The organism is Bacillus sp. B1-b2 (genome assembly GCF_009183415.1).
Lineage (GTDB): Bacteria > Bacillota > Bacilli > Bacillales > Cytobacillaceae > Niallia.
This window is the reverse complement of the sequence record NZ_WEHU01000035.1, coordinates 1-43,763: the sequence shown is the minus strand read 5'-3', so window position 1 is coordinate 43,763 and position 43,763 is coordinate 1. Positions and strand designations below refer to the sequence as shown.

Here is a 43,763-nt window from a genome sequence, read left to right as displayed (position 1 = left end):
ACTATACCAAAGATCGAGGTGTTTTTTCATTTTTTAATAACATTGTCAAGCCATATATTTAATAGACCTTAAAAACAATACAACCAACGATTAGCACTTATTTTTCTGGTGCGAAAGTTGAGTTATAGATAAATCAAATTTCTAACCCTTGGTTATAGGTAGTAATTAACAGAAGACTAGACTTTCTCTATTTGGTATAATTATCCCATTAATTTGAATTATTTGGATGGTGCGTTATGGAAGACCGAGACAATAATAATGTGGGCATACGGGCAGATGAGGAAAGATATCGTATGTTAGTAGAGCATGTAAGTGATTGGATATGGGAAGTGGACGAAAATGGTGTATATACATATGCTAGTCCTAGAATTCTGGATATATTAGGATATCCTCCATCGGAAGTTATAGGAAAGACGCCTTTTGATTTAATGGAGCCAGAAGAAGCAAAACGTATAGCACCCGTTTTTGAGTATCATCTTTCTAATAAACTACCCATTAAAAGTCTAGAAAATATAAACCTTCATCGTGATGGGTATGAAGTAATATTAGAAACTAGTGGTTCTCCTATCATAAATGATGAAGGGAGATGTATTGGCTATAGAGGAATAGACAGAGATATTACGTTAAGAAAACAGAGTGAGAGAAGACAGCAACAACTGTTAGATATCATAGAAGCTTCCCCTGACTTTATTGCCACAATAGACACTACTGGTAAGAGCTTATATTATAATCCTGCTGCTCGAAGAATGCTAGGCATTCAAGAAGAGACACTTAAGGAAGAAGCCAGCCTAAGGTGGGTAACAGACATCATTAAAACAGAGGGAATTCCTATTGCTATAGAGAAGGGGCATTGGAAAGGGGAATCTACCATTCAAAGAAAGGATGGAGAAGAAATTCCTGTTTCACAGATGATTGTAGCTCATAAATCAGACAATGGTGTTATCGAGTTTATATCCACCATTGCTCATGATATTACAGAAAGAAAAGAATTGGAAAAAGTAGTTTATAACCAAGCGTATTACGATACATTAACAAACTTACCAAATAGAAGATCTCTCCAAGAGAAATTGATTTCCATAACAAATCATCTTTCCGAAGATAGCAAAGTGGCAGTATTGTTTATGGACTTAGATAACTTTAAGACAATTAATGATAACCTAGGGCATGAAGTTGGAGATCAAATACTTGCTATAACAGCTAATAAGCTGAGAAACTGCGTAGAAAATTCAGAGTTTGTTTGTCGTTATGGTGGTGATGAGTTTATTATCATTCTTGAAAATATCCATACGGAATCGGAAATACTAGAAAAAGCAAATAGCATAGTGAAGACCTTCCAAGAACCTTTTCTGTTTCAAGGTCATTCTCTACATGTAACAGGAAGTATAGGGATAAGTGTTTATCCAGATGATGGTTTGAATCTAGCAGAATTAATGAAGAAAGCAGATAATGCGATGTATCAGATAAAACGAGAAGGTAAAAATAATTTCTTAAGAGAATAGTATGGTTAATTAGAGTCCTTTATTAATAGATTGTGATGGGTAATTTCCTTTTCTAATCTATAAGTATGGGGCTTTTTTGTATTAATGGGTCTGTCCTTTTGTTCTTTGCATACTATTAAAATGATTCATCCTTTTTTTATCACTTGTGTTAGTATTTTTTGTTCTTAAAAAAGTAACAATGGTACGTTATTCTAAAGTTGGGTGGTGGGCCATGAGAATAAAAAAATTAATTCAACTCCTTCATTCTACTGAGCAACCAATAAGTAAAAATGTTTTAATGGGAAAAATGGGGTTGGCAGAGAGCTCCATTCGTAAGTTAGTTCGCGATACAAATGAAGTAGGCAATAAGAATGGTTTTGGCATTGAGATGGTACGAGGAAAAGGATATATTCTTCACGTGAAGTCACAAGCACTCTATGACAAATATAATGTTGATTCTGATGGTTGTTGCGATATTTATAACCGTGAGCAAAGAACACATATGATTCTTGCCTATATTCTACAAGCAAATGAGTTTGTTGCCATTGATACTATTGCGGAAAGCTTAGAAATCAGTCGTAATACGATTATAAAAGACCTGAATCAAGTAGAAGAATTACTTTATGAATACCATCTTAAATTAGTACGCAAACCTCATTATGGAATTCGAGTGCAAGGAGAAGAAGGAGATTACAGAAGGGCTATTTCTAAGTTGGTTTGGAGAGAAGATTATCTGCTTCCGACAAGTGCATTTAATGAGTTTAGGAAGACCTTTCCTTTTGAAGAATTACGAGATTTACTGAAGGAAGGATTATTGTCAGCTGATTTAATGGTGAATGCAGTAGCATTGGATAATATAGCGAGACATATAAGGATTCTTGTTTATCGTGCTAGGAGAAAAAATTTCATTTCATCAGAACAACAATATCCATCCGAACATGAAGAAATCTATATCCAAGTAGCCGAGAGGATCAGTGATTGGATCGGTATAAATTATAATATTCCACTACCCAAATCAGAAGTTTTGTTTTTAGCGGCACATATTGCTGGTAAGACTTCCTTAGAAAACATAGAACCAGAAGAGAAGGAAATATTCTCAGAGAAATTAAGAGCAATTCTACGAGAATTAGATGAAGAGTTTCTTACTGAATTTGTAAAAGATTCTGTATTGCACAATGATTTATTGCTCCATATGCTTCCACTCATGAAACGATTGTATTACAATATGCAGTTAGAAAATCCATTAATTGATGAAATTTATAGTAAATATGCAAATGTCTTTGTTATTGCCTTTCGATTCAGTGAACTGATTGAGAAAGAATATGGATTCATTCTTTCAAGAGATGAAGCTGGTTATGTAGCAATTCATTTTGCAGCACATCTTGAGAGAAGAAAGAGAATGACGTTAGAAAGATATAAAAGAATTGCAGTGATATGTGAAACAGGTGGTGGAAGCTCTCAACTTCTTCGCCTAAAATTAGAATCCGTATTTCGAAATGCTTATATTGTGACAACATCCACTAACAATCTGCAACAATTTAAAGAGCAATTACCAGAATTGTTTCTAAGTACCATCCCACTAAAAGAGAGTTTTGAAGGAGTACCTATTATTCAAATCAAACATTTATTAGATGATGAAGAAATTAGAAGAATAAAAGAGAGGATTTCTTTGGAAAGAAGCATTTCTGTTAAGCAACTAACTGTTCCAATGGTTAAGGATTTATTTAAGGAAAATCTTTTTAAAGTTACAAGGGAAAAGGATTACTTGCAACTATTAAGAAAATCGTCAGAGGAAATGGTTCAAAAAGGCTTTGCAATAGAAGGGTTTGTTGAATCGGTACTTGAAAGAGAGAATAAGTTTTCCACTGTATATAATCATGGTATAGCTGGCCCACACCCCATGAAGCTAGAGGGATTAAAGGATTGTATTAGTATTACTATTTTAGACAAACCAATTGAGTGGCAAGATAAACGAATTGAAATAATATTTTTAATTAATTTAAGAGCAGGTCATTTATTTTTACATCGAGAGATAAGTAGATTATTGTTGCAAATAATTGAAAACACTTCCCTTAGGAAGAGACTTACTCAAGCTAAGAATTATAGAGAGTTTATGTTAGAGTTACAAGTGCTTTTGTGAAGAGGGAGTGAGTTCATTGAAGAATGAAAGAGAGATTATGCAGATTATTACTACAGGTGGAGATGCACGAGCTAATTATCTAAAAGCATTAGCAGAAGCAAGAGAAGGAAATTGGGAGAAAGTTGATTCTATTTTATTACATGCAAATGATAGTCTAAATCTTGCACATAATGTGCAAACTAGCTTAATTCAAAGTGAGATAAGAGGGGAAGAGGTAGAAATAAGTCTACTGATGGTTCATGCTCAAGATCATTTAATGAATGCCATTACGGTAAAAGAGCTTGTATGTGAAATGATTAAATATATGAAACAACAAAACGGTTAAGGAGTGGATAAGGATGGCGAAGAAGATATTATTAGCATGTGCTGGTGGTTTTTCAACAAGTATGTTAGTAGAGAGAATGAAGGATGCTGCAATAGCCAAGGGATTAGAAGTATTAATTGATGCTTGTGGTGAATCAAAGGTGCAAGAAAACCTACCTGCTGATATTGTGATTCTAGGTCCCCAAATGGGTCATAAAGAAAGAGATGTGAAAGACATTGTGGGGCCAGATATACCTGTTACAACCATTGATATGATGGATTATGGAATGATGGATGGAGAGAAAGTTTTATCTAAAGCACTTGAATTAATGACTAGTTAAGGGGGGATTAACAATGGATAATAATTCAATTTGGCGTACAAGAGTGCAGAACTTTGCTGGTGTGCTTCAACGTAATAAGTATGTTAATACCGTCTCAAATGGGCTAGCTGCTGGATTATCCGTCATTCTTGTTGGAGCTATTTTTACCTTAATTAACACTATTAATATACCTGCCTATCAAAATTTTCTTGAAACCACAAATTTGAAAGCGTTAACATCTATTCCTCCTATGATTACGATTGATATTTTATCTCTATATGTGGTGTTTGGTGTTGGATATACAATGGCTACACAATTTAAACAAGATGGTTTTTCAGCAGGGCTAATCGCATTAATGAGCTTCCTTGCAGTAACTCCTGTTGGACTGTTAGATGATGGTGCTACGCGTGCACTAAGCTTTCAATGGTTAGGATCCACTGGATTATTTGTAGCAATGTTAATAGGAATTGGGGTAGGAAGGCTCTATGTACTAATACTGGAGAAAGGGTTTTATGTTCGAATGCCAAAAGGAGTTCCTCCTACAATAACAAAATCTTTTGCTGCAATGACACCAGCCTTTATTATTATCTTTCTTGTGTTAGCAATTAGAGGGATTTTTAATGCAACTTCTTATGGGAATATTCATGAATTTATTTATACCGTTTTACAAGTGCCATTATTGGCTTTAGGTGGTAGTTGGTGGGCTTATTTAATCATTACTGTAGTCATAAGCTTGCTATGGTTCTTCGGTATTCACGGTGCGATGGTTGCTATAGGTGTTATGGCACCTATTTGGACAGCATTAAATTTAGAAAATTTATCAGCATTCCAAGCAGGGGAGCCACTTCCGCATTTATTTCCAGGTTCATCGTTCTTTATGACTTATACAGCATTAGGTGGGTCTGGTGCAACCATTGGTTTGGTTATTGCCATGGTAAGAGCCAGATCTAAACGGTATAAAACATTGGGAAAATTAGCCATTGTACCTAGTGCAGCAAATATTAATGAACCTGTTATTTTTGGTACACCAATGGTGCTAAATCCTAAATTATTTATCCCATTTATGCTTGCTCCCATTGTGGTAACAGGAATTGCCATGATTGCTACGGCTATTGGTTTAGTACCACCGTTAATCGGAATTGGCGCACCACTTGGAACACCAATTTTAATTAATGGATTTCTAGAAGGTGGATGGCGTGTCGCAGCTCTACAAGCAGTTTTAGTAGTGATAAGCTTTATTATGTACTTTCCATTCTTCCGATCACTCGATAAGGATGCTTGGAAGAATGAACAAGAATTAGAGGAAGAGGAAAGAAAAGCTGTTGAATAATAGCTGTTAAGAGGCTTAGTGTTCTAAGCCTCTTCCGTATTATAAATATAGTAGGCTTGGTTTACATTAACTCTTATCCATTGGAAAGATTAATTGAATAGAGGTACCTAGATTAGGCTCAGACTCTACTTGGATTATACCTTGGTGCGCTTGTGCAATGGCATTTGCTATACTCATTCCTAGCCCGCTTCCATCTGTCCATTCTTCACTTCGTGTACCTCGGTAATAGCGAGTAAAAAGATTTTTCTTGGTTAGCTCATCCATTCCAATTCCATCATCTTCTACAATCAATAGAATTCCCATTTTCTCTATAGTTGCTTTTATTGTCACCTTTGTATCTTCAGGATTATGTTTAACAGCATTAATAATAAGATTATCTAATAATCTTTCCAGCCATTGCCCATTTCCTTTGATAGGTAAAGGGAAGTCTGGAATATGTACTTGTATATGTTTATATTCTATATATTTCTCTGTACAGTTCTTGATAACACTACGAAGATCAATGGTAGAAAACTCAATCGGTAGCTCTTTTTGCTTGAGTTGAGAGATGAGAGAGAAATCTTGAATAAGTTCTAACATATAATCACTTTTTTTACGAATGGTTTCTCCAATATCCATTAGCTCTGCTTCATTCCATTTATAATGAGAGCTTTCTAATAAATGGCCGTATCCTTGTATGGTAGAAAGTGGTGTTCGTAAATCGTGTGAAATACCAGCCATCCACTCTTCTCGTCTTTGTTCCAATAATGCCCTTTCTTTCTCCAAGGATGCTAGTTGCTCTGCCATATCATAAAACTCTTGAATGACTTCTTTGTATAGTCGATATCTTCTTTTCATCTTATTCTTTTTATTGAATAGCTGTTTTTTCTCTCTGTCTGTAAAAACTTTATCGTATTCACCATTCCTCATTCTATCTAGCCAACTAATAAATAATAATAGTGGTTGACCATATCGAATAGCATGCCAAACAGAGAGTAGAATGAGCGTAAATAAAATAACTCCACCTATTACAGATAACACAATGAGGATTTCTTGTAGTATGGTATAGCTTAGCTGCTCGTTTTCAAAAGGAGTATGCAAAATCCATGTAGTATTTCCAGCTTGTTTTACATGTATGTAATCTCCATAACTATAGGGTTCCTTCAACTGAGCTGTAATGAGCAGCTCATTATATTGCAAAGGCTGTGTACTCTCCCCTATTCGTCTTATCACTTTTCCATCACTATTAATAATGTCTAAAAAATATCCATCTAGTTGTTCTAACTGCTTGGTTAGATTAGTCGCATCTTCCTCTTGGATGAGACCATTATGATTGTATTGTTCATACCATTCCACTAATTGTTTCTGTATCTCATCTTGATATCCAAGAATAAAGTAATAAGGGCGATTCTTATAAAAGGAATCGAAATATGTAGCAATATCGTAGTTTCCATACTTCTGTTTATCCTCTATTTCCATAATTTGATTAATAGAATAATGGTTAGGAATTTGTGAAGGCACATTTATTTTATGTATGACTTCACCATGTTTATTGACAATTTGTAGCCACATTTTTCTTTCTTTTAAGGAATCAATCCAATATTGCCGAACTTTAGTATGAGACTCTTCTACCATTGTTTCCGTTGCAATTGCTTCTAAAAACCCATTAGGATATGTATGGTTAACTTCTTTGTTTGCTTCCATTCTAAATAGAAAAAATATGGTAGCTAACAAAACGGTTGTCACTAGCAAGACCATAAAGATGAATTGTAGCGAAAAGTGAAATGCGATTCTCCGCTTAATGGATTTCATGACTTTCCTCCATCACTAGCTTGTAACCCAAGCCTCTAACTGTAACAAGAAACTGAGGATTGCTAGGATCAGGCTCAATTCGTTCCCGTAGTCGTCTAATATGCACCATAATGGTATTATCATCAACGATGTGATCTATGCCCCAAACGGCTTCAAATAAATCACTTTTTGTAAAAACATGATTTGGGTGTTTGCATAAATAGACTAGTAATCGAAAGACAAGTGCTGGACAATTTATTACCTTCCCATTCACTTTCAATTCCTTTGTTACTTCATTAACTTGGAAATAACCAAAATCATAAATAAAAGGCTGCAGTTTACTTTCTGTGTTACTAGAAGATACCGCATTTCTTCTCTGAACAGCTTTTATTCTTGCTACAATTTCAAGTGGATTAAATGGTTTGGTAACATAATCATCCCCACCCATTGCAAAGCCAGTCAATACATCAAAATCAGTCGTTCGTGCTGTTAAATATAAAATATAAGCATTTCCTTTTTCACGGATTTTGGGTCCTAAATCAAAACCACTGCCATCTGGGAGCATCACATCAAGGATAATAAAATCAAATGGATGAGTCTCTATTAGTTCGAGTGTCTGTTTCACCGTCTGTGCTGTTTTTATATTTTTATAGCCTTCTTTTTTTAATACTGTTTCCATCATGGAAACAATGGAGCGTTCATCATCTACTAATAAGATGTTTAAATTTACCATTAAATTCACCTCTCAACTATCCTAACATAGCTACCTTACTTTAACCTTACCAATCTGTAAAAATTGTAATCTATTGGTAAATAAAGAAATGTTCTACAGTAAGCTGAATAGTGTAAAGTGAAAATATATTAGAACAAAGGGGTAAGATAGTTTATGAATAATAGGGTTGTTGTGGTAGATGCTCTAAGGGGCTTAAGCTTGTTTGGGATTCTGGCAGCAAACATGTTGATTTTTCAATATGGTATATATGGAAAAGATGAAATGGCTCATTATTCTATATCCAACTTCGATCATATAACACATATCGTGTTAAAAGTATTAATTGAATCGAGTTTTATGCCAATCTTTGCGTTTTTGTTTGGTTATGGAATGATAAAAATGAAAGAGAGTTTAGAAAATAAGGGTTTACCAGTTAAGCGTTACTTAGCAAGGCGTTTTTTGCTGTTGCTAATATTAGGAATTTTACATAGTACCCTTCTTTGGGAAGGAGACATCCTAACTGCTTATGGTATGACAGGTTTTGTTTTACTTTTATATCTAAACCGAAAAGTTAAAACACTTTATATATGGGGAATCATTTTAATTTCTTTTATAAGTATTCTAAGCTATGGACCATTAGATGTAGCTACTACACAAGAAGAGAAAAGTGTTATGGCTGATTATGTTACAACTACTCTTGATGTTTACCAAAATGGCTCTTACACAGAAATATTATCGCACCGAATGAACGAAGATCCTCTAACAGAGCTAATGACAGAAGGAGCAATGCTATTTATACTTATCCTTACACCATTTGTAACATTACCAATGTTCTTATTTGGTATGATTGCAGCGAAGCAAAAGTGGTTTACTAAAATAAGAGAGGCTTCTTACTCGAAGAAGTGGAAAAACTTAGGGCTGATTTTTATAGTTAGTGGGATTGTTCTTAAGATGATGCCTTTTCTACTTCCGAGCCTTGGCATAAGTGGTGTTGGATATGCATTGGGAGGGCCAGTACTTGCTTTTGGATATATCTTTCTGTTCTCTCTATTGCTACAAAACAAAGAAAACTCTTTGGTTCAAGGTTTTATCTCTGTCGGAAGATTATCTTTAACAAATTATTTATTACAAACTATTATTTGTACCTCGATATTTTACGGATATGGAATAGGCTTATTCGGAAAACTAGGTGTTCTCGCAGGGATCGGTTTAACGATACTCGTTTATAGTGCTCAATTAGTTGGAAGTATCTTTTATCTAAAGTTTTTTAAAACAGGACCATTTGAGAAAGTTTTGCGTGTTTGGACATATTTAAAGTGGGGTGCTGGAACAGGTTACTTGTCACCACGTGAAAAGATAGATAAGAAAGTTGGATAAACACTTAAAAGGGAATTGTCTAAAATGGGCAGTTTCCTTTTATTTCCTATTAAAAATAACTTTCAAGACTCATTTGTATGGAAAGTTAAGATACGAATCATCCATCCTTAATCTATGAAATATAATTATCCAAATTTTTGAAGAAACTCAACAGCTATCGACAAAAAATGACATCTTCTCTATAATAATATAGTACGATATCATCAGGAGATTAGTACTATTTTTTCAACTATATGAAAAAGGCAAACTTATCGAAAGGTAAGGACGCAAAGCTACGAGTCTAAAATCCATTTGGATATGATAGTCGGGTTGCCAACAACCACAATCAGTGTTATTTGGCTATCCATATGTAGGATAGCTTTTTATTTTGGCTCCAAGAAAAAACGTACAAAACATCACAGATTTAGTATAGAAGCTTTGAGAGAGGGAGACTAGGGATGATAGTAGTAGATAAAAAGAAGTATAAAATGGCCATCAATGAAAATGCAAAAGAAGTGCAGGTTCAAGTACATGGTTTAATGAGGGCAGAAGATGCAGAAGGATATATGGTGGACTTACAAGAAACAATTAATAAGGTTAATAGACAAGATTATACATTTGTTGTTGATGGTACTCACCAAACACCAGTACCTTCAAAAGTAGTTCCACAATTAGAGCAAACCATGCAATTTTATTCTACACTAGGTTTTAAGGACGTTCTTGTAGTAAAGCCATCTTCTAAAATTGCTCAAGTTCAAATTAGAAATGCCTTAGAAAGAATCGAGTTCACTGGTACCTTTATTGATCGAGTTAACCATTCTATGTAAAGTCCTTTTGGAGAAAGCATAGATACTGAAATTTATAATTTGGAAGGATGATAACAAGTGAAGGATACGCTAGAGTTATACACATATGAAATTATAAATAAAGAACAAATAGAATTATTAGAGAAAGCAGCTGAATGTTTGGCTCGTACTTTTATTGGTGTGGATGTATCAGGGAAATGGGTTCAAGAGCCAATGGTTGGCTTATTAAATATCCAATATGAAGATTTTTACCATTTTACAAAGGATTATTTAGAAGCTACAGTGGAGCAAGGGTACTGTGCAGTGGCGATAGATTCTAATGATAAGGTTGTAGGTGTACTAGCTGGTGATACCAATGCTCCAGAAATTATTGGAGAAGATGTTTTTGAAGGGTCTTTCTCTGATATGAATGTGATTTTACATGTTTTAGAAGATGTGGATAAACGCTTCTTAGAAGACTATCAAAAACGAAATGAAAAAGAACTGGAAAATGGAGAAATCCTACACCTTTTCATGTTAGGTGTTATTGCTGATCAAGAACGTCATGAAATTATTAAGGAATTAGGAAGTCTGCTTATCTTGAAAGCTACTGCCGATGGATTAAAGGCTGTAGTTGGAGAAGCAACTAATCCAAAATCTATGCGCGTAATGGAAAAATACCATGGTATGAATAAATATGTGGATTTAGATGGTAATTTCATTGTTCATAAATATCAGGATAATAGTAAGTTAAATGGTATTTCCTCAAGTTTAGCAGATGGAACATATATCATTATAAAAGAACTTTAAAAACTCAATAAAAATTAGAGGTAGGAGATAAGTTTATCATGGAAGCTATATTGCTAGGTTTAATTGTGATTCTATTAGGATCGACCGTATTTTTTGCTATACGATATTTTTCACTTAAAAAACGCTCTCATATTAATAATGAAATATTAAATGGAATGAAGGAATTATCGGCAGGGAATATTGTAGGAGAAGTGGAAGAAAGAAATGCAGATCATGCTGCGTTCAATCAGCTTATTGGATATGTAAGTAATGTTAGAGAGAAATTTAATACATTTGCAAAGCATGTACATGAAGCAGGTGGCAATCTTTCTGATAGCGGAGAGTATGTATCTGAGAAAGCGGATATCGTAAGAGCTGCAATTGACGAGGTAGGCAGAGGCTTACAGAAGCAATTAATAGCAACGGAAGAAAGCTCTTTTTCGATGGAAGATATGTCTAAAGCAATTGAGGATTTATCTATCCGATCAAACCAAATTTCGGAGCAGTCTAATACAACATTAGAATTAACACAAGAAGGCAACGACAAGTTGAAGGACTCCCTAGAGAAGATGGAGAAGTTTAATCAAACCATTAACACAACCAATAATTCCATTATGAAGCTTGGCGAGAAGTCTCAAGAAATTGGAACCATCGTTAAAGTCATTACAGGAATTTCGGAGCAAATTAACCTACTTGCATTAAATGCAGCAATTGAGGCTGCTCGTGCAGGAGAGCATGGAAAAGGATTTGCTGTTGTTGCAGATGAGGTTAGAAAATTAGCAGAACAATCACGTCAATCTTCTTCAGAAGTGTCGAATATTGTGAAAAATATTCAAGAAGAAACCGATGTAGTTGTAAGTTCTATGAAACAGGGAACAGAAGAATTTGCAGATACCAATGCTACCATTGTAGAAGTAGGAAGTATGTTTGAGAAAATTCTATCTACAACGGAGATTATTGCTGAAAATAACGCAAATTCTTCTGCAAGTTCAGAAGAATTATCATCAAGCTCTCAAGTTATTATGTCAACCATTAAAGAGATAGCTGCTATTTCGCGAGAATCAGTGGAAATGTTTGAAGAGCTTATTGAAATTAGTGATGATGAACTAAATATGATGAACATTCTTGTTCAAGAAGCAAATAAGCTTGTAGATTTAAAGAATGATGTAGATAAATTGTTACTAGTTTGGAATCATGGTGTGGAAGAAGAGGCTAGTGTAGCAAAAGAAGATAATAAATAAAGATTTTTAGGTTGAAATACAATATATTTTGGTGATTCACTTTGTGTTTCAAATAGAGTATGAAACAAAACAAAAGCTTCTCAAGAGTAGTAGAAACTCTGAGAAGCTTTTCGTTTACCCTCATGTAAGGACTTTCCTTTATGCTAATATATTCATTTATTATTAGACATATTATTCTAATAGTTCTTTTTTAGTTGGTATCAATGAAAGGATACATAACAGGAATGATAGCACTACCATTAAGATAATTCCTATAATTACTTCTGTCTGAATTGGAATAACTTGAGCAGCAACCCCCATTATACTAGTCAGAATGTTTAATAGAATAGATTGAACGAGATCATATACGCTTATGACCCGTCCCATGCTACTTACTTGGTATATTGTTTTGAGTAAAGGTAAGCAACCCCCCCCCCGTATTATCAGGTACAAATACTATACCCAAGCTCTATAACGGGAGCTCCCGTCCAACTATCTCCTAATAGGTTCCAATTGGATACTCTGAGGCTTGCTTCAATAAAGCATCTTACTCCTTTTCACCAAACGGATCTTCTCTTCATCGTACTTAAATATTATTTATATAATACAGAATATTCCATAAAAAAGTAAAAGGAATTAATAAGTAGATAAGGGTGAATGTTTATCCAAATCTCACCGTAAAAGTAGTCATTTCATTAGGATTACTCTTCACACTAATTTTCCCTTTATGCTTTTCTACAATTGATTTTGCAATAGAAAGTCCTAGACCATAGCCACCATACTTACGAGATCGGGATGGATCATTTCGATAGAAACGATCAAATATTTTTTCCAGATGTTCTTTAGATATCCCTGTTCCGGTATTAGTTATCTCTAGTATTACCTCGTTATGTCGTTTTCTTAATTCTAATGTTATTAAGCCTTGAGTATTAGTATATTTAATGGCGTTATCAAGCAAAATCATGACTAATTGCTTCATCTGCTCTACATTACCAGTGGTAGTTATGTTGGGTTCAATCTGATAGTCAAGATTTACTTGCTTTTCATAAATGACTCCTTCCATTGTGAGAATAACGCTTTCTACTGCATGGCTAATATTAAAAGGAGCAAAGATAATATCTGTATGTTTATCGTCCATTTCAGCAAGATAAAGTAAATCGTTTGTAAGTAATTTCATTCTTTCTGTTTCTGTTTTTATATGTTCCACCCATTTTAATTGGTTAACAATTAAATCTTCTTTATTACTTAAGAGTACATCTGTGTTTGTATGGATAACAGATAGTGGTGTCTTTAATTCATGAGAGGCGTCAGAAATAAATTGTTTTTGCTTCTCAAACGCTTCCTTGACTGGTTTAATATAACGATTTGCTAGAAGTTTTGTTAGGAAGAAGATGAGTATTAACATAATTATTCCAACAATGACAAAAGCATAAAGAAGATTATTCACTACTTTCAATTCGGAAGTGACGTCAAGAGCATAAATAGAATAACCAGATGAATTCTGCTCAACCTTATAAGCCCAGTTAATATCATCTAGTTTTAGCCGTCCATGTAAGGAATTAGTACTAGAAATGTCATCTACAACAAGTTCAAAGAATGTATGATCTAGATCTAACTTGGATTCTGTAGATAATATATTCCATTGTAAATCTGTTCTTAATGCAAAGCATGGTAATAGTTCATCCTTGGTGTAACCTTTACTCTGGGAATCTTTGGGTGGTGATTGTTTTTCTTTCTTGTGATAATAATCCGATACTATTTCAAGATTAATATCAATGTCACTTTCTACTTTTTGACAAGTGATAAAATAGATAGAAACAAATGCTACTATCATAATAAAAAGAATAGTAGCCATATTAATAATCAATAATCGATTACGAAGTTTGGTGAACATCTGATATCACCTCCACCATGTAACCAACCCCTCTAATTGTTTTAATTTGAACAGTTGAATGTAAGAATACTAGTTTTTTTCTTAAAAAAGAAATATATACTTCTACATTATTATGCTCAACGTCTGAGTCAAGTCCCCATAATTTTTCAATAATTTGTTCTTTAGATGTTACCGTGTTTTTTCTAATGAGTAGTAGCTCTAATAGTTTGCCTTCTTTTAGTATTAGCTTCAATTCTTTCTCTTTACATGAAAGCATAAGAGTAGACATGGTTAACTCTAAATCACCGAATTTTAAGGAATCATCTGGAACTACTTCATTATTTCGCCTTAAAGCTGCTCTAATTCTTGCTAAGAGCTCGTCTGTAGAAAAGGGTTTGGCCATATAATCATCTGCTCCATTATCAAGACCAGATACTTTGTCAGAAATGTCACCTTTTGCAGAAAGGAGAATTACAGGTGTTGCAATGCCTTTTTCACGAATTGCTCGTAAAATTGTTATTCCGTCTATTTCAGGTAGCATAATGTCGAGAAGAAGTAGGTCATAAATGCCAGTGAGGATATAGTCCAACCCAGTTTCTCCGTCATTTACTATGTCAACGTAATAATGGTTTTTCATTAGTATTTGAGCTAATGCTTCTGCAAGCCCCATTTCATCCTCTACTATTAAAATCCTCATTATGCCTCTCCTTATCATTACAAATAGTGGTTATTTGTTTCATTTTTGTTAATCATATCACTTTTATTTGAAAATATTCTATTATTCATTCTCATTTAAGATTCATTTAAGGTTCGGTTTATAAGATGTTTTTAACAAAAGGAAGGAGAAGATAGGAGGTTGTTGTTTCAGTTGTCTTATATATAAGCGTATGTTTAGTTGAAAATTTGATAGAAAAATAACAATATAAAGGAGCGTATACATTTGAAGAAAAAATATATAATCTCACTAGCAGCTGTTGTTGCCGTATTAATTGGAGTAGGTGGATATGTCTTCCTTGGTGATTATATGGGAAATAATGTGGAAATTAATTCAGTAATTGATCAAACCGAAGAAGTATCTTCATCAGGTTCTAATAATAATGATTCGAGTGGGGAGCCTGTAGCAGTTGATGATCTTAATGGGAACTGGGAAATAGCTAATGAATCAAGTGTCTATTGGTCTGTAACAACATCAAAGGAAACAGTTAACTTTGTGAATGAAGAGGTAACAGGTAATTGGACAGTAGATGTTAATAACCCAACTTCTATGACTGGTGAAGGTATTGTAGATATGACTGCATTAGATTCGGGAAATAGCCAAAGAGATGATCATGTAAAAGAAGGAGCAGAATACCTGGATGTTACAGAGTATCCAGAGGCTACCTTTACAACAACATCTTTTTCAGAATTATCAGCAGAATGGACGGAGGGAAGTGTAGTTCCTATAACAATAGATGGAACCCTAACGATTAAGGGGATGGAAAAGGATGTTCAATTTGAATCAGAAGCAGTATATCAAAATGGACAACTATTATTATCAGGCACTACAGTGGTAACCTTTGCTGACTTTGGAATGGAAAATCCACACTCCGTTGCTCTAGAAACAGAAAATGACCTTACTGTTCAACTAGAACTTGTTTTAGAAAAGGCATAAAACAGAAAGAAAAGTCTATCCTTGAGTTACTTGTTTTATAAATAACAAGGGGTAGTAATAAAATCACCTTTGTTGTCTAGGTGGTTTTTTTCTTTTTAGTAAAATGTAGTCATAGAAATGAGCTATGAAAAAAATCAAAATGATTTGCATATATCCACTGAGTTTTGGGATAAGCTAAGCAAAAAAGGATGCTCATTATACATGCCTAACTATTTGCCATATTTAATTCTTATACTTGTGAGTATATTCATACTCACATATACAATCATAAACCAACGACAGTTTGGCGTTTTTGTGCTATTAATTTCTTTTTCAGGAATGGTGTATGTAGCGGAATTCTTTGTGATGGTAATAGGAAATTGTTATTATTATAAACCTGAAATTTTGTCCGTCCCATATTATGACAATATATTAGGTGCCATTGTCTCCAACCTATTTATTCTTCCTGCATTAGGAGTTTTTGCTGCTTACTATAAATTACGACTTAAGTGGATTATTCTCTTTGCCATAACACTAGTAGGAGTAGAACTTGCTTTTGAAGCAATGAATATTTACTACACAAACTGGTGGAGAAGTGAATTTACTTTCATTGCTGTTATCCTTTTCATCTTTTTGTGTAAGTTCTTTATGCGGGTACTACAGAGAGGTAGCAGTTGGGCTCGTTTTATCATGCTTTGGATGCATATCTGGTGCTGCGCTGGTACAGTTATGTATATAATGTCCGTTGTTAATATTCGTCATTATGAATATGGTTTTTTTGAAGATATATACCATGATGATATTTTTCTTTCTGCAAGCCTAGGCTTTATAAAAGGATTGATATATGTCGTATGTCTTGTGAACTTTAATAAGTTTAGATGGCGTATGCTGGCTCCTATTATGATATTTGTTTTGGATTTGCCCTTATATCACTTTGGGGTACTTGTTGTTAATATTCCATTTTGGATATATACCATTCTGTACGTTTCACTGGCAACCATATTGCTAGTATGGACTCAATATGCATACTCTTATCTTATGAAGCTTGCCACTCCTCCTACATAAAAAAGGTCAATATATATAAAATTACTGACTACTAGGTATACACCTAGGATGAACAAAATAAATATCCTATGAAGACTATATAATGAGGGAGGCGTTTTATGGGATATTATATTTCGGTAGATACTGGTGTTGATCTTTATGTAGAGGATCTTAATCCTAGCGGTAGTAAAACAATTGTGTTTTTACATGGTTGGCCATTAAGTCATAAACAGTTTGAATATCAATTCAATATTCTTCCGGCAAAGGGATATCGTTGTATTGGTATTGATTGGAGAGGTTTTGGGAATTCTGATAAGCCTTTTGGTGGATATACGTTAAGTAGGTTAGCGGATGATATTCGCATGGTAGTAGATAAACTTCAGCTGACTAATTTTTCCCTATTAGGTCATTCTACTGGTGGTGCAATAGCAATTCGTTATATGTCCAGACATAATAGTTATGGAGTTTCAAAGCTTATTCTTGTAGATGCTGCTGCGCCGACAGGGTTTACAGCGGAAACAGCACACACCTTTCTAATGGACTCCTTAAATGATCGTCCTAAGATGATGCAAAATGTAATGGATAGTTTCTTCTTTCAATATGTAACTCGTCCTTTTTCTGATTGGTTTATGCAGATGGGGTTAGAAGCAGCAGGGTGGTCAACTGCAGCGATTATTACCTTGTTAAAGGAATTTAACTTAAATCCGGATTTTTCTAGTATTATGGCTCCTACACTCATTATTCATGGAGTTCATGATAAGGTGATACCTTTTTCGCAAGCAGAAGATATGAATAAGAAAATACAGCATTCACAATTAATTCCTTTTCACTATAGTGGTCACGGATCTTTCTGGGATGAAAGGGAGAGATTTAATCAAGTGATATGTCAGTATGTTTAGTAGCGTGCCTGCTAGTTAATAGAAAAACGAAAATCCACCTGTCAAATACAGGTGGATTTTAGTATGCTAGGGAGGGAATCCTTATACTATTTTCCTTAGTTTAGATCTCTAGAAATCTCATCTTTAACTGTAACCCCGTTAGCTTCTAATTCTGCAATTTTCTCTGCAAATTGAGGTAAATGCTTTTTATGTGCAACTAATAGTTCATCTAGTACTTTTCTTGCCGTATCTCCACTAGGGATTAATGGGTTAATGGTAAAGGCTTGTAGTGCTAATCCATAATCACCAGTCACGGCAGCTTCTTCTACACATAACTCCATATTCTTCATTACTTGTAACCAACCTCTTTCAGCAGGATGGAAAGATCCAAATGCAATTGGTCTTGCTCCAGCAGAGCCGATATATGCTGATACTTCTACTACATCATCTGGAGCTAAATCTGGGATTGCCCCATTATTCTTAGTAGAAACAACGATATGTGTATTTTTATTCGCATAGATAGAAGCAATAGTCTCACAAGCAGCATCTGAATAATGAGCTCCACCGCGCTTAGATAGTTGTTCTGGTTTATGATCTAAGTTAGGATCTTTGTACAGTTCAAACAGCTCTGACTCTGTTTGTTTTACTTGTTGAGCTCTTGTGCCTTTATTAGGATCGTTATATTCTTCTAACATATGCTCTAACATTTCTTCTGATCTATAGTAATAACGGTGATATCCGCAAGGAATCATATTCATTCGTTTTAATTGTTCTTTGTAGAAAGGGATATCATGGATATTAGTAGGAATACCAGATTCTCCATCATATAATTTATCGATAATTTCTGAAGTTACATCATTGCCTTTTAAGTCCTGTACTTTATGCCAGTGGAAATGGTTTAAGCCAGCAAAAGAGTATATAAGCTCATCTAATGTTTTATCAATTAATTCCGGCTCAGCCATCATAGCATTTACTGGAACATTACATAAACCGATAACTCTTTCCCATTTACCATAGCGGATAATAGCGTCTGTAACCATTCCACTTGGATTAGTGAAATTAATTAGCCAAGCATTAGGGCATAGTTCTTTCATATCCTCTACAATACTTAAAATAACAGGAATAGTTCGGAATGCTTTTAAGATACCTCCAGCACCATTTGTTTCTTGACCTACCATTCCATAAGATAACGGAATTCTCTCATCCTTAATTCTAGCATCTAATAGACCGATTCGAAATTGAGTAGTAACAAAGTCAGCATCCTTTAAAGCTTCACGACGATCTAGTGTTAAATGAACTTTTACGTCATAAGGAGAAGCATCCCACATTCTTTGAGCCATAGTCCCAACTGTTTCGAGCTTATCCTTTCCTTCTTCAATATCAACTAACCACATTTCTCTTATTGGTAATTCATCATATCTTTTAATAAAACCTTCCATTAATTCAGGAGTGTAGCTGCTACCTCCACCGATAGTTACAATTTTTACACCTTGAGTCATGTTATCTGCTCCTATTCTATTAATATTTAGAATTCCCTAAGGAAAAGGGAGAGTATCACTAATATTTTTTTACAAAAATATGAACGTGAATGTAAATTTTTTATTAAGAAGTTAAAAAGAAGATTTATGAAGATTTTTCTCTCTATGTCTTACATAATCAGTATAAAACAAAGAAAAAAATATTCAATACACAAGAGTGGAAAACGTTTTCTATTTACAAATTCGTTTGCTATTTCAGTGAAAATTTGTAAATATTGTTTACAAATATCGCTAATACAGTATGTGATGGAAAAGCTGTGCATAAAAAAAGAGAAGTAGATAAACTTCTCTTCTCATCTTCTACATTCTGTATTCATATGTTCTCTTGTTCTTCTTCTTGCATAACAACATTGGAAGTTTTTCGATGATCAAAAAACTTGGAGTACTTCGTTTTATATTTTAGGTTGTTATCATAATCTTGGGAGAATACGCAAGAGTATAGAACATCTAATAAAAAGCAAATAGAATTATTGGTACTGAATTGGGCAATTTTCGAATATAGTTTTTCTCTTGTTGTAATGCGCAAGATGCAATCTGCAAATTTTGTAATGGTGTTTTCGCCTATACTTGTCATCGCAATAATAGGTATCTTATTTTTCTTTAAAAAAGGTATTAGACGAATGATGGTCTCGGTTTCTCCACTGTAAGAAATAATAATGGCACATGTATTCTGATTGGAGTTTACAGCATCAAAATGGGGATCCACTTCACAAAGGGTAACATACTTTCCAATTCGATTCATTTTTAATTTAAAATCATGACAAATCAATAAATTGTGGTTCATGGAAAATATTTTAATATGCTCCGCTTTCTGTAACATATTCGTTGCCTTTTGTAAGTCATCATTATTAATTAAAGATAAAGTATCACTAATGGTGGTCTGATTCAGTAAAGCCATTTTATTAGCAACAGTCATAATATTATCCTGTTCTTCAAATGGATAATTTGCATCAATTGATGAAAAATGACTATTAATATATTCTATCTCAGCAAGAAATTTTTCTTTTAATTCTAACCACCCTTTGTATCCAAGCTTTTTTGCAATTCTAATTAAGATAGATGGGTGAGTGTATGTATCATTAGATATCTGTTTGGTTGTTTTATCTTTAATATTTTCTCTCTGTTCGAATAAGTATTCAATGATGGCTTTTTCAGAAGAAGAAAATATATCTTCCTTCATTTTTTCTGTTAGTAACATGTAAGTTCACCTCTACTAAATCACCGTTATGGCTGTCTCACTATCAATTTTTCACTAAATTTTCCCTTATTTTATACTACAGGTAAGATGAAGAGATGTAAAATGATACTCATTGGTGCACTATTCGCTAGAGTTAGGGTTACTTTTGTTGGGGGCTAATAATTGCTAAGACAGTGGAAAAGGAAGAGATAATGTAAAGGAGAAGAAAAGGCATGACTTCTGAGTGGAAGTCATGCCTTACATTTAGATTTGAAATCTCGCCTTAGATACTACTGTCTTCTTTTTCAACTGGATTTTCTTCATAGGATACCCAATCACTATAACTACCTGCGTATAGTTTTACGTTTTGAAAACCAGCCATCTTTAAAGCTATGTAGTTAGGAGTAGCCGTCACCCCAGAGCCACAATAAACGATAATAGGGTCCTCTGTATTTAATTCAGCAAATCTCTTTTTTTGTTCCTCACTATTTTTAAATATGCCTTTTGATAATCCCTCTTCAAAGAACTTGTTTATCGCACCTGGAATATGTCCTGCTACTCGATCCAATGGTTCTACTTTACCTAAATAGCGCTCTTGCGCTCTAGAATCTATTAATATAGGCAATTTCTTTTTATTATCTACAATATCTTTCACTTCAGTGTATGATGCCAACATGTCTTCTTGTAGTTTTATTTCATAACTTGTTCCTTGCCTTTTAGGAATTTCTTGTGTCACGGGGTAGCCAGCCTCAATCCAACCGTTAAACCCTTCGTTTAATATATAAATCTTTTCATGACCGATATAGGAAAGCAGCCACCAAAATCGGGAAGCATACTGACTAATACCACTATCATAAGCAATGACTGTTTTACTTGGATTAATACCAGATGCTTCAATCTTGGATTGAAAGTCTTTCATATCTGGTAGTGGATGTCTTCCACCATGAGTGGAAACAGGCGCGGATAATTGCTTATGGAGATCAAAGTAATAAGCTCCTTCTATATGACTCTCTTGATAAAGCTTCTCTCCTATGGCTGGATTTGCTAAATCAAACCGACAATCCACAATGACAACATCTTCATCTTGCATATGCTCCAATAGCCACTTTTTGTCTACAACATACTTCATATAGATTACCTCCTAGATTTTTTTTGAAAAAATAATAGGGTCAATCAAAAATATAAAACTTGGTATAAAGGATTCTGGTATTACCCTTATTGTAGAGTGAATCTCTTGAAAAAGTAAAATGTTTTCATATGAAAAAATATATTGAATAAAATTTATAATATCCCTTTTTATCACTAGTGCCGTTTAACAAGGGGTTGTAATCCATTTTTTTTTAAAGCCGTGTTTATGTGCTTTCTCATTATAGCAAGCATTCTAACTCCTTAAACTTTACAAATCAAAATAGTAGAGTGATGTATCTATTAAATAAATTCCTACTAGAAAGTGAGCCAATAAAGCTAGAAAGCTTAGAAGATGAACTATTTGTCTCAAAACCAAAGATACAGAGTGATTTGAAGATGGTTCGTAAAATCTTAGATCAATATTCATTACGATTAGTGACGAGGCCACACTATGGAACAAAAGTGGAAGGAGAAGAATATAGAAAACGACTTTGCTTTTCCAAATACCTACTAAGTCGTAATGATTCTTTGAACTTTGTTGTACCTAGTACTCCTATGGTAGATTTTCTTTGGTCAAAAAGGTTTGAGGAAAAGGAATAACAGCATGAAGTATAGAATGCTTAAAAAGTGGTAAATTAGTTCCATCTTTCATGAAGTATTAATAATTAGCAATGGGAGAGAATGATGTTATGGATCGGAAGGTTGGAAGGATAGTAGGTTTATTATCCCTACTACCTGTATTAATTAGCATTATCACTTTTTTTATCATGAGAGGACCTAATGTCGATATCTATCTCATGATTATTATTCACAGTATTTTATCTTTTGTTGGGATTGTACTTGCCATCATATCCTTGGTTAAGAAGCAGATTCTCTTGTTTTTCCTGGGGTTATTAGGAAATGGACTGGTTTTAGTATTTGCTTTTTTCCTTTTGCTAGCAATGGGAATTGGTGAACCGTAATATTGTTTTTTATAAATAATAAAGGAGTTGGATGAAATGAAAAAAGCTACTCCATTCTTAATGTTTCAAGGTGGGAAAGCAGAAGAAGCCATGAATTATTACAGTAACATTATGCAAGATGCTAACATTACAAGTATTGTAAGATATGGAGCAGATGAAGGAGGAGACGAGGGTACGGTTATGCAGGCTACTTTTGTTGTTAAAGAACAAGAATTTATGTGCATAGATAGTAATCTAAAACATGAATTTACCTTTACTCCTTCTTTTTCTATCTTTATAGATTGTGATACAGAAGAAGAAGTAGATGAGCTTTATGACAAGCTATTAGACGGTGGACAAGCACTTATGCCGATTGGAGATTATGGTTTCAGTAAGAAATTTGGTTGGATAAATGACAAGTTTGGAGTGTCATGGCAATTAAATCTTCCGTTGTAGACCTTACTGCCTAACTTGTAGCAGAAACCAACCATTTTATATAAAGGAAATTCTTATTCTTTATATGTATAGCCAAATATATAAGAAAAAGTGCACATGAATTGTGTGCTTTTTTATTTAATGAAAAAGTTTAGACTTGGGATAATCTCTCTTGTGTGCTGATTTTTATTAGTACTAACCAAAAGCCAATAACTTTCACTAGAGTATTTAATTATTAATTTATCTGGTATTATTTTTGGACGGAATAAGACTATTTTTTAGCTCGGAAGCTTGATTTGTTAATAAGTATTTAGTGTTTAAAAGTTCTTATAAAACATCGTAACAAAATGGAGAAGGAAGCTGTTATTATTTAGTTTAAACAAAGAAACCAGTTAAAAGGGGAAGGAAGAAAAACAATGTGGTGAATGCACAAACAGATCGTTTACATGAGGATGATTATTCCTCAGAGAAACAAAAATCTTTATACAAACGTACTTTATTCATTATAAGTATATCTCAAGTATTTGGGGGAGCAGGTCTAGCTGCAGGTGTTACGGTAGGAGCGCTTCTTGCGCAACAAATGCTAGGTACAGATGCTTTTGCTGGAGTTCCATCTGCTTTGTTTACATTAGGTTCAGCAGGAGCAGCACTAATGGTGGGGAGACTTTCACAACGTTATGGCCGACGTATAGGTCTATCAACTGGTTTTATGCTGGGGGGAATTGGTGCGATAGGTGTTATTGCATCAGCCATGATTAATAGCATTATTTTATTATTAATCTCTCTACTCATATATGGAGCAGGATCAGCAACAAACTTACAAGCAAGATACGCTGGTACAGATTTAGCGACAAATAAGCAGCGGGCAACTGCTATTAGTATAACAATGGGGTTTACTACATTTGGAGCAGTAGCAGGGCCAAATTTAGTAAATGTGCTAGGTGATTTTGCTGTTTCTATTCATGTCCCCGCATTAACTGGTCCATTTATATTAGCAGCAGCTGCATATATATTAGCTGGAGTTGTTTTATTCGTTTTGCTACGTCCAAATCCATTAATTATTGCTAGAAGGATAGAAGCAGCTAGCGTCAAAGTGGAACACAAAGAACTTGTAGTGGCTACAAACGATACTTACAATAACAAGGGAGTAGTGGTTGGTGCAACCATTATGGTTCTTACTCAAATTGTAATGGTTGCCATTATGACAATGACACCTGTGCATATGAGTCATCATGGACATGGACTAGGCGCTGTAGGTTTAGTAATTGGATTCCATATAGGAGCCATGTATTTACCATCCCTTATTACAGGTATTCTTGTTGATAAATTAGGTCGTATCGCAATGGGAATTGCTTCAGGAATTACATTACTGTTAGCGGGCTTAATCTCCGCTTTCGCTCCAGGAGATTCTATGATTCTTCTAGTAATAGCTCTCATGTTACTTGGATTAGGATGGAATTTTGGCTTAATAAGTGGTACAGCTCTTATTGTGGACTCAACGGAAACTTCTACAAGAGCTAAAACACAAGGAACAGTTGATGTTCTAATTGCTTTATCAGGAGCTGCAGGTGGAGCCATGTCTGGTATGATTGTAGCTGGTTCAAGTTTTGCTACTTTATCCTTAGCAGGAGGAATACTATCTTTATTATTAATACCAGTAATAATATGGGCTGCCCGTGAGGCAAAGCAAAAATAAAAAAGCAGTTGTTGCAAGCGAACAATTGCTTTTTAAAACGGGATTGAAACATTAAGAAAAGAAAAGAAAAGAAGAAAGAAGATATCTAATCAACTATTGTTTAATCCAACAGAAAATATAAGTGAAGAAGGGTATGTGTGAAAGTGAAATGTCAGGTTATCTTAATTAGCTATCTGATTAAAAGATCTTAGATATAGACTATTATTCACTGGTAATTTATCTAGGGTCTTTTAGTTACATAGTAAATATAGTGAAATTTCATACATAATTAAAATTAAATAAATGATTTACATTACTTATGTTGCATGCAATAGAGGTAGTATACCTGTAATAAGTGAAACGTTACTTAAAGGAAATAACGTTTAAGACTCTCTGATCAAAGAAGAGATGAAATAAAATCTTGTACCAGCCTTAAATAGTCAATCATATTCAACTAATGAATAATAATTAAAAGGAATTGTATACATTTACAGGACAAGAAAGATAGCAACGCCATCATTCCTCAAGTAAAAGTGACAACACTCCTAATAAAAAACCTTACTAGAAACGAATCTAGTAAGGTTTTTCCCATCAACTTCCCTTCACCGAAGAAGTTTTCTTATTTCTTATCTTGATAAGAATTGTAACGAAGATAATCACTATTAAAATTACTGCTACTGGTAATAGATACTGAGAGGCGATAGGGCCAACTTTATCCCAATTTTCCCCGAGTTTTCTGCCTAAGTAAATATATAGAGTAGTAATAGGTAACATGGCTAGAAATGTATATAAGCTAAATTTCCATACATTCATTTTACTAATACCACATGGAATAGAAATGGCTGTTCTAATACCAGGAATAAATCTACCTATAAAGGCAACACTTGCTCCGTATTTTCTAAAAAAATGATCGGAAGCGTCAATATGCTGTTCCTTTACAAAGAAGTATTTCCCATACTTAAGTATTAAAGGTCTACCCCCATATCTCCCAAGTGCATAGAGAGTTAAAGGACCTGTTGTACCACCAAGTGTTCCTGCAAGTACAGCCAGTAGGAAATTCATGTCCCCTTGAAAAACCCAGTACCCAGCCATTGGCAAAACTATCTCAGCAGGAACAGTTTCAATGGTTAAAGCTAAGATAATCCCAAAATAGGAAAATTGTTTTAAAAATTCTATGAAATGAATAATCATCTCTTCCATCCATATGACCTTCCTTTCTTTTATAAATAATAGTTTCTCCCTTATTTAAAAGTTGGAAGGTTATTGTTGACGTCTTTTTCTATAAAAAACCTCTCCATAAAACCATTTACTCCAAAACTTCCATCTCATTATTTCTAATGCTAGGTGTATGATGGCAAGATAAGAAATGTATAACAAGATTTGGTGAAATAGGGTTATCTCTTTAAAATACGTATTAAATTCTCCATGATACCAGAAAAGAATAAGTGCTAGAATTACTAGCCTTAAAAAGGTACGGGATATTTGTTTTTTTCCTTTGAAGTTCATTTGAAATTCCTCTTTCTTGTGTTGTTATCCTTAGATGTTTTTGAAGGAAGAAGGCTCTTTATTTTAAAACTTAGTCATTTTCTCCATGATGATGTTAATAGCAATAGCGTCATCCAGATACCCAATTGGTAGTAGATAATCTGGAATAACATCTAAAGTACTAACAAAATAAAGAAGTCCGCTTCCAATTAATAAAAGCTGAGTAGTACTCCCTTTGTTAGATTTGAGTCTCTTATATAAGGAATCTAACTGTTGCATAAAAGGTCCTTGGCTTCCTAATAGCGTAACTTTCTTCTTAAATTGAATTAATAAATCCTTAGGATCTTCTAGAGTACTATATCTTTTGGCGTATCTGTTTAATTGTGTTTCTACCTCTTCTACATGAAAGTCCCTACTATAAACTCCAGAGGATCTAATCATGTCTTGAATGGCATTAATCTTAGCAGAGAAACCATCTTCCTCAGAATCTAAGGAATCATTGGTATATCCAGCAGCTGTAAATAACGTATAGATTGGAATATGTAGATAATTAGAAAATGCTTGTAAATGCTTTGGTGTTGCTTTTCTATTTCCATTTATAATTCTTGAAATGGTAGATTTATTAATATTAGTCTCTACACTTAATTTACTCATCGATATATTTTTATTTGCTAGAGTAGTTTTTAATAGATGCCCAAGTTCATTTTCATCTATGTTATTATGCGTCATTTACCTGTCAACCCTTCTCCTTTTTTAACAAATTGAAATATACTACACTGTTGACAAAATGTCAACGACTATACTATGCTGTTACTAGTATGTTCACAAACTAGCAAAATAAGTAAATAGTAACCTCTCTTGCTTTAAATCGATCTTTTTAAATAACTAAGGGCTATACATAAACGGAGCTATACATATTTGAAGGGAATTTAGGATGTAGAAACAACATAATGTAGGATGGGTTTATTAAAAGATTGTGAAGGAGAAATGTATGGAATGGATTTTGATTTAGTTTTAATAATAAAAATGATTATTATTGGATTAGTGCAAGGTTTTACAGAACCTATACCAGTTTCATCAAGTGGACACGTGATGATAGCAAGTGAGATTTTAGGTTTAGGAGAGCAGGGTTTTACCTTTGCTATTCTTACTAACACTGCTTCCTTGCTTGCGATTTTATTTGTATACAGAAAAGATATTGCGAGATTAGCAGTTAACTCTATTCAGTATGTAAGAACAAAAAATGATGATTTGAAAAGTGATTTTCGTTTTGTGTGCTATATCATTATAGGGACTATTCCAGCAGGTATATTAGGTGTATTGCTAAGTGACGTTATTGCTGAAAGCGTGAGTATGACTACAATTGCATGTATGCTCTTTGTTACGGGAATTGCTTTATGGTTTATTCGTAACCTAAGAGGAGTAAAGGATGAAAAAAGTATGAGTGCAAAAGATGCTCTCTTTGTAGGATTAGGACAGGCAGTTGCCTTAATGCCAGGCATAAGTCGTTCAGGAGCAACTATCATTTCAGCGATAGTAATAGGAATTAAACAAGAAACAGCTCTTCGCTTCTCCTTTATGCTGTATATTCCAGTAAGTCTTGGTGGAGTGATCCTTGGTCTTTCAGACTTTATAGAGGAACCGAATAAAATGGATTTATTCCTTCCTTATTTATCTGCTTTTATTGCAACACTTATAATGAGTTATATAGCAATGAAGTGGTTTATGGGAATAATGAAAAACGGAAAGTTAGTGTACTTTACCTATTACTGCTTTATAGTAGGAATTTTAATACTACTGTTTTTTTAAATGATAACAAATATATTAATTGTTAAGCTGCTACTTGGATAGCGGCTTTTTCTGCTTATCGCCTTACTCAAGTACTGAAGTAGAATCCTTTCATTATAGAACTGAACCTGAAGCGAGCAATGTTTTTTTACCTTTCGCAACTTAGTTTTCTTTTTCTATAACTTATAAAAACAGACAAAAAGGTTTCTGTAGACTCACACGAATCTGACTTGTTACTATTAGATTTATGGTTAACAAGGAGTGATGAAATGGAAGAACAAAAATATAAAAATCTAAAGCTAGGAGAACGTGGGGCGATTATCAGTATTATTGCCTATCTAGCTTTATCTATATTGAAGTTATTAGTGGGTTACTGGAGTGACTCTGCAGCTTTGAAAGCTGATGGTTGGAATAATACTACTGATATAGTTGCTTCTATTGCAGTTTTAATTGGTTTGCGACTTGCCCAAAGACCACCTGACAACGATCATAAATATGGTCATTGGAAAAGTGAAGGCATTGCTTCTATGTTAGCTTCCTTTATTATGATGGTAGTCGGCTTGCAGGTCTTATACGGAGCAGGATCTTCATTAATCAAAGGTAGTAGTGAATCCCCTGATATAGTGGCGGCATTTGTAGGGTTATTCTCCGCACTCGTAATGTATTTTGTTTACCGTTATAATAAAAAATTAGCTTTGAAAATTAAAAGCAGTGCTGTTATGTCAGCAGCGAAAGATAATATCTCAGATGCTTGGGTAAGTATAGGGGCGGCTATAGGGATTTTTGGTTCCCAATTAAATATGCCTTGGCTAGATCCTATCACTGCATTCATCGTTGGAGTTCTAATATGTAAAACAGCTTTTGAGATTTTTAAACAAGCAACACATGAACTTTCTGATGGATTTGATGAGGCCAAGTTAGCACTATATAAAAAGGTTATATTAAATGTGGATGGGGTAAAAGGGATTAAAGAAATAAAGGGAAGATATTATGGAAATAACGAGGTCGTCGATGTGGAAGTGCTTGTCCATTCTTCCTTGAACATAACTAAAGCTCATGATATTGCAGACTCTATTGAGCGTACGTTGATCCAGCATTATGGGGTTTATGATGTGCATATTCATGTAGAGCCGAATAAATAAGAAGTAGAAGGCAGAAGCTAATGAGTGGGAGTGGCTTTCTGTCTTTTGATAGTTATTAAATGAAATGGAACATGCCTTAATGTATGTAAGTTAGAAAGTACTGTAACCTTTTCTTATATAGTTGTATAATATAAATATGAGTATATGTTCATATATTGATTATGTGGGTATATATAAAATAAACACATTTATTTTAAAGAGGTAGTCTATAATCAGGATATTTAAAGGAGGAAATTGGGATGGGACATAATCATAGCCATAGTCACGCAGGTGAAGGGAATAAAAAGGTACTTTTGCTTTCCTTTATTATTATTACAACATATATGATCATAGAAGCAATAGGGGGATTTCTGACCAATAGTTTAGCATTAATATCAGATGCTGGCCATATGTTAAGTGATTCTATTTCGTTAATGATTGCTTTAATAGCTTTTAAATTAAGTGAGAGAGCAGCTAGTCATAGTAAAACGTTTGGTTATAAACGCTTTGAGATACTAGCTGCGGTACTAAATGGGGTTATGCTTGTTCTTATTTCTCTTTATATTTTGTTTGAAGCTATTCAGCGTTTTACAAATCCACCAGAGGTAGCAACAACAGGTATGCTTTCTATTAGTATTATTGGATTGCTTGTTAATATAGTGGTAGCTTGGTTGATGATGCGAAATGGAGATACAGAACATAATCTAAATATGCGTGGAGCATTCTTACACGTGATTAGTGATATGCTTGGCTCTGTTGGTGCTATTATAGCAGCTATTCTTATTATGTACTTTGGTTGGGGGTGGGCAGATCCACTTGCAAGTGTCATTGTGGCTATCCTTATTTTAAGAAGTGGTTATTATGTAACAAGAGATGCGATACACGTTTTAATGGAGGGAACTCCTACTAATATAGATATAAAGGAAATAATTGCAGTAATAGAGGGAACCAAGGGAATACACGCCATTCACGATTTACACATTTGGTCAATTACAAGTGGATTAAATGCTCTTTCCTGTCATGCTGTTGTGGATAGCCATATTAGTATTGCAGAAAGTGAGACTATCTTGCGAGATCTAGAGCATGTGCTTGAACACAAAGGAATTACGCATGTTACTATCCAGATGGAGACAATGCAACATAAGCATGATAAGGAAGTATTATGCCAAATAAAAAGTGAACCAAATCATGAACACCATCATCATCATTAAAGATAAAAACAGTTAATGGATAGAGCAACAAAATAAAAAAACCATTATAATAAGATGAAAGGGGGTGCTTACAGTTGGATAATCAAAAACGATTGTCTGATACTTCTACGACTCATGCAAAGCCTTTTATTAGAGCAGCGATACTTTGCGTGGGGCAAGACAGTTCATTTATCGCTAATAATCTTTTCTAATAGTATGGCTTTGCCCTTATTTGAAAAATTAAAATAAGGAGCGGGCGAAGATGAAATATACAAATGCCAATCAAGTTTTACCAGTAGAGTTGATATTAGAAATACAAAAATACGTTCAAGGAGAGACCCTATACATTCCTAAGCAAGAAAGTGAGTATGAGAAATGGGGATCTTCAAGTGGAATTAGAAAGACATTAGATCGGCGTAATGCCTCTATAATAGATTTATTTCATAGTGGGGAAAGTATAGAGCAATTGGCCACAAAGTATTATCTTTCAATGGAAACAATTAAAAAAATTGTTTACTCTAATAAGAAATAAGGACAAAGCACTGATACACTATAATCGTCATCAGTGCTTTTTTGTATGTAAAGAACAATTCTAACTCAAGGTTACCATAGAGTACAGTTCCTTTTTTGTATTACAATAATGGAAAAAGAAGAGGTAAGGAATGGAGAGTAAGAATGAAATTAATAAAAAATGAGCAACTCAATTTTATTAAAAAACAACTAGAATTAATAAAAGACAGTCAAAAAAAGAATGTACCACCTACCATATTAAAGGCTACTATTGATTTAGCAAATGCTAAAATGATGAATCTTTTTCCGAATGCATCTCCTGAATTATTAGAGTTAATAGAAGTCAAAGAGCGTATGTCAGATAAGGAGTATGAGCATTACATTCAAAAACTGACTGCTTATTTGATGCCTTTTCCTGAAATTACAGAGCAAGAAATAAAGAAAATATTTCCTAAAAAGAAAAAGCTAAAGTTGCCTGAACTAGCAGATATTGATCTTCATACAGTAACCTATTTAAGCTGGAAAGATATACGGGCAAATAAAAAGTACGTTGTCTATGAGCTTGATGGAGAATTGGTAGGGATAGAAGGGGAAATGACACCAAGTAGTAAGAAAAATCTCTGCTCCTTCTGTAACACATTTGGAGAAGTTGCCTATTTTTCAACAGTGACAAAAGCAAGAAAAGTAAATAATCCCGATTATTATAAATCCATAGGGAATCTGGTTTGTATAGATAGTAAGGAATGTAATCAAAAAATAATAGATACAGCCTATTTACAGGCATTTTTTATGGAGGCGTTGAAGAAATAAAAAAGATCAATTGGCAGTGAATGAGAATAGTAAATGAAATACGTAAAACTCTGGGTGTTCATTTACTCAGAGTTTTTTATATTCCTTGCAATTTCGGTACAACTCAGTGAGATGTAGTAAAGTTTGTTTCCGTGTATTCTGGATATTTTTTTGTTTGAGGAAAGCCGAATTTGCTGCATTTAATTATAGTTTTCTCTTTTTTTAAAATAAAAATAATAAAAAACAGTATTTTTTTATTGTAAAACAATAAAAACTTGTTATAATCTAGATATATTAATTAGTGAGGTGCAGATGATGGAAAAAGGTTCAACCTTGTTTTTGAAGTTAGCTTTAATTGTTATAGGGCTACCTATTCTTGCTCTATGTATATTCTTAGTTCCTGAAATAGCAAATTTTGCAGAAGAATTATATCCAGATTTCACTTTTATAAAATATTTAGTGTATATGGACTTTTATTTAGCGGCAATTCCTTTTTACTTTGCTTTGTATCAAGCATTTAAGTTACTAAATTATATCGATCATGATTTAGCATTCTCGGAATTATCGGTAAGAGCATTAAAGACTATTAAATTTTGTGCTGTTACAATAAGTGGCTTATTTGTTTTAGGACTGCCGATCTTCTATCTAGTAGCAGAAAGAGATGATGCCCCAGGTATTATACTAATTGGGATGCTATTGATTTTTGCTCCACTTGTAGTTGCTGTATTTGCAGCGGTTCTTCAAAGGCTACTTAAAGATGCAATAGATATAAAATCTGAAAATGATTTAACGGTCTGAGGTGAGTAGAATGGCTATTATTATTAATATTGATGTGATGTTAGCAAAGAGAAAAATGAGTGTAACAGAGCTTTCTGAAAAGGTTGGTATTACTATGGCTAATCTTTCTATTTTGAAGAATGGAAAAGCAAAAGCAGTAAGACTTTCAACATTAGAAGCTATATGTAAAGCTTTAGATTGTCAGCCAGGAGATATCTTAGAGTATAGACAAGAAGATGAGAATGAATAAAACAAAAAGGTTCTGAAGCTTACTACTTCAGAACCTTTTTGTTTTATTCTCCATTTCCAGCAAATGCCTCTGGAATCATTGTAAATCCTTCAATTACAGTATCCTCTTCTACCTCAATCATCAAGTAGCGCTTTCCAGCCAACTCCACTTGTTTTACATATCTTAAGTCTGGTGGGCTAATGGATATATTGGCAATTTTAGTGCTGATTTTGATAGATTTAGAAGTGAATTTTGGCAAAATATTGCTAGCTTTTAGTTCATAATTCTCGTCATCAATAATCTTTTTAAAAGCAAATTCTACTTTTTCTGGATTAATATCTTCAATCCCACTCATTTTCAAGACTTGTTCTACATCTTTTGAATCTAACTTAGGCGGTTCTTCTTCTTCATTCTCAACGATCATTCTATTTATTTCTTCGTATACATTAGAAAGAGTAGAGGTGTTTAATTGATCACCCGTTACATCTTTAATGATCTCTTCAAATACGATTTTATCATCTTGAGCTGTCATAATTTCTTCCCCATTTAATACATCCTCAATAAAGGAATAATCAGGCTCATGCGCTTTACCAGCAGCATAAAGAATGTGGTTAACATCTGCTGCGTTATCTGTGAAACAAGGAAAAAGGAAGCCACCCATCGGTGATTGAAGATTAATAATTGGATCAACAACGATATTATATTTAAACTCTCTTTCTACATAGTCGAATAAAAGCTCTTTTTTTGGTTCCTGTGTATTATTAATAGTAGATAGAATGAAAGGATGTGAAAAAACAGTATCACGACCGCTTTCTTCTGTCTCTTCGCTACGTCGCTTCACTGGTTTTAAGTATTCTCCGCGAATGAAAGTAACCACAATATCCTTTTCATATTGTCTAATTGCTAGCATTTTCTCCACTATTTTTAACATCTGGTCTTTCCATTCATCCACCTCATTGCTTAATAAGCCTTGATGTAGAATGAGCTGACTACTGTTTTCCGCATCTCTTTGAAACTTTAGTTCAAAAAGTTTTTCATCTAATTGACCAGCAAGCATTTTTTTAAAGCTATTCAAAAAAAGCTCCTGTTGATCTTGATCAAGCAAACCAAAAGGCTGGCTTTGGTAGTGATATATCTCTGATGTTTCTTTCATAATATAAACATTAAAAATATCAGAGATTCTTAATAAATCATTGTTTATCTTAAACTGTTTACGAACATTAGCAATATCTTTCTTATTCATGAATTTAGCACCCCTAAGCTACCTCGTTTTGATACTCTATGAAAATTAATATACATTTTTAGCTCCCTATATTTTAGCATAATTTTCTAAAAGACATTAAGCAGTTGAATAAGCAAGTTGTTTAGTTAGCAAGCTGGATGGGAATAAGAATGGACAAATAGGGAAGGGATTATAGATAACTGCTCTCTATCAATTAGTAAATAGTGCAATTAGGTCGGAAAACAGGAAGGAGATAAAATGAGATATCAAACTAAAAAAATCACAGTTTCTAGAAGTATTGGTTATGGTTTAACAGATATTATGGGTGGTGGAGCATTTACGATTATATCTGCCTGGCTGTTGTTCTATTATACAACTTTTGTTGGTTTATCTCCTGTAGAAGGTGCTTCCATTATTGCCATAGCGCGTATAGTGGATGCGGTCGCAAGCCTAGCTATCGGCAGTATTACAGATAACTTTTTTCAATTTAAAGTGGGGAGAAAATTTGGGAGACGCCGCTTCTTTCTATTAATTGGTTCTCCATTAATGTTTACATATATCTTGCTTTGGGTCACAGGAATGAATTATTGGTATTATTTGCTTAGTTATTTATTATTCGAAATAGTAATGGCTTTAGTATTAATACCATGGGAAACACTTCCGTCTGAAATGACGAAGGATTATAATGATCGAACAAAACTTTCAACTGCAAGAATGTTTATGTCAGGGATAGGTGTCTTTTTAGCCACTTTTGTTCCTGGTAGATTAATTGCTTTCTTTGGAGAAGATAGTGCATATGCTTACTTTATTAATGCTGTCTTTTTTGCGATATTGTTTGCGATTTGTATAATTATTTCCTATAAAGTGACGTGGGAAAAGAAATTAACACCAGAGGAAGAAAGAGACTTACTAGCTAAGATGCAAGTGACTAAAAAGAAAAGCATACCAGAATATTATGCTACCTTTATAAATGTCTTGAAGGATTATGTATCTACTTTAAAAATTAAAAGTTTTCGCAAGCATTTACTAATTTATCTCCTATCTTTTACAGCTAAGGATGTATTTAACGCAGTTTTTATATATTTCTGTGTCTTTGCACTAAGTATTTCTTCTTCATTAGCTGGAGATATGCTATCACTAAGCATAATTGGAATACCCATTACACTATTAGCTGGATACTTAATGATTAAAGTTGGTCCAAGTCATTTATATAAGATTGCTTATGGCATTATGATTGTTTGCTTACTAGCTTTTTATGGCATTTATGTTACCAGGCCAGAATCAATCATTATCTACATGTTTGCTATTTCTGCTTTATATCAAATTGGAAGAGCCATTTTAGATTTCACTCCTTGGAATGTCTTTCCGTTTATTCCAGATATCGATGAGATTGTAACAAGACAAAGGAGAGAAGGGCTATTTGCAGCAGTTATGACCTTTGCAAGAAAAAGCACGGTTGCATTAGCTACATTTGTTGTAGGAATTGTATTACAATGGGGAGGTTTTGTTTCAGGAGAAACGACACAATCTTCGCAGGCTATACAAACCATCGTATTTACACTAGTTTTTGGTTCATCCATTCTATTATTTGCAGCATTATTTGTAGTTTTTAGCTTTAAATTAAATAAGAAGAATCACCAAATACTAGTTAATGAGATAACTAGACTAAAAGGAAATGGGATGAAAAAGAATGTTGATCCAAGGACGAAAGAAGTAGTGGAAGAGCTAACTGGAATTAAGTATGAGGATGTTTGGAAGGATTCTATAGAAAGAGAGAGTAAATCTGTTAGTTAAGAAGACAATGATTAAATAAAGGCTATATTCTACTATAATAATAGTAAAGGGATAAGTGAATAGTTAAGCATAAAAACCAATCTATCTAATGAAGGATAGATTGGTTTTTAATAGTCTAATAATTTTTAAAAATAAACTTATTTCATAATATTTTTTGTTATACTACTATTTGGAGAGTAGGGAATTTTATGAAAATAGTAAAAACAGAGAAATCCTATTCTTCACAATCAAATAAAGTATGGAGGGATATTGATAGTAGTAGTTGATAGGAAAATGTAATGTGCTAGTTTAACAGAGATTTACAAGGAATTCATAATAGGTTAATAGAGTTTATCTATACTACAGTAGTATTCTTGTCGAAATGTGTACAATTTTTTTATTTAACATTAATTAAGGGGGAAACATCTTAATGAAAGTTGGAAAGCGTTTTAAATTTCTTACTAGTCTTGTCACTACTTTAGCAATCTCAGCATCGGTTATCGCACCATCTAGTACATATGCAGAGCCAGTTGATAATAACTTCTCACTTACTATTATGCATATGAATGATACTCATGCACATGCAGATAAATTACCAAATATGCTAACTGCTATCAATGAAGTTCGTGCTGTAGATCCAAATGCGTTATTATTCAATGCTGGAGATGTATTCTCAGGTACTCTATACTTTAATCAATTTAAAGGGGAAGCTGATTTAAAGCTTCTAAATTTGATGAATATTGATGCTATGATCTTCGGTAACCATGAGTTTGATTTAGGTTCAAGTGAAAATGGACATGAATCATTATCTAAGTTTGTTAAGGAAGCTAATTTCCCATTTCTTGCGACAAATGTAGATTTTTCTGGTGATAGTTTCATGAACCCATTGGTAAGTGATACTTTTACAGAAGCAGCAGAAGACAGCAAAGTATATGATGGTATGGTGAAAGTAATAGATGGTGAGAAAGTTGGTATCTTTGGTTTAACAACAGAAGATACTGCTAATATCTCAAGTCCAGTAAATGTTAAATTTTTAGATTACATAACAGAAGCTCAAAAGGCAGTCGATGCTTTTGAAGAAATGGGTGTAAATAAAATTATTGCAGTATCCCATCTTGGTTATGACAGTAACCCTGCTCTAGGAAATGATTTAGAATTAGCTAAATATGTGGATGGTATTGACGTAATCGTTGGTGGGCATTCTCATACACAATTAAACGAGCCAGTAAAGGTCACTCAAGATGAAACTGGTACAGAAAAAGATCCAACAATCGTTGTTCAAGCTTATCAATATGCTACTTTATTAGGGGAATTAAAAGTTGAATTTGATGCAAATGGTGTAGTAGTAGAAGAAGTTGGTCAACTAATAGATCTTACGAAGAAAGCAGCAGATCAAGAAGCTCTTAATGTACTAGCTCCTTATCAATCTGATGTAGATGCGATTTCTAAGCAAGAATCTGGTGCAATTGCACAAAAGACCATCACAAATCCACGTTTAACTGATAGTACAGTTAGTGTTCGTGCAAATGAAACAGAATTAGGAAATCTTGTTACAGATGCCATGCTTACAAAAGCAAAAGAAAAAAATCCAAATGTTGTAATTGCTGTGCAAAATGGTGGTGGAATCCGTGCTGCAATAGCAGAAGGACCAATTACTACGGGAGAAATTATTGCAGTACTTCCTTTTGGTAATGATCCAGCAGTAGTTGAATTAACAGGAGCAGAAATTAAACAGCTTCTAGAGCACAGTGTACGTTTAGCTCCACAGGAAAGCGGTGGATTCTTACAAGTTGCAGGTATGAAGTTCACGTATGACAGCACAAAAGAAGCTGGCTCACGTGTAGTATCTATGCAAGTAAAAGTAAATGATAAATATGAAGAAATTAATGCAGACCAAAAATATTTAGTTACAACAAATAACTATACCGCAAAAGGCGGAGATGGTTTCGAAGTATTTGCTAAAGCGTATCAAGAAGGAAGAGTTCAAGATTTAGGAGAAATTGACTGGGTACAATTCCGTGATTATATGGTTGAAAATTTAGGTGGAGAAGTAAATCCAACACTTGAAGGCCGTATTGTTGATTTACTTGGAGCAGAGCCAACACCTGAAACACCAGAGGATCCTGCTGATGACGATCAAGATGATACAAATCCAACACCGCCAGTAGATCAAGATGGAGATACTTCAGGTAATGATAATGGTGGAAATAACACTGGAAATGGTACTAATAACGGAACAAATAATGATTCTACTAACAATAATACAACTAACAATGGTTCTACTAACGATAACACTAATAAAAACCAAAACACAAATACAGGAAAAGTATCTGGATCAGATACTGCAACTAAAACAACTACAGTAGGAAATGCACTTCCTAATACAGCTACAAACATGTATACAATGCTTGTGGTTGGAGCAGTTCTTTTAGTTGCTGGTTTAGGAGTTGTATTATATAGAAAGAAAGTAAGACATTCTTAATATATGGGAGATTAGCAATAGCTATTCTTTTGTAAAAGGGCCAATGCTTTGAAGCATTGGCCCTTTTATATACCATGGTTTAAAGAGGTATCGTTATTGGTTTCTACCTTTTTTTGTTATAGATTCAATATCCCCTTCAGCTAACGTATCACTCACTTGCTCATGAGTAGTTGCTAGCCCAGAAGAGAGTTGATCCTTTTTTTCATAATCACTTGGTTGATAAACACGTCCAGCAATTTCTGTGCTTTCTTCAGAATTCTTTTTTGTCATGATTACACATCCTTTAAAATAATAAGCTACAGACGTAGTGTTTTCCATTTTTTGAAAAAATACTCATTCGAATAAAAAAAAGCAGAAATCCGATGAAATGGATTCTGCCTTCTTCTTCTTATTATAGTTCTTGCCCATTTGTAGCAATTACATTTTTGTACCAGTGGAAAGATTTCTTTTTCTTACGTTCTAATGTTCCACTACCATCATCATGCTTATCTACATAGATATAGCCATAACGCTTAGACATTTCCCCAGTAGAAGCACTTACTAGGTCAATACAACCCCATGAAGTGTAACCCATTAGTTCTACTCCATCTTCAATAGCTTCACCCATTGCATCAATGTGCTTACGTAAGTAGTCGATACGATAGTCATCATTAATACTCCCATCTTCTTCTACTTTGTCATATGCACCAAGACCATTTTCTACAACGAATAATGGAACACGGTAACGATCATACATTTGGTTAAGTGAAATTCTTAGACCAGTAGGATCAATTTCCCAGCCCCAATCACTTGCTTCTAAGAATGGATTTTTAATTCCAGCAATAATGTTACCAGATGCTTGCTCTTCTGGAGTTTTTACTTTTTTCTCTGTACGAGACATATAGTAACTGAAAGAGATAAAGTCAACTGGATATTGTTTAAGAATATCTAAATCGCCTTCTTCCATAGCAATAGAAATGCCATTTTCTTTAAAGAAGCGTTTAGAGAAAGCAGGATACTCACCGCGAACCTGAACATCACCACAAATGTAGTTGAATACTTGCTCTTCTTTAAATGCATATAGAAGATTCTCAGGATTACAGTCAGCAGAATATACAGGAGCATAAATTAACATACAGCCAATTTGTGCATCTGGAATAATTTCATGACATGCTTTAACCGCTAAGCTACTTGCTACAAATTGATGGTGAAGTCCTTGGAAGCTTTCTTGCAATTTTACTTCTTCAGAAGCAGGAGAGAAACCAAGACCTAAAATTGGGTGAGCCGTTGCTCCGTTGATTTCATTAAAAGTTAACCAATACTTAACTTTGTCTTTGTAACGATTGAATAGAGTAGTTGCATATGTTTCAAAGAAACCAACTACTTCACGGCTTCTCCAACCACCGTATTCCGTAATTAAATATAGAGGAATTTCATAGTGAGAAATAGTCACTACTGGCTCAATATTGTGCTTACGGCACTCGTCAAATACACGATCATAGAAAGCTAAACCTTCTTCATTCGGTTCTGTTTCATTTCCTTTTGGGAAAATACGAGACCAAGCAATAGACATACGATATGCTTTAAAGCCCATTTCTGCAAAAAGTGCGATATCTTCTTTATAACGGTGGTAGAAATTAATTCCATCGTGGTTAGGATAAGTATAATTCTCTTTATCAATCTTAAAGTCAAATCCAGGATTTGTTATTACTTTTAAACGAACTTTCCCACCTGGCATAACATCTGCTAAGTTCATGCCTTTGCCGCCTTCAAGGTATGCTCCTTCTAGCTGGTTTGCAGCAGTTGCTCCACCCCATAAGAAGTTTTCTGGAAACTGATAAGTAGTTTTACTCATAATATAATCTCCTCTCTATTATATGGTTACGCTAATTTAGGCAATAAAAAAAACCTAAATTACATAAGCATAGAAGTAGCCCCTTAGCTTACGTAATTTAGGTTTTGCCTGCATAACCAGTAACAACCCTAAAGTGTTGTTTTATTATTTAAGTTAACTATATCATTATTTTCTCTGACATACAAGAAATTTGCAAGCGCTATTTTTAACAGGAAATAATTTTAGAAATATTTTTTTGAAAGCGTTGACAAGAAAATATTTACATGATAAATTACAACTAACAAATAAACAAACACAAGGTTCCGTGATGGAATGTTACCTTAAGTGGGCATAACCTGAACTGACTATAAAACACATGCTACAATTGCATGTATTTTAGTCGGGTCAGGTTTTTTATTTGTTAAAAACGCACTTATACTAAAAAACTTCATAATAGAAGGAAGGGTCAAAAATGAAATATGAGCAATTAGCAAAAGATATTATTGCCAATGTAGGTGGAAAAGAAAACGTTTCCAGTGTTGTTCACTGTATTACCCGTCTTCGATTTAAATTAAAAGATGAAAGTAAAGCAAATACGGAAGTACTTAAAAATATGGATGATGTTGTAACTGTTATGAAAAGCGGTGGACAATATCAAGTAGTTATTGGGAACCATGTTCCAGATGTTTATAAAGCAGTTGTTTCTGTTGGTGGTTTTCAAAATCAGCAGCCAGTCGAGGAAAATGAAGGACCAAAAGGATCACTATTTAACCGATTTATTGATATGATTTCTAGTATTTTCACACCAGTTCTAGGTGTATTAGCGGCATCAGGAATGATTAAAGGTTTCAATGCTTTGTTTGTATCACTAGGCTGGTTAACGAATACTTCTGGTACTTATCAAATATTGAATGCTACAGGTGACGCATTATTTTACTTCCTACCAATATTCTTAGGATACACAGCTATTAAAAAGTTTGGAGGTACACCGTTTATTGGTATGGCGATAGGGTCCGCTTTAGTATATCCGACTTTATCAGGATTAACAGCTGGAGATCCTCTATATACACTATTTGCAGGTACTATGTTTGAATCACCTATTCATATTACTTTCTTAGGAATTCCAGTTATTTTAATGTCTTATTCATCCACTGTTATACCAATTATTCTTTCTGCATTTGTTGCTTCTAAAGTGGAGAAGTGGTTAAAGTCCGTTATTCCAGATGTAGTAAAAACATTTGTAGTACCACTATTAACTTTATTAATTGTTGTACCAGCTACATTTCTAGTAATTGGACCAATTGCAACATGGGCAAGTACATTAATTGGTCAAGGTTCTTTATTCTTATATAACTTGAGTCCGGTAGTAGCAGGTTTAATCCTAGGTGGTATCTGGCAAGTACTAGTTATCTTTGGATTACATTGGGGTCTTGTGCCAATTGCTATTAACAACGTTGCTACATTAGGCTATGACACAATCTTAGCTCCAATATTTGCTGCATCCTTTGCACAAACTGGTGCTGTTTTAGCAATCTTAATTAAGACAAGAAATCAAAAACTAAAAACATTAAGTTATCCATCATTTATTTCTGGTATTTTTGGTGTAACAGAGCCAGCTATTTACGGTATAACATTGCCACTGAAAAAACCATTTATTATGAGCTGTATCGGTGCAGCAGTTGGTGGAGCAATCGCTGGATTTACTGAAGTGAAGGGTTATATCATTGGAGGTTTAGGAATCTTTGGTGTTCCGTCTTATATTAGTCCAGATGGTATTGATATGAGTTTATGGGGAGCTGTAATCTCTATAATTGCAGGTTTCGTTGTAGGTTTTATCTTAACACTAATTTTTGGTGGTATTAACAAAGAAAAAGCGCAATCTGATAAAGACAAAGCATCTAATCAAGTTGCAGCAACAAAATTAGAGCAAGAAGTAGTAGTAAGTCCTTTAAAAGGAGAAGTTAAGGCATTATCTGAAGTGAAAGATGAAGCATTCTCATCTGGTGCACTTGGTCATGGGGTGGCAATTGAACCAAGTGAAGGTAGATTACTTGCTCCTGTATCAGGGACTGTTTCTGCATTATTCCCTACTAAGCATGCTATTGGAATTACAACAGATTCTGGAGCAGATATCTTAATTCATATTGGAATGGATACTGTTCAATTAGAAGGAAAGCACTTTACTGTTCATACTACACAAGGTGCTTATGTAGAAAAAGGTCAATTGCTTATAGAGTTTGATATAGCGGAAATTAAAAAGGCTGGAAAACCTTTAACAACACCAGTTATTATTACAAACTATAAAGATTACACAGTTAATTTAACAAATAAAAAACATGTTATAACAGGAGATTCCCTATTCAGTTTAGAATCAAAATAAGGAAGTACTAACAGCAAGGTTGCAAACATGTTTAAAGACAAAGCGTTAACTTTAGACCGTTTCAACCTTGCTACATAAAAGATAGGAAAGGAATGATTAATGTAATGGCTTTTCCAAAAGGATTCTTATGGGGCGGTGCTATTGCTGCTAATCAAGCAGAAGGTGCTTATTTAGAAGGTGGAAAGGGATTAACAACCGTTGATCTATTACCTACAGGAAAGAAAAGATTTGATATTATGCTAGGGGATTTACCATCCTATGAGCCGTTAGAAGGAGAGTTTTATCCTTCTCATGAGGCAATTGGTTTTTATCATCGATATAAAGAGGATATTGCGCTATTTGCAGAAATGGGCTTTAAATCCTTACGCTTATCTATTTCTTGGGCAAGGATTTTTCCAAACGGAGATGATGCTACGCCGAACGAAGAAGGATTAAAATTCTATGATGATCTTTTTGATGAACTATTAAAACATGGAATTGAACCTGTTGTAACTATCGCGCATTTCGATGTACCGGTTAATCTAGTGAAAAATTATGGCAGCTGGAAAAGTCGTAAACTTGTAGGTTTCTTTGAAACTTATGCTAAAACCCTATTTACTAGATATAAGGACAAGGTTAAATATTGGATGACTTTCAATGAAATCAATATGCTGTTACACCTACCATATGTAGGAGCAGGGCTTATATTTGAAGAAGGGGAAGATCAAGTTAAAGTGAAGTATCAAGCAGCTCACCATCAATTACTGGCAAGTAGTTTAGCTGTAAAAGCAGCACGAGAAATTAATCCAGATATGAAAGTTGGTTGTATGCTAGCAGCTGGACAAACTTATCCTTATACATGTAACCCAGATGATGTATTTGATGCAATGGAAAAGGATAGAGATAACTTCTTCTTTATTGATGTTCAATCTCGTGGGAAATACCCAGGCTATGCAAAGAGATTTTTTGAGGATAATGATTTATCTATTGAGATGGAAGAGCAAGACGAAGAATTATTAGCTACTTATACAGTTGATTATATTGGCTTTAGCTACTATGCTAGTCGCACAACAAGTACAGATCCAGAAATTAATAAACAAACTTCAGGAAATGTATTTGGTTCTATCGAAAACCCATACCTAGATAAATCAGAGTGGGGCTGGACTATAGATCCTAAAGGATTCCGAATTACTGCTAACCAATTGTATGATCGTTATCAAAAGCCTCTTTTTGTAGTAGAAAATGGCTTAGGTGCAGTTGATGTACTAGGTGAAGATAATGAAGTGAATGATGATTATCGAATTGCGTACATGCAAGCCCATGTGAGAGAAATGGGAGAAGCAATTAAAGATGGTGTAGAGATTATTGGGTATACAAGCTGGGGACCGATTGATATCGTAAGTGCTTCTACAGGTGAAATGAAGAAAAGATATGGTTATATTTATGTAGACAAAGATAATGAAGGCAATGGATCTCTTCAAAGATATAAGAAAAAAAGCTTTGATTGGTATAAAGAAGTTATTGCAACAAACGGAGAAAATGCATAAGAAGAAATAGGAAAGTTGGAAATCAACTTTCCTTCTTTGTGCGACGGGCAGTCGCTCCTTTTTGCTTTAAAGCATGAATTTACTGTTATAGGTTGGGCGATGTTACTTCGGTAATAACAAGCCCCGAATCCTGGAAGGTATGATTCTCTCGGAGGT

At 34.0% G+C, this 43,763-nt stretch carries 40 protein-coding genes and 1 riboswitch; of the genes, 27 read left to right on the top strand and 13 right to left on the bottom strand.

Annotated elements, in window-relative coordinates; genetic code table 11:
• Positions 1 to 236: 236 nt before the first annotated feature.
• The 5 genes from F9279_RS21935 to F9279_RS21915 all read left to right on the top strand — a co-directional run bounded on the left by F9279_RS21935 (position 237) and on the right by F9279_RS21915 (position 5,571).
• Positions 237 to 1,499 carry a bifunctional diguanylate cyclase/phosphodiesterase gene (locus tag F9279_RS21935; RefSeq protein ID WP_152116304.1) on the top strand — a complete coding sequence of 421 codons (1,263 nt, stop codon included), beginning with the start codon at positions 237 to 239 and terminating at the stop codon, positions 1,497 to 1,499.
• A gap of 211 nt (positions 1,500 to 1,710) precedes the next feature.
• The gene (locus F9279_RS21930; RefSeq protein WP_193224669.1) at positions 1,711 to 3,618 is read left to right on the top strand and encodes a BglG family transcription antiterminator; all 1,908 of its coding nucleotides are present in this window, start codon (positions 1,711 to 1,713) and stop codon (positions 3,616 to 3,618) included.
• A gap of 7 nt (positions 3,619 to 3,625) precedes the next feature.
• Positions 3,626 to 3,943 carry a PTS lactose/cellobiose transporter subunit IIA gene (locus tag F9279_RS21925; RefSeq protein WP_413463238.1) on the top strand — a complete coding sequence of 106 codons (318 nt, stop codon included), beginning with the start codon at positions 3,626 to 3,628 and terminating at the stop codon, positions 3,941 to 3,943.
• 13 nt (positions 3,944 to 3,956) lie between these two features.
• Complete coding sequence (locus F9279_RS21920) at positions 3,957 to 4,262, top strand: PTS sugar transporter subunit IIB (RefSeq protein WP_152116301.1); 306 nt, start codon at positions 3,957 to 3,959, stop codon at positions 4,260 to 4,262.
• A 13-nt stretch (positions 4,263 to 4,275) separates the two neighbouring features.
• Complete coding sequence (locus tag F9279_RS21915) at positions 4,276 to 5,571, top strand: PTS sugar transporter subunit IIC (protein WP_152116300.1); 1,296 nt, start codon at positions 4,276 to 4,278, stop codon at positions 5,569 to 5,571.
• 66 nt (positions 5,572 to 5,637) lie between these two features.
• On the opposite strand, the gene F9279_RS21910 is transcribed toward F9279_RS21915, so the two are convergent.
• Together F9279_RS21910 and F9279_RS21905 are read right to left on the bottom strand one after the other, a co-directional pair.
• Positions 5,638 to 7,362: a sensor histidine kinase gene (locus F9279_RS21910; protein ID WP_152116299.1), complete on the bottom strand. Its 1,725-nt coding sequence runs from the start codon at positions 7,360 to 7,362 to the stop codon at positions 5,638 to 5,640.
• A complete protein-coding gene (locus F9279_RS21905; RefSeq protein WP_152116298.1) occupies positions 7,349 to 8,074 on the bottom strand; it encodes a response regulator transcription factor in 726 nt (241 codons plus the stop codon). Before F9279_RS21905 ends, F9279_RS21910 begins: the two co-directional genes overlap by 14 nt.
• A 153-nt stretch (positions 8,075 to 8,227) precedes the next feature.
• Here F9279_RS21905 and F9279_RS21900 point away from each other — a divergent pair, with 153 nt between their 5' ends.
• The 4 genes from F9279_RS21900 to F9279_RS21885 all read left to right on the top strand — a co-directional run bounded on the left by F9279_RS21900 (position 8,228) and on the right by F9279_RS21885 (position 12,224).
• A complete protein-coding gene (locus F9279_RS21900) occupies positions 8,228 to 9,430 on the top strand; it encodes a DUF418 domain-containing protein (protein WP_152116297.1) in 1,203 nt (400 codons plus the stop codon).
• Between the two features lie 231 nt (positions 9,431 to 9,661).
• A riboswitch (cyclic di-GMP riboswitch) is annotated at positions 9,662 to 9,747 on the top strand.
• Between the two features lie 120 nt (positions 9,748 to 9,867).
• On the top strand, positions 9,868 to 10,236 hold the full coding sequence (locus F9279_RS21895; RefSeq protein WP_152116296.1) for a hypothetical protein: 369 nt from the start codon (positions 9,868 to 9,870) through the stop codon (positions 10,234 to 10,236).
• Between the two features lie 57 nt (positions 10,237 to 10,293).
• On the top strand, positions 10,294 to 11,004 hold the full coding sequence (locus tag F9279_RS21890) for a hypothetical protein (RefSeq protein WP_152116295.1): 711 nt from the start codon (positions 10,294 to 10,296) through the stop codon (positions 11,002 to 11,004).
• A 38-nt stretch (positions 11,005 to 11,042) separates the two neighbouring features.
• On the top strand, positions 11,043 to 12,224 hold the full coding sequence (locus F9279_RS21885; RefSeq protein ID WP_152116294.1) for a methyl-accepting chemotaxis protein: 1,182 nt from the start codon (positions 11,043 to 11,045) through the stop codon (positions 12,222 to 12,224).
• Between the two features lie 640 nt (positions 12,225 to 12,864).
• On the opposite strand, the gene F9279_RS21880 is transcribed toward F9279_RS21885, so the two are convergent.
• Complete coding sequence (locus F9279_RS21880) at positions 12,865 to 14,097, bottom strand: sensor histidine kinase (RefSeq protein ID WP_152116293.1); 1,233 nt, start codon at positions 14,095 to 14,097, stop codon at positions 12,865 to 12,867.
• Positions 14,078 to 14,773, bottom strand: coding sequence for a response regulator transcription factor (locus F9279_RS21875; RefSeq protein ID WP_152116292.1), 696 nt, complete (start codon positions 14,771 to 14,773; stop codon positions 14,078 to 14,080). The genes F9279_RS21880 and F9279_RS21875 overlap by 20 nt, the downstream gene beginning before the upstream one ends.
• Positions 14,774 to 15,016: 243 nt before the next feature.
• On the opposite strand from F9279_RS21875, the gene F9279_RS21870 reads away from it, so the two are divergent.
• The 3 genes from F9279_RS21870 to F9279_RS21860 all read left to right on the top strand — a co-directional run bounded on the left by F9279_RS21870 (position 15,017) and on the right by F9279_RS21860 (position 17,649).
• Positions 15,017 to 15,727, top strand: coding sequence for a YceI family protein (locus F9279_RS21870; RefSeq protein WP_226793818.1), 711 nt, complete (start codon positions 15,017 to 15,019; stop codon positions 15,725 to 15,727).
• Positions 15,728 to 15,928: 201 nt separating this feature from the next.
• Entirely contained in the window at positions 15,929 to 16,771 is an 843-nt protein-coding gene (locus tag F9279_RS21865; protein WP_152116291.1) for a hypothetical protein, read from the top strand.
• A gap of 98 nt (positions 16,772 to 16,869) precedes the next feature.
• Positions 16,870 to 17,649, top strand: a complete 780-nt coding sequence (locus F9279_RS21860; protein ID WP_152116290.1) for an alpha/beta fold hydrolase — start codon at positions 16,870 to 16,872, stop codon at positions 17,647 to 17,649.
• Positions 17,650 to 17,744: 95 nt separating this feature from the next.
• Here the strand turns inward: F9279_RS21860 and F9279_RS21855 are convergent, their stop codons facing one another.
• The 3 genes from F9279_RS21855 to F9279_RS21845 all read right to left on the bottom strand — a co-directional run bounded on the left by F9279_RS21855 (position 17,745) and on the right by F9279_RS21845 (position 21,472).
• On the bottom strand, positions 17,745 to 19,127 hold the full coding sequence (locus F9279_RS21855; RefSeq protein WP_152116289.1) for a 6-phospho-beta-glucosidase: 1,383 nt from the start codon (positions 19,125 to 19,127) through the stop codon (positions 17,745 to 17,747).
• A 352-nt stretch (positions 19,128 to 19,479) separates the two neighbouring features.
• A complete protein-coding gene (locus F9279_RS21850) occupies positions 19,480 to 20,364 on the bottom strand; it encodes a MurR/RpiR family transcriptional regulator (protein ID WP_152116288.1) in 885 nt (294 codons plus the stop codon).
• A gap of 262 nt (positions 20,365 to 20,626) precedes the next feature.
• Positions 20,627 to 21,472, bottom strand: coding sequence for a sulfurtransferase (locus F9279_RS21845; protein ID WP_152116287.1), 846 nt, complete (start codon positions 21,470 to 21,472; stop codon positions 20,627 to 20,629).
• A gap of 227 nt (positions 21,473 to 21,699) precedes the next feature.
• On the opposite strand from F9279_RS21845, the gene F9279_RS21840 reads away from it, so the two are divergent.
• The 4 genes from F9279_RS21840 to F9279_RS21825 all read left to right on the top strand — a co-directional run bounded on the left by F9279_RS21840 (position 21,700) and on the right by F9279_RS21825 (position 24,543).
• On the top strand, positions 21,700 to 22,071 hold the full coding sequence (locus F9279_RS21840; protein ID WP_226793815.1) for a helix-turn-helix domain-containing protein: 372 nt from the start codon (positions 21,700 to 21,702) through the stop codon (positions 22,069 to 22,071).
• Between the two features lie 89 nt (positions 22,072 to 22,160).
• Positions 22,161 to 22,433, top strand: coding sequence for a hypothetical protein (locus tag F9279_RS21835; protein WP_152116286.1), 273 nt, complete (start codon positions 22,161 to 22,163; stop codon positions 22,431 to 22,433).
• 36 nt (positions 22,434 to 22,469) lie between these two features.
• Positions 22,470 to 22,868, top strand: a complete 399-nt coding sequence (locus F9279_RS21830; protein ID WP_152116285.1) for a VOC family protein — start codon at positions 22,470 to 22,472, stop codon at positions 22,866 to 22,868.
• 397 nt (positions 22,869 to 23,265) lie between these two features.
• A complete protein-coding gene (locus F9279_RS21825; RefSeq protein WP_152116284.1) occupies positions 23,266 to 24,543 on the top strand; it encodes an MFS transporter in 1,278 nt (425 codons plus the stop codon).
• A gap of 570 nt (positions 24,544 to 25,113) precedes the next feature.
• Here F9279_RS21825 and F9279_RS21820 read toward each other — a convergent pair.
• The 3 genes from F9279_RS21820 to F9279_RS21810 all read right to left on the bottom strand — a co-directional run bounded on the left by F9279_RS21820 (position 25,114) and on the right by F9279_RS21810 (position 26,736).
• Positions 25,114 to 25,722, bottom strand: a complete 609-nt coding sequence (locus F9279_RS21820; RefSeq protein WP_152116283.1) for a DedA family protein — start codon at positions 25,720 to 25,722, stop codon at positions 25,114 to 25,116.
• Between the two features lie 60 nt (positions 25,723 to 25,782).
• Complete coding sequence (locus F9279_RS21815; protein WP_152116282.1) at positions 25,783 to 26,028, bottom strand: hypothetical protein; 246 nt, start codon at positions 26,026 to 26,028, stop codon at positions 25,783 to 25,785.
• Positions 26,029 to 26,091: 63 nt separating this feature from the next.
• Positions 26,092 to 26,736 carry a DUF1232 domain-containing protein gene (locus F9279_RS21810; protein ID WP_152116281.1) on the bottom strand — a complete coding sequence of 215 codons (645 nt, stop codon included), beginning with the start codon at positions 26,734 to 26,736 and terminating at the stop codon, positions 26,092 to 26,094.
• A 228-nt stretch (positions 26,737 to 26,964) separates the two neighbouring features.
• On the opposite strand from F9279_RS21810, the gene F9279_RS21805 reads away from it, so the two are divergent.
• From F9279_RS21805 to F9279_RS21775, 7 genes are all read left to right on the top strand, one after another.
• Positions 26,965 to 27,816, top strand: coding sequence for an undecaprenyl-diphosphate phosphatase (locus F9279_RS21805; RefSeq protein WP_413463237.1), 852 nt, complete (start codon positions 26,965 to 26,967; stop codon positions 27,814 to 27,816).
• A gap of 248 nt (positions 27,817 to 28,064) precedes the next feature.
• A complete protein-coding gene (locus F9279_RS21800; RefSeq protein ID WP_152116279.1) occupies positions 28,065 to 28,937 on the top strand; it encodes a cation diffusion facilitator family transporter in 873 nt (290 codons plus the stop codon).
• Positions 28,938 to 29,176: 239 nt separating this feature from the next.
• Complete coding sequence (locus tag F9279_RS21795; protein WP_152116278.1) at positions 29,177 to 30,127, top strand: cation diffusion facilitator family transporter; 951 nt, start codon at positions 29,177 to 29,179, stop codon at positions 30,125 to 30,127.
• Between the two features lie 241 nt (positions 30,128 to 30,368).
• Complete coding sequence (locus tag F9279_RS21790) at positions 30,369 to 30,638, top strand: CD3324 family protein (protein ID WP_152116277.1); 270 nt, start codon at positions 30,369 to 30,371, stop codon at positions 30,636 to 30,638.
• Between the two features lie 143 nt (positions 30,639 to 30,781).
• A complete protein-coding gene (locus tag F9279_RS21785) occupies positions 30,782 to 31,426 on the top strand; it encodes a FusB/FusC family EF-G-binding protein (RefSeq protein WP_152116276.1) in 645 nt (214 codons plus the stop codon).
• Between the two features lie 294 nt (positions 31,427 to 31,720).
• The gene (locus F9279_RS21780) at positions 31,721 to 32,203 is read left to right on the top strand and encodes a DUF2975 domain-containing protein (RefSeq protein WP_152116306.1); all 483 of its coding nucleotides are present in this window, start codon (positions 31,721 to 31,723) and stop codon (positions 32,201 to 32,203) included.
• A gap of 10 nt (positions 32,204 to 32,213) precedes the next feature.
• On the top strand, positions 32,214 to 32,432 hold the full coding sequence (locus F9279_RS21775; RefSeq protein ID WP_152116275.1) for a helix-turn-helix domain-containing protein: 219 nt from the start codon (positions 32,214 to 32,216) through the stop codon (positions 32,430 to 32,432).
• A 43-nt stretch (positions 32,433 to 32,475) separates the two neighbouring features.
• On the opposite strand, the gene F9279_RS21770 is transcribed toward F9279_RS21775, so the two are convergent.
• Positions 32,476 to 33,654: a DUF4317 domain-containing protein gene (locus tag F9279_RS21770; RefSeq protein WP_152116274.1), complete on the bottom strand. Its 1,179-nt coding sequence runs from the start codon at positions 33,652 to 33,654 to the stop codon at positions 32,476 to 32,478.
• Positions 33,655 to 33,891: 237 nt separating this feature from the next.
• On the opposite strand from F9279_RS21770, the gene F9279_RS21765 reads away from it, so the two are divergent.
• Positions 33,892 to 35,427: an MFS transporter gene (locus F9279_RS21765; protein WP_152116273.1), complete on the top strand. Its 1,536-nt coding sequence runs from the start codon at positions 33,892 to 33,894 to the stop codon at positions 35,425 to 35,427.
• Between the two features lie 409 nt (positions 35,428 to 35,836).
• Positions 35,837 to 37,888, top strand: coding sequence for a 5'-nucleotidase C-terminal domain-containing protein (locus F9279_RS21760; RefSeq protein WP_152116272.1), 2,052 nt, complete (start codon positions 35,837 to 35,839; stop codon positions 37,886 to 37,888).
• Between the two features lie 93 nt (positions 37,889 to 37,981).
• Here the strand turns inward: F9279_RS21760 and F9279_RS21755 are convergent, their stop codons facing one another.
• Both F9279_RS21755 and F9279_RS21750 read right to left on the bottom strand, forming a co-directional pair.
• Positions 37,982 to 38,158: a YozQ family protein gene (locus tag F9279_RS21755; RefSeq protein WP_152116271.1), complete on the bottom strand. Its 177-nt coding sequence runs from the start codon at positions 38,156 to 38,158 to the stop codon at positions 37,982 to 37,984.
• A gap of 121 nt (positions 38,159 to 38,279) precedes the next feature.
• Positions 38,280 to 39,722, bottom strand: coding sequence for a glycoside hydrolase family 1 protein (locus F9279_RS21750; RefSeq protein ID WP_152116270.1), 1,443 nt, complete (start codon positions 39,720 to 39,722; stop codon positions 38,280 to 38,282).
• Between the two features lie 451 nt (positions 39,723 to 40,173).
• On the opposite strand from F9279_RS21750, the gene F9279_RS21745 reads away from it, so the two are divergent.
• Both F9279_RS21745 and F9279_RS21740 read left to right on the top strand, forming a co-directional pair.
• On the top strand, positions 40,174 to 42,081 hold the full coding sequence (locus F9279_RS21745; protein ID WP_152116269.1) for a beta-glucoside-specific PTS transporter subunit IIABC: 1,908 nt from the start codon (positions 40,174 to 40,176) through the stop codon (positions 42,079 to 42,081).
• Positions 42,082 to 42,185: 104 nt separating this feature from the next.
• Positions 42,186 to 43,607, top strand: a complete 1,422-nt coding sequence (locus tag F9279_RS21740) for a 6-phospho-beta-glucosidase (RefSeq protein ID WP_413463239.1) — start codon at positions 42,186 to 42,188, stop codon at positions 43,605 to 43,607.
• Positions 43,608 to 43,763 lie beyond the last annotated feature (156 nt).

What these genes read in the sequence shown, in the direction of transcription:
- F9279_RS21835 (WP_152116286.1), top strand. Translation starts at nt 22,161, where the DNA reads ATGGATCGGAAGGTTGGAAGGATAGTAGGTTTATTATCCCTACTACCT.
- F9279_RS21800 (WP_152116279.1), top strand. Translation starts at nt 28,065, where the DNA reads ATGGAAGAACAAAAATATAAAAATCTAAAGCTAGGAGAACGTGGGGCG.
- F9279_RS21905 (WP_152116298.1), bottom strand. Translation starts at nt 8,074, where the DNA reads ATGGTAAATTTAAACATCTTATTAGTAGATGATGAACGCTCCATTGTT.
- F9279_RS21795 (WP_152116278.1), top strand. Translation starts at nt 29,177, where the DNA reads ATGGGACATAATCATAGCCATAGTCACGCAGGTGAAGGGAATAAAAAG.
- F9279_RS21935 (WP_152116304.1), top strand. Translation starts at nt 237, where the DNA reads ATGGAAGACCGAGACAATAATAATGTGGGCATACGGGCAGATGAGGAA.
- F9279_RS21920 (WP_152116301.1), top strand. Translation starts at nt 3,957, where the DNA reads ATGGCGAAGAAGATATTATTAGCATGTGCTGGTGGTTTTTCAACAAGT.
- F9279_RS21755 (WP_152116271.1), bottom strand. Translation starts at nt 38,158, where the DNA reads ATGACAAAAAAGAATTCTGAAGAAAGCACAGAAATTGCTGGACGTGTT.
- F9279_RS21830 (WP_152116285.1), top strand. Translation starts at nt 22,470, where the DNA reads ATGAAAAAAGCTACTCCATTCTTAATGTTTCAAGGTGGGAAAGCAGAA.
- F9279_RS21930 (WP_193224669.1), top strand. Translation starts at nt 1,711, where the DNA reads ATGAGAATAAAAAAATTAATTCAACTCCTTCATTCTACTGAGCAACCA.
- F9279_RS21780 (WP_152116306.1), top strand. Translation starts at nt 31,721, where the DNA reads ATGGAAAAAGGTTCAACCTTGTTTTTGAAGTTAGCTTTAATTGTTATA.
- F9279_RS21900 (WP_152116297.1), top strand. Translation starts at nt 8,228, where the DNA reads ATGAATAATAGGGTTGTTGTGGTAGATGCTCTAAGGGGCTTAAGCTTG.
- F9279_RS21850 (WP_152116288.1), bottom strand. Translation starts at nt 20,364, where the DNA reads ATGTTACTAACAGAAAAAATGAAGGAAGATATATTTTCTTCTTCTGAA.
- F9279_RS21785 (WP_152116276.1), top strand. Translation starts at nt 30,782, where the DNA reads ATGAAATTAATAAAAAATGAGCAACTCAATTTTATTAAAAAACAACTA.
- F9279_RS21770 (WP_152116274.1), bottom strand. Translation starts at nt 33,654, where the DNA reads ATGAATAAGAAAGATATTGCTAATGTTCGTAAACAGTTTAAGATAAAC.
- F9279_RS21820 (WP_152116283.1), bottom strand. Translation starts at nt 25,722, where the DNA reads ATGGAAGAGATGATTATTCATTTCATAGAATTTTTAAAACAATTTTCC.
- F9279_RS21855 (WP_152116289.1), bottom strand. Translation starts at nt 19,127, where the DNA reads ATGACTCAAGGTGTAAAAATTGTAACTATCGGTGGAGGTAGCAGCTAC.
- F9279_RS21815 (WP_152116282.1), bottom strand. Translation starts at nt 26,028, where the DNA reads ATGAACTTCAAAGGAAAAAAACAAATATCCCGTACCTTTTTAAGGCTA.
- F9279_RS21875 (WP_152116292.1), bottom strand. Translation starts at nt 14,773, where the DNA reads ATGAGGATTTTAATAGTAGAGGATGAAATGGGGCTTGCAGAAGCATTA.
- F9279_RS21760 (WP_152116272.1), top strand. Translation starts at nt 35,837, where the DNA reads ATGAAAGTTGGAAAGCGTTTTAAATTTCTTACTAGTCTTGTCACTACT.
- F9279_RS21805 (WP_413463237.1), top strand. Translation starts at nt 26,965, where the DNA reads ATGGGTTTATTAAAAGATTGTGAAGGAGAAATGTATGGAATGGATTTT.
- F9279_RS21910 (WP_152116299.1), bottom strand. Translation starts at nt 7,362, where the DNA reads ATGAAATCCATTAAGCGGAGAATCGCATTTCACTTTTCGCTACAATTC.
- F9279_RS21885 (WP_152116294.1), top strand. Translation starts at nt 11,043, where the DNA reads ATGGAAGCTATATTGCTAGGTTTAATTGTGATTCTATTAGGATCGACC.
- F9279_RS21860 (WP_152116290.1), top strand. Translation starts at nt 16,870, where the DNA reads ATGGGATATTATATTTCGGTAGATACTGGTGTTGATCTTTATGTAGAG.
- F9279_RS21765 (WP_152116273.1), top strand. Translation starts at nt 33,892, where the DNA reads ATGAGATATCAAACTAAAAAAATCACAGTTTCTAGAAGTATTGGTTAT.
- F9279_RS21865 (WP_152116291.1), top strand. Translation starts at nt 15,929, where the DNA reads ATGCCTAACTATTTGCCATATTTAATTCTTATACTTGTGAGTATATTC.
- F9279_RS21775 (WP_152116275.1), top strand. Translation starts at nt 32,214, where the DNA reads ATGGCTATTATTATTAATATTGATGTGATGTTAGCAAAGAGAAAAATG.
- F9279_RS21810 (WP_152116281.1), bottom strand. Translation starts at nt 26,736, where the DNA reads ATGACGCATAATAACATAGATGAAAATGAACTTGGGCATCTATTAAAA.
- F9279_RS21845 (WP_152116287.1), bottom strand. Translation starts at nt 21,472, where the DNA reads ATGAAGTATGTTGTAGACAAAAAGTGGCTATTGGAGCATATGCAAGAT.
- F9279_RS21745 (WP_152116269.1), top strand. Translation starts at nt 40,174, where the DNA reads ATGAAATATGAGCAATTAGCAAAAGATATTATTGCCAATGTAGGTGGA.
- F9279_RS21895 (WP_152116296.1), top strand. Translation starts at nt 9,868, where the DNA reads ATGATAGTAGTAGATAAAAAGAAGTATAAAATGGCCATCAATGAAAAT.
- F9279_RS21790 (WP_152116277.1), top strand. Translation starts at nt 30,369, where the DNA reads ATGAAATATACAAATGCCAATCAAGTTTTACCAGTAGAGTTGATATTA.
- F9279_RS21740 (WP_413463239.1), top strand. Translation starts at nt 42,186, where the DNA reads ATGGCTTTTCCAAAAGGATTCTTATGGGGCGGTGCTATTGCTGCTAAT.
- F9279_RS21880 (WP_152116293.1), bottom strand. Translation starts at nt 14,097, where the DNA reads ATGTTCACCAAACTTCGTAATCGATTATTGATTATTAATATGGCTACT.
- F9279_RS21915 (WP_152116300.1), top strand. Translation starts at nt 4,276, where the DNA reads ATGGATAATAATTCAATTTGGCGTACAAGAGTGCAGAACTTTGCTGGT.
- F9279_RS21750 (WP_152116270.1), bottom strand. Translation starts at nt 39,722, where the DNA reads ATGAGTAAAACTACTTATCAGTTTCCAGAAAACTTCTTATGGGGTGGA.